Annotated in this window: 37 protein-coding genes and 2 tRNA genes (1 of these 39 cut by a window edge); 16 read left to right on the top strand and 23 right to left on the bottom strand. The window is 58.1% G+C overall.

Annotated elements, in window-relative coordinates:
- Positions 1-104: 104 nt before the first annotated feature.
- Genes GHN92_RS03805 through GHN92_RS03795 form a run of 3 tightly spaced genes read right to left on the bottom strand, consistent with a single transcriptional unit; the run spans position 105 to position 2,781 of the window.
- Positions 105-872 carry a heme ABC transporter ATP-binding protein gene (locus GHN92_RS03805; protein WP_095002575.1) on the bottom strand — a complete coding sequence of 256 codons (768 nt, stop codon included), beginning with the start codon at positions 870-872 and terminating at the stop codon, positions 105-107.
- Positions 872-1,855 (bottom strand): iron ABC transporter permease, encoded by a 984-nt coding sequence (locus tag GHN92_RS03800; protein ID WP_169917069.1) that lies wholly within the window; start codon positions 1,853-1,855, stop codon positions 872-874. Before GHN92_RS03800 ends, GHN92_RS03805 begins: the two co-directional genes overlap by 1 nt.
- A gap of 50 nt (positions 1,856-1,905) precedes the next feature.
- On the bottom strand, positions 1,906-2,781 hold the full coding sequence (locus GHN92_RS03795; RefSeq protein ID WP_095002573.1) for a hemin ABC transporter substrate-binding protein: 876 nt from the start codon (positions 2,779-2,781) through the stop codon (positions 1,906-1,908).
- A 166-nt stretch (positions 2,782-2,947) separates the two neighbouring features.
- Between GHN92_RS03795 and GHN92_RS03790 the strand changes: the two genes are divergently transcribed.
- The gene (locus tag GHN92_RS03790) at positions 2,948-3,286 is read left to right on the top strand and encodes a Rieske 2Fe-2S domain-containing protein (RefSeq protein ID WP_133144030.1); all 339 of its coding nucleotides are present in this window, start codon (positions 2,948-2,950) and stop codon (positions 3,284-3,286) included.
- On the opposite strand, the gene sfsA is transcribed toward GHN92_RS03790, so the two are convergent.
- Positions 3,269-3,976, bottom strand: coding sequence for a DNA/RNA nuclease SfsA (gene sfsA, locus GHN92_RS03785; protein ID WP_133144029.1), 708 nt, complete (start codon positions 3,974-3,976; stop codon positions 3,269-3,271). The two genes, GHN92_RS03790 and sfsA, sit on opposite strands and share 18 nt — an antisense overlap.
- A complete protein-coding gene (locus GHN92_RS03780; RefSeq protein WP_095002570.1) occupies positions 3,976-5,148 on the bottom strand; it encodes a pyridoxal phosphate-dependent aminotransferase in 1,173 nt (390 codons plus the stop codon). Before GHN92_RS03780 ends, sfsA begins: the two co-directional genes overlap by 1 nt.
- A 322-nt stretch (positions 5,149-5,470) precedes the next feature.
- On the opposite strand from GHN92_RS03780, the gene dksA reads away from it, so the two are divergent.
- From dksA to GHN92_RS03710, 14 genes are all read left to right on the top strand, one after another.
- On the top strand, positions 5,471-5,911 hold the full coding sequence (gene dksA / locus GHN92_RS03775) for an RNA polymerase-binding protein DksA (protein ID WP_016783419.1): 441 nt from the start codon (positions 5,471-5,473) through the stop codon (positions 5,909-5,911).
- Between the two features lie 169 nt (positions 5,912-6,080).
- Positions 6,081-6,968, top strand: a complete 888-nt coding sequence (gene gluQRS, locus GHN92_RS03770; protein WP_133144028.1) for a tRNA glutamyl-Q(34) synthetase GluQRS — start codon at positions 6,081-6,083, stop codon at positions 6,966-6,968.
- A gap of 78 nt (positions 6,969-7,046) precedes the next feature.
- Positions 7,047-7,223 carry a hypothetical protein gene (locus tag GHN92_RS03765; RefSeq protein WP_003176118.1) on the top strand — a complete coding sequence of 59 codons (177 nt, stop codon included), beginning with the start codon at positions 7,047-7,049 and terminating at the stop codon, positions 7,221-7,223.
- Positions 7,207-10,161 (top strand): sensor histidine kinase, encoded by a 2,955-nt coding sequence (locus GHN92_RS03760; protein ID WP_178102594.1) that lies wholly within the window; start codon positions 7,207-7,209, stop codon positions 10,159-10,161. Before GHN92_RS03765 ends, GHN92_RS03760 begins: the two co-directional genes overlap by 17 nt.
- 22 nt (positions 10,162-10,183) lie before the next feature.
- Positions 10,184-11,617, top strand: coding sequence for a sigma-54 dependent transcriptional regulator (locus GHN92_RS03755; protein WP_095002567.1), 1,434 nt, complete (start codon positions 10,184-10,186; stop codon positions 11,615-11,617).
- Between the two features lie 735 nt (positions 11,618-12,352).
- Positions 12,353-13,747 carry a polynucleotide adenylyltransferase PcnB gene (locus GHN92_RS03750; protein WP_095002566.1) on the top strand — a complete coding sequence of 465 codons (1,395 nt, stop codon included), beginning with the start codon at positions 12,353-12,355 and terminating at the stop codon, positions 13,745-13,747.
- A gap of 3 nt (positions 13,748-13,750) precedes the next feature.
- Entirely contained in the window at positions 13,751-14,233 is a 483-nt protein-coding gene (folK, locus tag GHN92_RS03745; protein WP_095002565.1) for a 2-amino-4-hydroxy-6-hydroxymethyldihydropteridine diphosphokinase, read from the top strand.
- A 222-nt stretch (positions 14,234-14,455) separates the two neighbouring features.
- Entirely contained in the window at positions 14,456-15,256 is an 801-nt protein-coding gene (gene panB / locus GHN92_RS03740; RefSeq protein WP_095018772.1) for a 3-methyl-2-oxobutanoate hydroxymethyltransferase, read from the top strand.
- Positions 15,253-16,113 (top strand): pantoate--beta-alanine ligase, encoded by an 861-nt coding sequence (panC, locus tag GHN92_RS03735; protein ID WP_153379406.1) that lies wholly within the window; start codon positions 15,253-15,255, stop codon positions 16,111-16,113. The genes panB and panC overlap by 4 nt, the downstream gene beginning before the upstream one ends.
- Before the next feature lie 265 nt (positions 16,114-16,378).
- A complete protein-coding gene (gene pgi / locus GHN92_RS03730; protein ID WP_095024432.1) occupies positions 16,379-18,043 on the top strand; it encodes a glucose-6-phosphate isomerase in 1,665 nt (554 codons plus the stop codon).
- Positions 18,044-18,095: 52 nt separating this feature from the next.
- Positions 18,096-18,965, top strand: coding sequence for an oxygenase MpaB family protein (locus GHN92_RS03725; RefSeq protein WP_133144027.1), 870 nt, complete (start codon positions 18,096-18,098; stop codon positions 18,963-18,965).
- 157 nt (positions 18,966-19,122) lie between these two features.
- A complete protein-coding gene (locus GHN92_RS03720) occupies positions 19,123-20,304 on the top strand; it encodes an acetyl-CoA C-acetyltransferase (protein ID WP_095002560.1) in 1,182 nt (393 codons plus the stop codon).
- Positions 20,305-20,456: 152 nt separating this feature from the next.
- On the top strand, positions 20,457-21,470 hold the full coding sequence (locus GHN92_RS03715) for a class I SAM-dependent rRNA methyltransferase (RefSeq protein ID WP_095002559.1): 1,014 nt from the start codon (positions 20,457-20,459) through the stop codon (positions 21,468-21,470).
- A gap of 88 nt (positions 21,471-21,558) precedes the next feature.
- The gene (locus GHN92_RS03710) at positions 21,559-24,474 is read left to right on the top strand and encodes a DUF748 domain-containing protein (RefSeq protein ID WP_095002558.1); all 2,916 of its coding nucleotides are present in this window, start codon (positions 21,559-21,561) and stop codon (positions 24,472-24,474) included.
- 252 nt (positions 24,475-24,726) lie between these two features.
- On the opposite strand, the gene GHN92_RS03705 is transcribed toward GHN92_RS03710, so the two are convergent.
- The 16 genes from GHN92_RS03705 to rlmE all read right to left on the bottom strand — a co-directional run bounded on the left by GHN92_RS03705 (position 24,727) and on the right by rlmE (position 40,731).
- Entirely contained in the window at positions 24,727-25,080 is a 354-nt protein-coding gene (locus GHN92_RS03705) for a BON domain-containing protein (protein ID WP_095002557.1), read from the bottom strand.
- A gap of 287 nt (positions 25,081-25,367) precedes the next feature.
- A complete protein-coding gene (pnp, locus tag GHN92_RS03700) occupies positions 25,368-27,473 on the bottom strand; it encodes a polyribonucleotide nucleotidyltransferase (RefSeq protein WP_095002556.1) in 2,106 nt (701 codons plus the stop codon).
- Between the two features lie 224 nt (positions 27,474-27,697).
- On the bottom strand, positions 27,698-27,967 hold the full coding sequence (rpsO, locus tag GHN92_RS03695) for a 30S ribosomal protein S15 (RefSeq protein ID WP_016783433.1): 270 nt from the start codon (positions 27,965-27,967) through the stop codon (positions 27,698-27,700).
- Between the two features lie 161 nt (positions 27,968-28,128).
- Complete coding sequence (truB, locus tag GHN92_RS03690; RefSeq protein WP_095018769.1) at positions 28,129-29,046, bottom strand: tRNA pseudouridine(55) synthase TruB; 918 nt, start codon at positions 29,044-29,046, stop codon at positions 28,129-28,131.
- A gap of 3 nt (positions 29,047-29,049) precedes the next feature.
- A complete protein-coding gene (gene rbfA, locus GHN92_RS03685) occupies positions 29,050-29,451 on the bottom strand; it encodes a 30S ribosome-binding factor RbfA (RefSeq protein ID WP_016783435.1) in 402 nt (133 codons plus the stop codon).
- A gap of 158 nt (positions 29,452-29,609) precedes the next feature.
- On the bottom strand, positions 29,610-32,114 hold the full coding sequence (infB, locus tag GHN92_RS03680; protein ID WP_095002554.1) for a translation initiation factor IF-2: 2,505 nt from the start codon (positions 32,112-32,114) through the stop codon (positions 29,610-29,612).
- Positions 32,115-32,141: 27 nt separating this feature from the next.
- Entirely contained in the window at positions 32,142-33,623 is a 1,482-nt protein-coding gene (gene nusA, locus GHN92_RS03675) for a transcription termination factor NusA (protein WP_016783437.1), read from the bottom strand.
- A 47-nt stretch (positions 33,624-33,670) separates the two neighbouring features.
- A complete protein-coding gene (gene rimP / locus GHN92_RS03670) occupies positions 33,671-34,129 on the bottom strand; it encodes a ribosome maturation factor RimP (protein WP_016783438.1) in 459 nt (152 codons plus the stop codon).
- A 141-nt stretch (positions 34,130-34,270) separates the two neighbouring features.
- A tRNA-Met gene (locus GHN92_RS03665) sits at positions 34,271-34,347 on the bottom strand.
- 96 nt (positions 34,348-34,443) lie between these two features.
- A tRNA-Leu gene (locus GHN92_RS03660) sits at positions 34,444-34,529 on the bottom strand.
- Between the two features lie 29 nt (positions 34,530-34,558).
- Positions 34,559-34,942: a preprotein translocase subunit SecG gene (gene secG, locus GHN92_RS03655; protein WP_003439612.1), complete on the bottom strand. Its 384-nt coding sequence runs from the start codon at positions 34,940-34,942 to the stop codon at positions 34,559-34,561.
- A gap of 2 nt (positions 34,943-34,944) precedes the next feature.
- Positions 34,945-35,700, bottom strand: coding sequence for a triose-phosphate isomerase (tpiA, locus tag GHN92_RS03650; RefSeq protein ID WP_095002552.1), 756 nt, complete (start codon positions 35,698-35,700; stop codon positions 34,945-34,947).
- A gap of 65 nt (positions 35,701-35,765) precedes the next feature.
- Complete coding sequence (gene glmM / locus GHN92_RS03645) at positions 35,766-37,103, bottom strand: phosphoglucosamine mutase (protein WP_095025609.1); 1,338 nt, start codon at positions 37,101-37,103, stop codon at positions 35,766-35,768.
- A 16-nt stretch (positions 37,104-37,119) separates the two neighbouring features.
- Complete coding sequence (folP, locus tag GHN92_RS03640; protein ID WP_153379404.1) at positions 37,120-37,971, bottom strand: dihydropteroate synthase; 852 nt, start codon at positions 37,969-37,971, stop codon at positions 37,120-37,122.
- A gap of 8 nt (positions 37,972-37,979) precedes the next feature.
- The gene (gene ftsH, locus GHN92_RS03635) at positions 37,980-39,887 is read right to left on the bottom strand and encodes an ATP-dependent zinc metalloprotease FtsH (protein WP_016783442.1); all 1,908 of its coding nucleotides are present in this window, start codon (positions 39,885-39,887) and stop codon (positions 37,980-37,982) included.
- A 193-nt stretch (positions 39,888-40,080) separates the two neighbouring features.
- Complete coding sequence (gene rlmE, locus GHN92_RS03630; protein WP_016783443.1) at positions 40,081-40,731, bottom strand: 23S rRNA (uridine(2552)-2'-O)-methyltransferase RlmE; 651 nt, start codon at positions 40,729-40,731, stop codon at positions 40,081-40,083.
- Between the two features lie 107 nt (positions 40,732-40,838).
- Between rlmE and yhbY the strand changes: the two genes are divergently transcribed.
- On the top strand, positions 40,839-41,147 hold the full coding sequence (yhbY, locus tag GHN92_RS03625; RefSeq protein ID WP_003439595.1) for a ribosome assembly RNA-binding protein YhbY: 309 nt from the start codon (positions 40,839-40,841) through the stop codon (positions 41,145-41,147).
- Between the two features lie 279 nt (positions 41,148-41,426).
- On the opposite strand, the gene greA is transcribed toward yhbY, so the two are convergent.
- Both greA and carB read right to left on the bottom strand, forming a co-directional pair.
- Positions 41,427-41,903, bottom strand: coding sequence for a transcription elongation factor GreA (gene greA / locus GHN92_RS03620; protein WP_016783444.1), 477 nt, complete (start codon positions 41,901-41,903; stop codon positions 41,427-41,429).
- Positions 41,900-42,233, bottom strand: the 3' end of a protein-coding gene (carB, locus tag GHN92_RS03615; RefSeq protein ID WP_153379402.1) for a carbamoyl-phosphate synthase large subunit. Its footprint extends 2,888 nt past the window's final position; the window shows 334 of its 3,222 coding nt (coding positions 2,889-3,222); its start codon lies off the right edge, out of view; it ends in the stop codon at positions 41,900-41,902. The genes greA and carB overlap by 4 nt, the downstream gene beginning before the upstream one ends.

Raw genomic sequence — 42,233 nt, 5'->3', positions numbered from 1 at the left:
TTCCGGCGAAGTTGGCTCGCCGAAAAGTGTCCACCATGTCCCCGCACACCCGTCAACCATGTGTCCGGTCCGTACAGCCTGTGGAAAAGTGCCTGGGCGGCTGCTCAGCGAGCAATTACCATCGGGCAACCCAGCTCCGGGTGCGGCTGCACTAAAACATCGAGCCCAAACACGGCCTTGAGCTCATCCGGCTGCAATACCGCTTGCGGGCAATCCAGAGCCCGTGGGCGCCCCTGTTCCAGCAAGAGCAAGCGGTCACAGTAACGCGCCGCCAGGTTAAGGTCATGCAGGATGATCAACACCGCGGCGCCGCGATCAGCAAATGCCCGAATGGCCTTGAGCGTGGTGTGCTGATGCAAGGGGTCGAGCATTGAAGTGGGTTCATCAAGCAACAGGGTCTGCCCGTTTTGCCCCGGCCATAATTGCGCCAGTACCCGTGCCAGATGCACACGCTGACGCTCGCCCCCCGATAAGGCCAGGTAGCTGCGCCCCGCAAGATGCTCAACATCGGCGGCCTGCAATGCCTCATGGATTATTTCGGCGTCGCGAGTGCGACCCGTCTGATGAGGCAGTCGGCCCATGCCCACCACTTCTTCAACGCGAAAGGCAAAATCCAGGGTCGAGGTTTGCGGCAGGACAGCGAGGCGTTGTGCCCGCTGCGCGCCCTTCCAGTGGCTCAAGGCCAGCTCATCCAGCCAGACCTGCCCGCCACTCGGCGCCAGCTCCCCGCACAAGGCCGCCAGCAGGGTACTTTTACCCGCGCCATTGGGGCCGAGCACACCCAGTACTTCCCCCGGGCGTACATCAAGGGTGACATCCGCCAGCACGATTTTCTGATCGCGACGGATCTGCAGGTTTTCCGTACGCAGCATCAGTGGCGTCCTCGCATCAGCAAATACAGGAAGAAAGGTGCACCGAGAAACGCAGTAACAATCCCGATGGGCAGTTCGGCTGGCGCCAGCGCCAGGCGAGCGATCAAGTCGGCAAACAGCAACAAGGTGGCCCCCGCCAGTACCGAAGCAGGCAACAGCACCCGGTGATCAGGCCCCGCCAGCAGTCGCACCAGATGCGGCACCACCAGCCCGATAAAGCCAATCATGCCTGCCGCTGCCACAGCGGCCCCCACCCCCAGGGCCGTGCAGAACACCAGTTCGCGCTTCAGGCCTTCAACGTCGATGCCCAGGTGATTGGCTTCGGATTCCCCCAACAGCAGTGCATTGAGCGCATTCGCCCGCCGGGGCAGCCACAGTGCGACCCCCACCGTCACAATCAACAGTGGCCACAGCCGTGCATAGCTGGCGCCATTGAGACTGCCCAGGTTCCAGAATGTCAGGGTGCGCAAGGTCGCGTCATCGGCGAGATAGGTAAACAAACCCACAGCAGAACCAGCCAAGGCTGTCAGGGCAATGCCCGCAAGCAACATCACCGCCACATTGGTCTGACCGTTGCGCCGGCCCAACCGATACACCAGCGCCGTCACCCCCAAACCACCGATAAACGCACACAGCGACAGCAGGTACGGGCCCATCACTTCCGGCAACCCGCCAAAAGCAGCCCCGCCGACAATCGCGATCGCCGCCCCGAGGGCGGCGCCGCTGGATACGCCGACCAACCCCGGATCGGCCAGCGGGTTGCGAAACAACCCCTGCATGGCTACACCTGAGAGCGCCAGCACGCCACCCACCGCCAGCCCCAACAAGGTTCGCGGCAAGCGGATCTGCCCCAGGATCAATTCGGCCTGCTCCAGGCCTTCACCCGCAATCGGCACCCCGATCAGGCGCAGTGCCGCGCGCAAGGTGTCAAACAACGGCAGGCTCACCGGCCCCAGTGCCAGCGACAGCCAGATCGACAACAGGCACAACGCGCTCAAACCTATAAACAGGGCCCGGGGTTTAACCAACGTCCTCATTGGCTGACCGGAACCGCGGGATAGAACTCAGCCGTCAGTTGCTTCAGGCGTTCCGGCAGACGCGGCCCCAGGCCACCCACCAGCAGCGTCGGGTCCAGCTCATAGACACGGCCATTTTTAGCGGCGCGTATAGATGCCAATACCGGGTTTTCTTTCATAAGCGCTTTGCGCGCCGCCTCACCGGTCAGGCTGCGGTCGGCAAATACCAGCACTTCAGGGTTGAGCCCCGCCAGCGCTTCCACCGAAAACGGCTTGTAACCGCTGTGGGTCGCCAGGTTATGTCCCCCCGCTTGCGTCAGCAGCCAGTCCGCCGCCGTATCTTTGCCAGCAATCATCGGTTTACCACCGGCATGGCCCAACAGCAGCAATACCCCGGGCGCCTGATGACTGGCTTGTGCGGCCTTGACCTGCTGTTGATGCTCTTCCAGTTGCTGCTGGTAGTCCTTGAACACTTGCGCTGCCTGCGCCTCATCCCCCAGCAGGCGCCCCAAATGCTGCAAGGTGCCCTCAAGGCTGGCAAGGTCTGCCTGGGCCGAAAACATCTCCACCGGCACACCGGCACCGCGAATCTGCAACAACACCGCGGCCGGGCCCATTTCTTCAGTGCCGATCAGCACATCCGGCTTCAGGCTCAGGACACCTTCTGCCGAGAGTTGGCGCTGGTAACCGATACTGGGCAGCGATTTGAGTGATTCAGGATGCTGGCTGGTGGTATCGACCCCAACCAATTTAGACTCCGCACCCAATACGCTGACCCACTCCGAAAGCGCTCCTCCGGCGCTGACCCAACGTTGTGGCAACTCGCCAGCCAGGCTGACATGACTGATCATAAGGCCTGCACAGAACGTAATCAGGCGGGTACTCAGGCGCATACAGAGGCTTTCCTTGAATAAAGAGGGCTCACAATTTTCACGCTGTGAAAACAGCACATGCAGAGCAAGCCGCCATTTGATAATTGTTTGCATTTGCACGTCAACCTGTTAACCCGCTCAGAAACGCGTCATCGACTCAACCGTTTAGCTGTTATTAAGGATTGTCATGAAGTTTTTATGCTCATCGCACGCACTGAGCGAAGGTACCAGCCGTGGCTTTGAGCTGGATGAAGTGCGGCTGCTGATCACTCGCCGGGAGGGCCGGGTGTATGCCTACAAAAACCGCTGTCCCCATCGCGGGGTGGCACTGGAATGGCAACCCGACCAGTTTCTCGATCCCAGCGCCAGCCTGATCCAGTGTTCAACCCACGCAGCATTGTTCCTGATCGAAAGCGGGGAATGCGTGGCCGGGCCCTGCGCGGGACAATTTCTGACAGCCCTCGACTGCCGTGAAGACAGCCAAGGGATCTGGATTACACCGCAAGCCTCAGAGGATGACGCCTAGACGGCGATCAACCACTACAGCATCCGATGTCAGGCTGACCCCATATGCCAGCACCTGCACCCCGGCCGCCACAGCCTCGCGCAGGGCAGCGGCATAACCCGGGTCGATTTCTTCAGCCGGACGCACCGCATCGATCCCCGTCAGGTTGACGCAATACAGCTGCACCGCACGCACGCCCTCCTTCGCCAGGGTCGCCAGCTCGCGCAGATGCTTGGCGCCACGCTGGGTCACGGCATCCGGAAATGCCGCGACACGGGAACCGTCAAACCCCAGGGTGACACTCTTGACCTCGACATAGGCAAAGCCCTGCGGGTACTCAAGGCGAAAATCGATGCGACTTTTTTCCTGCCCGTAAGGGACCTCGCGCTTGAGCGCGGTAAAACCCTCCAGCTCGGTAATCACCCCGGCCAGCAGCGCCTCTTCGATCAAGTGATTGGCGCGCCCGGTGTTCACGCACGCCAGCCGTCCTTGCGGGGTTTGGCTGATTTCCCAGGTACCCGGCAACTTGCGTTTGGGGTCGTTGGAACGACTGAACCACACCTGACCACCCTCGACCATGCAATTGAGCATGGAACCGGTGTTCGGGCAGTGGATGGTCATCAACTCGCCAGCGCTGGTTTCGATATCCGCCAAAAAGCGCTTATAGCGCTTGATCAGGCGCCCTTCTTCCAGTTCAGGTGAAAAACGCATCAGCCCTTCCAGCTCTTGAGGCCACGGGCAATCCGCTCAACAGCTTCCTGCAGGCGTGGCAAATTTTGGGTATAGGCAAAGCGTACATGATGCCCGGATTTGTAACGGCCGAAATCCAGGCCTGGGGTAAAGGCGATGTGCTGGGTTTCCAGAAAATGCTGACAAAACGCGAAGGCATCACCGCCAAACGCGCTGATGTCGGCATACAGGTAAAACGCACCTTCAGGCTCAACCGCAATGCCAAAGCCCAGCTCGCGCAAGGCCGGCAACAGGAAATCGCGACGACGGCCAAACTCGGCCCGACGCTCTTCCAGAATCGCCAGGGTCTGCGGTTCGAAGCAGGCCAATGCTGCGTACTGGGCCATGCTTGGCGCGCTGATATAGAGATTCTGTGCGAGTTTCTCCAGGTCGGCCACTGCCTCAGGCGGCGCCACCAGCCAGCCCAGGCGCCAGCCGGTCATGCCGAAATACTTGGAAAAACTATTAAGCACAAACGCGCTGTCATCAACTTCCAGCACGCTCGCCGCATCACAGCCATAGGTCAGGCCGTGATAGATCTCATCCACCACCAGATGCCCATTGCGGGCCTTGACCGCTGCAGACAGGGCTGCCAGTTCGTCACGACTCAACAGTGTGCCGGTCGGATTGGCCGGGGACGCCACCAGCGCGCCTACGCTGTCCTGGTTCCAGTGGCGTTCGACCAGTTCGGCTGTGAGTTGATAGCGCACATCGGGACCTACAGGCACCAGTTGGGCCGCCCCCTCTACCAAACGCAGGAAATGTCGGTTACATGGGTAGCCTGGGTCTGCTAGCAACCAATGTTTACCCGGATCAACCAGCAGGCTGGAAGCCAGTAACAGGGCACCAGAACCACCGGGCGTTATAAGAATTCGCCCGGGGTCGATATTCAAGCCATAGCGCTGCCGGTAAAACCCGCTGATCGCTTCACGCAGTTCCGGCAGGCCACGGGCGGCGGTATAACGGGTTTTGCCGGCGGCCAGGGCAGCCTGGCCGGCAGCAATGATCGGCTCGGCCGTGGTGAAGTCCGGCTCGCCGATTTCCAGGTGAATCACATCGTGCCCGGCAGCCTGCAACTCATTGGCCCGCGCCAACAACGCCATCACGTGGAACGGTTCGATTGCGCGGCTGCGCGCACTGTATGACTGAGCCATGAGCCTGCCTTCCTGGGTAAGCAAAAAGCCGATTCTACCCAAGCAGTGCTATAAGAGAGAGCTAATTACGGTCTTAGCCCACTTGCCGATAGAACCAAACAACCCGGCCTTTAGTCATAGCTCGACTAAAATTATTAATTAGCCACTAATCTCAAGCACCACAGGCTCTGCACACATACCCTGAGAACGGGCTGGACATGCGGGAGTAGCGCAGCCCGATTTGATCTGGTAAGTTCGCCCGCTTGCAGCCGCAGGGCCGGCAGGTGTCGGTGATGTTGCAATCCTGCGCAATGGATTAGAAGAATGAGAGGCGGTCCATTTCATGCCCACACAAGCAAAGCAACAGAATACTCAACTTAGCGGCTTCGAACCCTACGTTGAAAAGAAGGGTGAAGAGTACATGGGCGAGCCCATGCGTAAACACTTCACCAAGATTCTGCAAAAGTGGAAACAGGACTTGATGCAGGAAGTCGACCGCACCGTTGATCATATGAAAGACGAAGCGGCAAACTTTCCTGACCCATCCGACCGCGCGAGCCAGGAAGAAGAATTCAGCCTGGAACTGCGCGCCCGCGATCGCGAGCGCAAGCTGATCAAGAAAATCGACAAGACGCTGCAACTGATTGAAGACGAAGAATATGGCTGGTGCGAATCCTGCGGCGTCGAAATCGGTATCCGTCGACTCGAGGCCCGCCCTACTGCCGACATGTGCGTAGACTGCAAGACCTTGGCTGAAATCAAGGAAAAACAAGTCGGCAAGTAATCGCCAACTTGACCAGATGGGGCGTGCGAACGCCCCATTTTTGTTTGTGAAATTTCAGTGCCCTGCGTGGGAGCGGGCTTGCTCGCGATAGCATCACCGCGCCAAAGGTTCAAAACCGGGTTGCCCCATCGCGAGCAAACCCGCTCCCACAAGAAATCGGCCCACGTCCATGACTGCACCCTCCTATATCGGGCGCTTCGCCCCAACGCCCAGTGGCCATCTGCATTTTGGTTCGTTGGTCGCCGCCCTTGCGTCATACCTCGATGCCCGCTCCGTAGGTGGCCGCTGGTTGCTGCGCATGGAAGATCTCGATCCGCCGCGGGAAATGCCCGGCGCCCAGGCCGCGATTCTCGATGCCCTTGAGCGCTACGGTTTTGAATGGGACGGCGAACTGGTCCGTCAAAGCGAGCGCAACGAAGCCTATGCGCACGTGCTAAACCGGCTGTTCAGCATGGGCCTGGCCTACGCCTGCACCTGTTCACGCAAACAGCTGGAAGGTTACAACGGCATTTACCCCGGCTTTTGCCGCAATGCCGGGCACTCAATGGATAACGCAGCCATCCGCATTCGCGTCCCTGAGCTGGAATATGCCTTCACCGACCGGGTTCAGGGCGAGTTCCGCCAGCACCTGGGGCGCGATGTCGGTGATTTCGTGATTCGTCGCCGCGACGGACTCTATGCCTACCAATTAGCGGTGGTGCTCGATGATGCCGCCCAGGGTGTGACCGATATCGTGCGTGGCGCCGACCTGCTCGACTCCACCCCGCGCCAACTTTACCTGCAAGAGTTGCTGGGCTTATCACAACCGCGCTATCTGCATGTGCCACTGATCGTGCAGCCTGATGGCCACAAACTCGGCAAATCCTACCGCTCACCGCCCCTGACCCCGGAGCAGGCCACCCCGCTGCTGCTGCGGGCCTTGCGTGCTCTGGGTCAGAAAACAGAGCAACACCTGAACGACGCTACCCCGCGTGAGGTGCTGGATTGGGGCATTGCCCACTGGAACGCCGCCAATATCCCACGCACACTGACCCTCGCCGAGGCGCAATTACGCTGACAGCCCTTGCAGGTTGCCAGCCATCCGTTACCATCGCCGCACGTTTTTGGGCATGCGGCCTGTAAAAGTGAGGGCGGGATGTATATCTATCGATTGGTCCTGTTGCTGGTTGTCGGGATCTACCTGTTTTCTCCCGCCATCATGGATTGGTGGATCGATGCGACAGGCGCCTGGTACCGGCCCTATCTGCTCTGGCTGATTCTGATCGTTGTGACCTTTATTCTGCAGAGCCAAAAAGATGCCGATGAGCTTTAGCCTGACCCAGATGATCCTGATCAGCGCCGCCTACCTGCTGGTGCTGTTTGGCGTGGCCTGGATCAGTGAACGCGGCATGATCCCGCGCGCAATCATTCGTCACCCGCTGACCTACACCCTGTCTTTGGGCGTTTACGCCAGTGCCTGGGCGTTCTACGGCACAGTGGGGCTGGCTTACGAATATGGCTACGGCTTTTTGTCCAGCTACCTTGGGGTTTCCGGGGCTTTTCTGCTGGCGCCTGTGTTGCTTTACCCCATTCTAAAAATCACCCGCACCTACCAGCTCTCATCGCTGGCCGACCTGTTCGCCTTTCGCTTCCGCAGCACCTGGGCCGGAGCCCTGACCACGATTTTCATGCTGATAGGCGTGTTACCGCTATTGGCCCTGCAAATCCAGGCCGTGGCCGACTCCATCAGCATCCTCACCCGCGAGCCGGTGCAACACCGCGTAGCCCTGAGCTTCTGCGCACTGATCACCCTGTTTACGATCTTCTTCGGCTCTCGGCATATCGCCACCCGTGAGAAACACGAAGGCCTGGTATTCGCCATTGCCTTTGAGTCGGTGATCAAGCTGATCGCCATTGGCGGTGTGGGCCTTTACGCGCTTTATGGCGTGTTCGATGGCCCGCAACAGCTGGAAGTCTGGCTGCTGCAGAACCAGACCGCCCTCGCCGCACTGCACACACCGCTTCAAGAAGGGCCATGGCGCACCCTGCTGCTGGTATTTTTCGCCTCGGCCATTGTGATGCCGCACATGTATCACATGACCTTCACCGAGAACCTCAACCCGCGCGGGCTGGTCAGCGCCAGCTGGGGCCTGCCGCTGTTCCTGTTGCTGATGAGCCTGGCCGTGCCGCTGATCCTGTGGGCCGGCCTCAAGCTGGGCGCCACCACCAATCCGGAATACTTCACACTCGGTATCGGTATTGCCGCCAACAGCAAACCCCTGGCGCTGCTGGCTTATGTGGGCGGGCTTTCGGCCTCCAGCGGGCTGATTATCGCCACCACCCTGGCGCTTTCGGGCATGGCCCTCAACCACCTGGTGCTGCCGCTTTATCAACCGCCCGCCGAAGGTAATATCTACCGCTGGCTGAAGTGGACCCGCCGCGCCCTGATCGTTGCCATTATCATGGCCGGCTACGGCTTCTACCTGCTGCTGGGCGCCGAGCAGGATCTGGCCAACCTCGGCATCGTGGCCTTTGTCGCCACGTTGCAGTTTTTGCCGGGCGTGCTCTCGGTACTGTACTGGCCGACGGCCAACCGACGTGGCTTTATTGCCGGTCTGCTGGCCGGGATACTGGTGTGGATGGCGAGCATGCTGTTCCCGCTGATCGGCAACTTCCAGGGCTTCTATATCCCGTGGTTGAACATGATCTATGTGCTGGACGATACCAGCTGGCACATGGCAGCCATCGCCTCGCTGGCGGCCAACGTGCTGATGTTCACCCTGATTTCCCTGTTCACCAACGCCAGCCCTGAAGAAGCCAGTGCCGCCGAAGCCTGTGCTGTGGATAACGTACGCCGCCCGCAACGTCGCGAGCTGCACGCGGCCTCCCCGCAGGAGTTCGCTACTCAGCTGGCCAAACCTCTGGGCGCCAAAGCGGCGCAAAAAGAAGTCGAACAGGCGCTGCGTGACCTTTTCCTGCCTTTCGATGAACGTCGCCCCTATGCCTTGCGACGCCTGCGCGACAGGATCGAAGCCAACCTTTCCGGCCTGATGGGCCCCAGCGTCGCACAAGATATGGTCGAAACCTTTTTGCCCTACAAGTCCGGCGGCGAAAACTACGTTACCGAGGACATTCACTTTATCGAAAGCCGGCTTGAGGACTACCACTCACGCCTTACCGGGCTGGCAGCCGAGCTCGACGCCTTGCGCCGTTATCACCGCCAGACCCTGCAAGAGTTGCCGATGGGCGTGTGTTCACTGGCCAAGGATCAAGAGATCCTGATGTGGAACAAGGCCATGGAAGAGTTGACCGGCATCCCGGCCCAGCGCGTGGTGGGTTCGCGCCTGGGTACCCTGGGCGATCCATGGCGCGAGTTGCTGCAAGGTTTTATCGACCTGCCGGACGAACACTTGCACAAGCAGCACCTGGCCCTTGATGGCCAGACCCGCTGGCTCAACCTGCACAAAGCCGCCATTGACGAGCCGCTGGCACCGGGTAACAGCGGCCTGGTGCTGCTGGTCGAGGACCTGACGGAAACCCAGATGCTCGAAGACAAGCTGGTGCACTCCGAGCGCCTGGCCAGCATCGGGCGGCTGGCGGCAGGGGTGGCTCACGAAATCGGCAACCCGGTCACCGGCATTGCCTGCCTGGCGCAGAATCTGCGCGAGGAACGCGAAGACGATGGCGAATTGACCGAAATCAGCAGCCAGATACTTGAACAGACCAAACGCATCTCACGCATCGTCCAGTCTCTGATGAGCTTCGCCCATGCCCGCAGCCATCAACACAATGACGAGCCCGTCTGTCTGGCCGAAGTAGCCCAGGATGCCATTGGCCTGCTGGCCCTGAACCGACGCAATTTCGAAGTGCAATTCTACAACCTGTGCGACCCGGACCACTGGGTCGACGGCGACCCGCAGCGGCTCGCCCAGGTATTGATCAACCTGCTCTCCAACGCCCGCGACGCGACGCCTGCCGGCAGTGCCGTACGGGTCAAGAGCGAGGCCAGCGAGCACACCGTCGACCTTATCGTGGAAGATGAAGGCACTGGCATTCCGCAGAACATCATGGACCGGTTGTTCGAACCGTTTTTCACCACCAAGGACCCTGGCGAAGGTACAGGTCTGGGCCTTGCACTGGTCTATTCCATCGTTGAAGAGCATTATGGACAAATCACCATCGACAGCCCGGCTGACATTCACAGCCAACGCGGAACCCGTATCCGGGTGACACTACCGCGTCATGTCGAAGCGACGTCCGCTGTGAACTGAGACCGTCGAGAGAACCGAATCAATGCCGCATATTTTGATCGTCGAAGATGAAACCATCATCCGCTCCGCCCTACGCCGCTTACTGGAGCGCAATCAATACCAGGTCAGCGAGGCTGGCTCGGTGCAAGAGGCGCAGGAGCAGTTCAGCATCCCGTCGTTTGACTTGATTGTCAGCGACCTGCGCCTGCCCGGCGCTCCGGGGACCGAGCTGATCAAGCTTGGCCAGGGCAAGCCGGTGCTGATCATGACCAGCTATGCCAGCCTGCGCTCGGCCGTGGACTCGATGAAAATGGGCGCGGTGGACTACATCGCCAAACCTTTTGATCACGACGAAATGCTGCAAGCGGTGGCGCGCATTCTGCGTGACCGGCAAAACACCCAGAGCGCGCCGGCCGAACGCCCTGCCAAAGCAGGCACCGCTGACAAAAACACGGTGGATAACAGCAACGGTGAAATCGGCATCATCGGTTCGTGCCCGCCAATGCTGGACATGTACAGCAAGATTCGCAAAGTAGCGCCCACTGACTCCAATGTGCTGATCCAGGGTGAATCCGGCACAGGTAAAGAGCTGGTAGCCCGCGCCCTGCACAACCTGTCGCGCCGCGCCAAAGCACCGATGATCTCGGTCAACTGCGCGGCCATCCCGGAATCCCTGATCGAGTCCGAACTGTTCGGCCACGAAAAAGGCGCGTTTACCGGCGCCAGCGCTGGCCGTGCCGGTCTGGTTGAAGCGGCCGATGGCGGCACGCTGTTCCTCGATGAAATCGGCGAATTGCCGCTTGAGGCCCAAGCCCGACTGCTGCGCGTGCTGCAGGAAGGCGAGATTCGCCGGGTTGGCTCGGTACAGTCGCAAAAGGTCGATGTTCGCCTGATTGCCGCGACCCACCGCGACCTGAAAAGCCTGGCCAAGGTAGGCCAGTTCCGCGAAGACCTGTACTACCGCCTGCACGTTATCGCGCTCAAGCTGCCTGCGCTGCGTGAACGTGGCGCTGACGTCAACGAAATCGCCAACGCCTTCCTCGCCCGCCAAAGTGCTCGCGTGGGTCGCACCGACCTCAAATTCGCCCCTGATGCCGAACGGGCGATCAGCCATTACTCATGGCCGGGTAACGTGCGCGAGCTGGAAAACGCTGTGGAGCGCGCGGTGATCCTCTGTGAAAGCCCGGAAATCTCGGCTGAACTGCTGGGTATCGATATTGAACTGAGCGACCTGCAAGACGATGACTTCATCGGCCTGGCCCCGCAGCAGAGCATCAGTAACGGTAACACCAGCCTTGATCCCACCGAGGACCTGTCACTGGAAGACTACTTCCAGCACTTCGTCCTTGAGCATCAGGACCATATGACCGAGACCGAACTGGCTCGAAAACTGGGGGTCAGCCGCAAATGCTTGTGGGAGCGACGTCAGCGTCTGGGAATCCCGCGACGCAAAACCGGCGTGCCAAGCGAGGGCTAGGTAACAGCGCCAGAGGTAACCAACTGTTACCTCTGTTAAATCACGTAACAAAAGCCGGGTCTTACGGTAACGATGACCCGGCTTTTTTTTGCCCGGAAAAAGGCCAAAACCCTGAAAATCCCTTATTTTGCTGGGCCGCACAAAAGTTGGCACGCACCCTGCTATATGTATTCGTACAAGAACAATAAGAATCACAGCAGCACACAATAAAAATAAGACGTATCGGCTCACGCATAACAAGAACAACACGGCGGAGGCGCAGCTAACTGATTGTTTTGGAGAGGTGTTGTAAATGGGGCTTGCCCCGCGACCAGGCAGAGAACAACAAAAACTGCACTTAAAGCAGAGCCTGAACTGGTTGGATCATTGATCACATCAACGCAGCGACCAAAGCAATCCGTTTGCTCTTATCTCCCGATTGGGAGGGTTGCACAGGCAAGACCTTTGTAACCAGGGCGATTAACAAAAACAAAAAGCCCGCAATCAATAATAAAAATAGAGCACGCAACTAATTCTGGGGGAGCTTCGGCTCCCCTTGTGGTTTCTGCGATTTAACAAATCCCCTCGCAACCGTCTAAACCGCGCCTCTTACAGCTATTTATGCTTACGGCTTGCAGCTTCGCTCGCAAGAGCGGCTAAGCGTCCTACACCATCCCCTGACTAAATGCTAGAATCCCCGCCCATCATGCGGTCATTCTTCGTTTTGGCCGAACATTCCTTCAAACAGTGCATCCCATGCTGAAGAAGCTGTTCCAGTCATTCCGTTCTCCCAAGCGTCGTACGCAACAACTGCGCAGCACCCCTGAAGTGCTCAACAGCAGCCAACACTCGCTGCAACGTGCCCAGTTCAGCCGCTACGCGGTCAATATCGTCGAACGCCTGCAGAACGCCGGTTACCAGGCCTATCTGGTTGGCGGTTGCGTACGCGACATGCTGCTCAATATCACGCCAAAAGACTTTGACGTCGCCACCAGCGCCACGCCCGAGCAAGTGCGCGCCGAATTTCGCAATGCGCGAATCATCGGTCGTCGTTTCAAGTTGGTGCATATCCACTTTGGCCGCGAAATCATTGAAGTCGCGACCTTCCGTGCCAATCACCCGCAAAACGACGAAGAGGAAGACAGCAACCAGTCCTCGCGTAACGAAAGCGGGCGCATCTTGCGCGACAACGTCTACGGCACCCTTGAAGAAGACGCCCAGCGTCGTGACTTCACGATCAACGCCCTGTACTACGACCCGGTCAGCGAGCGCATCCTCGATTACGCCAATGGCGTACACGATATCCGCAACCGTTTGCTACGCCTGATCGGCGACCCGCAACAGCGCTACCAGGAAGACCCGGTTCGCATGCTGCGCGCCGTGCGCTTTGCCGCCAAGCTCAACTTTGGTATCGAAAAGCACACCGCCGAACCAATCCGCGAACTGGCGCCGATGCTGCGGGAAATCCCTTCGGCGCGCCTGTTCGAAGAAGTGCTCAAGCTGTTCCTCTCCGGTAACGCTTCCGACACCTTCGAGATGCTGGTTGACCTCGAGTTGTTCGACCCTCTGTTCCCGGCCAGCGCCGAAGCACTGGAGCACAACCCGACCTACACCCACACCCTGATCAGCGAAGCCTTGCGCAACACTGATCTGCGCATCAAACAGGGCAAACCGGTGACCCCGGCCTTCCTGTTTGCCGCCCTGTTGTGGCCCGCGTTGCCTGCACGCGTATTGCGCCTGCAAGATCAAGGCATGCCGCCCATTCCTGCCATGCAGGAAGCCGCCCATGAACTAATCGCCGAGCAATGCCAGCGTATTGCTATTCCCAAGCGCTTCACCATGCCGATTCGCGAGATCTGGGACATGCAGGAGCGCCTGCCGCGTCGCAGCGGCAAACGCGCCGACATGTTGCTCGACAACCCGCGTTTCCGTGCCGGGTATGACTTCTTGCTCTTGCGTGAAAGCGCCGGCGAGCAGACCAATGGCCTGGGCGAATGGTGGACCGACTATCAGGACGCCAATGACAGCGGCCGCCGCGAGATGATCCGCGATCTGAGCAACGCCAAGGATGACGGTACCGGTCCTGCACCGCGCAAACGTCGCCGTACCAGCGGTGCCAAGCGTAAACGCAGCGCCGCAGCGGACGAGTAAGCGATGGAACGCGTCTACATTGGAATGGGCAGCAATCTGGCTGACCCGGCGGATCAATTGCGCAGTGCTGTCCAGGCCCTGGCGCAATTGCCGGACTCCCGACTCATCGGGGTTTCAGCATTTTATCAAAGCGATTCGCTGTTGCCTGGCCAGCCGCGCTACACCAATGCCGTAGCGGCCATCGACAGCTCGCTGGCGCCGCTGGACCTGCTCGATGCCCTGCAGGCCATCGAACTGGACCAGGGACGCGAGCGTCAAGAGCGTTGGGGCCCGCGGACTCTGGACCTGGACATCTTGCTATTCGGCGATCGCCTGATCGACGAGCCCCGCCTTAAAGTTCCGCACTACCACATGCACGCCCGGCCTTTTGTGCTGTATCCGCTGGCCGAACTGGCGCCAGCATCGCTGAAACTCTCCGATGGCCGCACGCTCGCGCAATTGCTCGATGACTGCCCATTTATCGGGCTTGAGCGAATCCCCTCTTAAGCTGAATCGAATCAATACCCGGGTAACACCATTGCGGTAACACCCGGAATTGACTTCCAGTGCCCTCGTCACGACTATAGGCATCCCGCAGCCATCCACAGGATGGTGCAATGTGAAAAGCAGGCTTTATAAGCGCCCTCTATAAAGGTGTGCCTGTTCATAACGATGAATCACACGCGTTACTCGCAGTGGTTACCACACTGCCTGACGAGGATCCTTTTCATGCCAGCTATTACCCTTACCACCCTGCAAGGCCTTAAGCAAAAAGGTGAAAAAATCACCATGCTGACGTGCTATGACGCCACCTTCGCCCACGCCTGCAATCAGGCCGGTGTTGAAGTGCTATTGGTAGGCGACTCCCTGGGCATGGTTCTACAAGGGCATGACAGTACATTGCCTGTGACGACAGCTGACATGGCCTACCACGTGGCCTGCGTCAAACGCGGTAACCAGGACGCTCTGATCCTGGCGGACATGGCCTTTATGGCCAACGCCACCCTGGAACAAAGCCTCAACAACAGCGCGGTGCTGATGAAGGCCGGCGCGCATATGGTCAAGGTCGAAGGCGCCGTGTGGCTGGCCGAGTCGATCCGGGCCATGACTGAACGCGGCATCCCCGTGTGCGCGCATATGGGCCTGACCCCGCAGACCGTGAACGTGCTGGGGGGTTACAAGGTACAAGGCCGCAACGAAAACCAGGCGCGCCAGATGCGTGCCGATGCCATTGCCCTGGAACAGGCAGGAGCGGCCATGCTGCTGCTCGAATGTGTACCCAGCGAACTGGCAAAAGAGATCACCCACGCGGTCAAGATCCCGGTCATCGGCATCGGCGCCGGCAGTGACACCGACGGCCAGGTCCTGGTGCTGCACGACATGCTGGGCCTTTCACTGACCGGCCGCGTGCCCAAGTTCGTGAAAAACTTCATGAGCGGCCAGCCCGATATCCAGTCCGCCCTGCGCGCCTACGTCACTGAAGTCAAAGCCGTCAGCTTTCCTGCTACCGAACACGGATTCTCTGCATGAACACAGTTAAAACCGTTCGCGAACTGCGCGCCGTCATCGCCCGCGCACGCCGTGAAGGCAAACAGATAGCACTGGTCCCGACCATGGGCAATCTGCACAGTGGCCATGGCGCACTGGTAACCACCGCCGCACAACAGGCCGATTTCGTGGTGGCGAGCATTTTCGTCAACCCGCTGCAGTTTGGCGCCAACGAAGATCTGGATACCTATCCGCGCACCCTGGCAGCCGACCAGGAAAGGCTTCTGCAGGCAGGCTGTGACTTGCTGTTTGCCCCGACCGTTGAAGAAATGTACCCCAACGGCATGGACGGCCTGACCCGTGTTACTGCTGCCAAATTAAGCAATGAACTGTGCGGCAGCCGTCGCCCGGGGCATTTCGATGGTGTGACCACCGTGGTCAGCAAGCTGTTCAACATGGTTCAGCCCGACCTGGCGATCTTTGGGCAAAAAGACTACCAACAGCTGGCAGTCATTCGCGCAATGGTCAACGATCTGAACTTCCCGATCCAGATCATCAGCGAACCCACCGTGCGCGCCGAAGACGGCCTGGCCCTGTCCTCGCGCAATGGTTACCTGAGCGAAGAGCAGCGAGCCCTGGCGCCAGCCCTGTACCTTCACCTGAGTGAAATGGCGCGCGCCATCGAAGCCGGTGAGCGCGACTACCCGGCCCTGGTGCGCCAGCATCTGGCGCAAATCGAAGCCATTGGTTTTCGTCCGGACTACCTGGAAGTGCGCCACGCACAGACCTTGCTACCGGCGCAGGCGACTGATCGCGACCTGGTAATTCTGGTTGCGGCCTTCCTGGGTGCCACCCGTTTGATCGACAACGTACATCTTAATCTCGACAGCGCGCTCTGACAGAGTCGCCTGTGCGGAACCGCGGAATGACCCGCACTCCATAAAGAAACACTGAAACGTTTCACCTGCTGTGACGTAACTGTGACAAAAGTTACTTCTCGGTGTCAGACAAAGCCAAGACAGAAGCAGGCGCGAAGGTTACTGTAATCGCCCTGCTTCCAGTTAACGTGCAGAATCAGACCGACCGAACGCCTGAACAAGAAAAACCAGGCGCAGGTGTTTTCAGTGTCCAAAGGCAGTTCAAGCAAAAAGGATATCCGCAGCGATGGCGTACTACCGCACCCCTCACGACGTTACCGCTCTGCCCGCTTGGCAAGCGTTGAAACTTCACCGTGCCAGCATGCAAAACTTCAGCATGCGTGACGCGTTTAACAGCAACCCGAAACGTTTTGAAGAATTCACCCTGAGCAGCTGCGGGCTGTTTCTGGACTACTCGAAAAACCTGATCACCAACGAGACCCGCGATCTGCTGGTCAACCTCGCCAATGAGGTCGACCTCAAAGGCGCAATCAAGTCGTTGTTCAGCGGTGAAATCGTCAACGCCTCTGAAGGTCGCCCGGCCTTGCACACCGCGCTGCGTCGCCCGGTTGCCGACAAACTGTCGGTCAACGGCGTGAACATCATGCCCGAGGTGCATAAAGTCCTGAACCAGATGACCGAGCTGGTCGGCCGGATTCACGACGGTCTGTGGCGCGGTTACACCGAGAAGCCAATCACCGACATCGTCAATATCGGCATCGGCGGCTCGTTCCTCGGCCCTGAGCTGGTTTCTGAAGCGTTGCTGTCCTACGCGCAAAAAGGTGTGCGCTGCCATTACCTGGCGAACATCGACGGCAGTGAGTTCCATGAACTGACCGCAAAACTGCGCGCTGAAACCACCCTATTTATCGTTTCGTCCAAATCATTCAATACCCTCGAAACCCTGAAAAACGCCCAGGCGGCACGAGCCTGGTACCTCGCCCAGGGCGGTTCGGAAGCTGAGCTGCATCGCCACTTTATCGCCGTATCGAGCAACAACGCGGCAGCCGTGGCATTCGGTATTCGAGAAGAAAACATCTTCCCGATGTGGGACTGGGTCGGCGGGCGTTACTCGCTGTGGTCGGCCATCGGTCTGCCAATTGCCCTGGCCATCGGCATGTCCAACTTCAAAGAGCTGCTGTCCGGTGCCTACAGCATGGACCAGCACTTCCAGACTGCTCCGTTCGAGCAGAACATGCCGGTACTGATGGCCGCACTGGGTGTGTGGTATGGCAACTTCTGGGGCGCGCAAAGCCACGCGATCCTGCCGTACGACCACTACCTGCGTAACATCACCAAACACTTGCAACAGCTGGACATGGAATCCAACGGCAAGAGCGTGCGCCAGGACGGCACTCCGGTGTCAACCGATACTGGCCCGGTGATCTGGGGTGGAGTGGGCTGCAACGGTCAGCATGCGTACCACCAATTGCTGCACCAAGGCACCCAACTGATCCCGGCCGACTTTATCGTGCCGATTGTCAGCTTCAACCCGGTGTCCGACCACCATCAATGGCTGTATGCCAACTGCCTGTCGCAAAGCCAGGCGCTGATGCTGGGTAAAACCCGCGCAGAAGCCGAAGCTGAACTGCGCGACAAGGGCATGAGCGAAGAAGAAGTTAAAAAACTGGCGCCGCACAAGGTGATCCCGGGCAACCGCCCGAGCAATACCCTGGTGGTGGAACGCATCAGCCCGCGCCGTCTGGGTGCACTGGTGGCGCTGTACGAACACAAAGTGTTTGTGCAAAGCGTGATCTGGGGCATCAACGCCTTCGACCAATGGGGTGTTGAACTGGGCAAGGAGCTGGGCAAGGGCGTATACAACCGCCTGACCGGTATCCAGGAAGAGCCTGCCGACGATGCGTCGACCCAGGGCCTGATCAACTACTTCCGCGGCCGTCACCGCGGGTGATTGATAGCCAGCCAGTTTTCATCGACTGGCTGGCACCATCGAGAAAGGCATAATGGAATTTATCCGCCGCCCCATCGAGCGCCAGATCATGAGCCTGACCGGGCTTTCCCTCGGCAAGCTCGACCTCGAAAACCCCAAGGGCGACCCCGGCCTGTTCGGCCCGGACTCCATCAGTTGGCAGGTCCACGGTGACTTCACCAGCATGCTGATTGGCGGCATCAGCGCCTTGATGCTGCAAGCCTTGCACCCACTGGCCCTGGCCGGGGTGTGGGACCACTCCAGTTTCCGCGAAGACATGCTGGGTCGGCTACGCCGCACCGGGCAGTTCATTTCAGGTACCACCTTCGGCGCCACCGGCGATGCCAACTGGCTGATCGACAAGGTGCGCACCATCCACCTGCAAGTCAGCGGTACCGGCCTCGATGGCCGCCCCTATGCCGCCAGCGATCCCGAGCTGCTGACCTGGGTGCATGTGGCCGAAGTCAGCAATTTTCTCGCCGCCCACCTGCGCTATCGCAACCCGCATTTATCCGCTGAAGATCAGGACCGCTACTACGACGAAATCGCCATGATCGCTGAACGCCTGGGCGCCACCCACGTACCGCGCTCACGTCAGCAAGTAGCCGATTACCTCGACAGCGTTCGCCCGCAATTGCTTTGCGATGAGCGCAGCCGTGAAGTCATTCGCCTGCTGCTCAACGCCCCTGCCCCCAGCCTGCTGGCGAAACCATTTGGTGCATTGATGATGCAGGCCGGGATCGATTTACTGCCCGACTGGGCCAGCGATCAATTGGAGCTGCATCAAGGCCCGATGGTTCGCAAAGGGGTGCGGGCCGGGGTCAACAGCACCGCGCCAATCCTGCGCTGGGCCGTACGCAACGGTTCGGTACAACGGGCGCGACGGCGCATGGGGCTTGGCTGAAAACCGCTACGTTGCCATCGCGGGCAGGCCCGCACCCACAGGATCTGTGGTGCTCTTGTGGGAGCGGGCCTGCCCGCGATGAACTCAACACCGATTTATGCCACCATGCCCGCCTGAATCCGGACACAACACTCCAAGAATAAAGAGGACTCAAGCAATGCAAGACGTCGTAATCGTTGCGGCTACCCGCACCGCCGTTGGCAGCTTTCAAGGTTCGCTGGCCCATGTACCTGCCGTGGAACTGGGTGCCGCCGTCATTCGCCAATTACTCGCACAAACCGGCCTGGATGGCGCCCAGGTCGACGAAGTGATCATGGGTCAGGTACTGACCGCCGGTGCCGGGCAAAACCCTGCCCGCCAGGCGGCAATCAAGGCCGGCCTGCCGTTTGCGGTACCGGCACTGACCCTGAACAAGGTTTGCGGGTCGGGCCTCAAGGCCCTGCACCTGGGGGCCCAGGCCATTCGATGCGGCGATGCCGAGGTGATCATCGCCGGCGGCCAGGAAAACATGAGCCTGTCCAACTACATCATGCCCGGTGCCCGCACCGGTCTGCGCATGGGCCACAGTCAGATCGTCGACACCATGATCAGCGATGGCCTGTGGGATGCGTTCAACGACTACCACATGGGCATTACCGCCGAAAACCTTGTGGCTAAATACGACATCAGCCGTGAAGCGCAAGACGCCTTCGCCGCCGCCTCACAGCAAAAAGCCACTGCGGCGATTGAAGCCGGGCGCTTTGTCGATGAAATCACCCCCGTCCTGATCCCGCAGCGCAAAGGCGATCCGATCGCATTCACTACCGACGAGCAACCGCGCGCTGGCACCACCGCCGAATCGTTGGCAAAACTGCGTCCCGCATTCAAAAAAGACGGTTCCGTCACCGCAGGTAACGCCTCCTCACTCAATGACGGCGCAGCCGCGGTCATGCTCATGAGCGCCGCCAAGGCCAAGGCCCTGGGCTTGCCGGTGCTGGCCAAAATCGCAGCCTACGCCAATGCCGGCGTCGACCCGGCCATCATGGGCATCGGCCCGGTCAGTGCCACCCAGCGTTGCCTGAGCAAAGCCGGCTGGACTTTGCAGCAACTGGACCTGATCGAAGCCAACGAAGCCTTCGCCGCACAAGCGCTGGCCGTGGGCCAGGAACTGCAATGGGACGCGAGCAAGGTCAACGTCAATGGCGGCGCAATTGCCATTGGCCACCCAATTGGTGCGTCAGGTTGCCGGATCCTGGTGACCCTGCTTCACGAAATGCTCAAGCGCGACGCCAAAAAAGGCCTGGCCACCTTGTGCATCGGCGGTGGTCAGGGCGTAGCGCTGGCGATCGAGCGGGAGTAATGCAAAACGTGTAGATACTCTGTTGCCGGTCAAGCCATCCTGTGGGAGCGAGCCTGCTCGCTCCCACAGCGGCTACAAGAGCAACGCAGCAATAATCACCAGCCCTATTCTGCTAAACTGCCGCGCCTTATCTGTCCCCCAAGGCGCAATGCATGTCTTCCTTGAATCAGGCGCTGCGCGCCGCCCTCGATAATCGTCACGACCTGTTGGCCGAACTGCACGCCCAGGGCACCGACTGCTATCGCCTGTTCCACGGCAGCCAGGAAGGCGCCGGCGGCCTGACCATCGACCGCTACGGCCCGCAACTGCTGGTACAAAGCTTTCATCAACGTCTTGAGCGCGATGATTTGCTGCAACTGCACGAAGCCATCAATCGCCACCTGGGCCTCGACCTGCTGCTGGTCTACAACGACCGCTCCCAGGGCAACTCGCGTATCGACCGCGAAGACACCGTGTACCGCGCCGAAGACGCCGCCCTTGAAGACACCGTCGGCCACGAATGGGGCCTCAAGTACCGGGTGCGCGGCCGCCATGCCGGGCAAGACCCGCTGTTGTTTCTCGACCTGCGCAACGCCCGTGGCTGGGTCAAGCAGCACAGTGCCGGCAAAAGCGTGCTCAACCTGTTCTCCTACACCTGTGGTGTTGGCCTGAGTGCCGCTGCAGGTGGAGCCAGCGAAGTCTGCAACCTCGATTTCGCCGAAGGCAATCTGGCGGTTGGTCGCGAAAACGGCCTGCTGAACCCTGAACTGCCAAAAATGAAATTCGTACAGTCCGACTATTTCGCGGCCATCCGCCAATTGGCCGGTCTGCCAATCATTCAGCGTCGTCACAAGCTGCCTGCCTACCCGCGCATGGATCAGCGTGAATACGACCTCGTGCTGCTCGACCCGCCTGCCTGGGCCAAGAGTGCCTTCGGCACGGTCGATCTGCTGCGCGACTACCAAAGCCTGCTCAAGCCGGCCGTACTGACCACCGCACCAGACGGCGTATTGATCTGCTGCAACAATCTGGCAAAGGTCAGCATGGACGACTGGCGCGAGCAGGTTTTGCGTTGCGCCGAGAAAGCTGGCCGCCCGGTTCGCGACTGGCAGGTCATGAGTCCGGCCAGCGATTTCCCGTCCCTGGATCAGCAGCCACCGCTGAAAACCCTGATCCTTCAGTTTTAATCCATTCTCCCAATACGGCGTTCGTCTCGGAACCAGAAACGCGTGCCATACTCCAAGGCACTTCCGACTGCTATAGACGACGCCCCACATGCTCAAAGGATTGATCCGCGCCCTTGGCGCCGTGCTGATTGCCATCGCACTTTACAGCGTGCTTGGGTTCCTGATCTTGCCGGGCATCGGCCTGCGCATCATCAACCAGCAACTGGCCAACTACGCCACGGTGCCCGCCAGACTCGACCGGCTGGAGTTCAACCCCTTCAGCCTTGAGCTGACCCTGTGGGGGTTCAGAGTCGGCGAACCGGGCAAGGAACAGGTCGGCTTCGAGCGGCTGTACACCAATCTGCAAGCCGACAGCCTGTGGACAAAAGCCCTGCACCTGGCCGACGTGCAGCTGGATAAACCGAAAACCGAGCTGCTGTTCAACAAGGACGGTACGCTCAACCTGACACAACTGTTCAAGCTGCCCGAGAGCGAGCCCACCCCGGCCGATCCCGAGAGCAAACCGTTCCCGCTGCGTATCGACAACATCAAGCTGGCGGGTGGCTACCTGCACTTCACCGATATGCGTCCCAGCGAGCCCATCGAATTCCTCTATGACTCGATGGACCTGGAGCTGAAAAACCTCAGCACCCTGCCCGATGACAACGCCGATATGACCCTGGTGGCCGCAGGCCCTGCAGGCGGGCGGATCGACTGGACCGGCACCCTGAGCCTGGTACCCATCACCTCGACCGGCAAACTGAAAGTCACCGACGGCAAGATGAAAGTCTGGTGGCCCTATGTGCGCGATGCATTACCGCTGGCCCTGGAAGATGGCGTACTGAATTTCAGCACCGACTACACCCTGAACCTGTCCAAAGAAACCGAAATGCTCCTGAGCAATGCCACGGCCAGCATCGCACCGCTCAAGATCAATGCCCCCGATGGCCGCCCGCTGGTGCGTCTGGAGCGCCTGGATGTCAGCGACACCAGCGTCGACCTGGCCAAACAGGAAGTGGTGGTCGGCAAGATCAACAGCCAGAACCTCGAAACCTGGGCCGCCCGCGAAAAAGACGGCCAGCTTGACTGGCAAAAGCTGTTTGCCAGCCAGCCCGACAAACCATCGACCAAAACCGAAGAAGTGGTGACCGTCGAAGCACCGAAAGCAGCCCCGGTGGCGCCGAGCAAACCCTGGGCCGTGCTGCTCAAGGATGTCGACCTGCGTGACTATCGCATCCACCTTGCCGACAAGGAGCCCAAAACCCCGGTGGAGCTGGAGGTCGGCCCGCTGAACCTGAACCTGAAAAACTTCGACAGCCTGAACCGTTCTCCTTTCACCCTCAACCTCGACACCGGCGTGGGCAAGCAAGGCAAACTCACCGCCAGCGGCGACGTCAGCCTGAGCCCGGTAAGCGCCAGACTCAAGGTCAACACCAAAGATATCGACTTGCGTATCGCCCAGGCCTATATCGACCCGTTTATCCGCCTTGAGCTGCGTAGCGGCATGCTTGGTAGCGACCTGGCGGTTGATCTGAAAAGCACCGCCCCCCTGGCCTTTACCGTGGCCGGCCGCGCCCAGATCGATCAACTGCACACATTGGACACCCTGAAAAACCGCGACTTCCTGAAGTGGCAAAAACTGGTGCTGGAGGATCTGAAGTACCAGCACGGCGATAGCCTCTCGCTTGCACGGGTCAATTTCGAAAAGCCCTATGTGCGCTTCATGATCAACGATGACCGCACCACCAATATCGATGACCTGCTGATCCCGCAACCTGCAGGCAGTACGTCGGCCAAAGGCACGGCCAGCAAGGAAAAACCGCTGGGCATTCACATCGGCGCAATTGCGATCAACGATGGTTCGGCCAATTTCGCCGACTTCAGCCTGACACCCAACTTCCAGACCGCGGTTCAACAACTCAATGGCCTGATTGGCACCATCGACAGCCGTAACCCCAAACCTGCCCCGGTCAATATTGCAGGCAAGGTCGACCGTTATGCGCCGGTGACCATCAAGGGCAGCGTCAACCCGTTTGACCCGATGGCCAGCCTGGATATCGCCACCAGCTTCAAGCGTGTCGAACTAACCACCTTGACCCCCTACTCCGGGAAGTTTGCCGGTTACCGCATCCGCAAGGGTCGTCTCAACCTCGACCTGCATTACCTGATCACCAACGGCCAGCTCAAAGCCGAGAACAAACTCGTGGTCGAACAATTGCAGCTGGGGGAAAAGGTCGACAGCCCGGACGCCGTGGATCTGCCGATCAAACTGGCGATTGCCTTGCTCAAGGACACGGACGGCAAGATATCCATTGAACTGCCCATCAGTGGCGACCTCAACAACCCGCAGTTCAGCGTGATGCCGATTATCTGGCAAACGGTACGCAACCTGGTGCTGCGTGCCGCCCAGGCGCCCTTCAAGTTCATTGGCGGGCTGATCAGCGGTGGTGGAGCCGAGGACCTGGGCACCGTGTCATTCGCCCCAGGATCAAGCGAGCTGAGCCCTGAGGCACAAAAAGCCCTGACCACACTGGCCCAGGCCCTGAAAGAACGCCCGGCTTTACGCCTGGAGATCGAAGGTACGGCCGCACAGAGCAGCGATGGCCCTCTGATCGCCAAGGAACGTCTTGAGCGCGAGTTCCAGTACACCTACTACAAGATCCTCCAGCGTCGTGGCGACAAAGTACCGGCCAGCGCCGGCTTGCTCACCGTGCCGGACGATGAGAAAGGCCCGTTACTTGAAGGTATCTACCGCACGCGTCTCAAGCAGCAACCGCCTGCTGAATGGAAAGACCTGAGCCGTGACGAGCGCGCGGCCAAAATGACCGCGGCACTGATCGACTTCTGGAGCAAAAGCGAAGTGTTGTTGCGTCAGCTGGGGCAAGACCGTGCAAGCAGCATCAAGGACTACCTGGTGGACAAGGGCGGGCTGGCGGATGACCGCGTGTACTTTATCGATGCCACCCTGGGCCAAGCCGAGAGCGACGGCCGGGTAATCTCGCCACTGCATCTGGATAGCGAATAATGCACAACGTCGCTGATTTGTTGCAGCTGCCGAAGGCACGAGGCTGCGTTCGGCAGCTGCTACGCGGATTTTCGTAGCCCCAATCCCAAATAGACCCAATCCCAAATAGAACAGCCCCCGACGCAAGCGCCGGGGGCTGTAATGGCCACATCCGTGTGGCCGTCGCATGAACCTTTTAAACAATGCCTGCAGGCGTACTGCTTCAATCACCTGCCAGAACCTTGTTCCCCCGGTTCTACGAGAAAGGGTGCTTTATTCCGCTTTCAGGCCATCAGCCGATACAGCTTTAACGCCTTTGATCTTTTTGGTGATCGCAACAGCAATCTCTTTTTGCGCTTCAGTCACCGGTACCATCGAGGACAGGGAAACAACGCCTTTGTTGGTTTCTACCTTGATGTCCGTGCCCGGAATGCCTTTTTCAGTGACCAGGTCAGCTTTTACTTTGGTAGTGATCCAGGTATCAGAAGTAGCTTCCTTGGCTTTGGTTACTTCGCCTGCAGCCACCACCATGGGTGCCTGGGTGGTCGCCTGGGCAGCAAATGCAGCATTGGCCATAGTCAGGGTCAGAGCGGTGGCAGTTGCGGCAGCGATAGCGAACTTCTTCATACGAGTAACTCCTGTCTTCTTTAGAATCTGCGCCGTCTTGCAGCAGCAGGGTTATCAGTACTATTGCAGGCCGCGTGCCAACTTTTAAAAACAAATAAACCTATATAAATCAACAACTTACAAAATAGCCAAAATTGCCCCGTCGTGCAAAATGCATGGCGCCGGTTAATTCTGCATGCAAGTTGCGGCTTTCGACTCGTGGCCTATGGCCCTATGGTGCTGACTTTGCTCCAGGCATAAAAAAAGGACCCCGAAGGGTCCTTTTTCAAAGCAGGTGTCGAGAGCGATTAAGCTTCCGAAGCCTTGGCAGCAGCGACGTCCTTGATGGACAGCTTGATACGGCCGCGGTTGTCCACGTCCAGTACCAGTACTTCCACTTCCTGACCTTCTTTCAGAATGTCAGTCACTTTCTCAACGCGAGCATCGCTCAGCATGGAGATGTGAACCAGGCCGTCTTTGCCCGGCAGGATGTTTACGAATGCGCCGAAGTCGACGATACGCTCAACCTTGCCCACGTAGATCTTGCCGATCTCGGCTTCAGCGGTGATGCCCAGAACGCGCTGACGCGCGGCTTCTGCTGCTTCCTTGGACTCGCCGAAGATCTTGATCGAACCGTCGTCTTCGATATCGATCGAAGCCTTGGTTTCTTCACAGATTGCACGGATCGTCGCGCCGCCTTTACCGATAACGTCACGGATTTTGTCGGTGTCGATTTTCATCGCGATCATGGTCGGAGCGTTGGCCGACAGCTCGTTGCGCGATACGGCAATGATCTGGTTCATCTGGCCCAAGATGTTCAGGCGAGCGTCCAGGGCCTGGCCCAGAGCGATCTCCATGATTTCTTCGGTGATGCCCTTGATCTTGATGTCCATCTGCAGCGCGGTAACACCCTTGGCGGTACCGGCTACCTTGAAGTCCATGTCGCCCAGGTGGTCTTCGTCACCCAGGATGTCGGTCAGAACAGCGAACTTCTCGCCTTCTTTAACCAGACCCATGGCGATACCGGCAACCGGCGCCTTCATCGGCACACCGGCATCCATCAGTGCCAGGGAAGCACCGCAAACCGATGCCATCGAGCTGGAACCGTTGGATTCAGTGATTTCCGATACAACACGGATGGTGTACGGGAACACGTCGGCAGCAGGCAGCATGGCTTGAACCGAACGACGGGCCAGACGGCCGTGACCGATTTCGCGACGACCAGCGCCACCCATGCGACCACACTCACCTACCGAGAACGGAGGGAAGTTGTAGTGCAGCATGAACGGGTCTTTTTTCTCGCCTTCCAGGGTGTCCAGCAGTTGCGCGTCACGGGCAGTACCCAGAGTTGCAACAACCAGCGCCTGAGTTTCACCACGGGTGAACAGGGCCGAACCGTGGGTCTTCGGCAGAACGCCAACTTCGATGTTCAGAGGGCGAACAGTCTTGGTGTCACGACCATCGATACGCGGCTTGCCGTTAACGATGTTTTCGCGAACGGTGCGGTATTCGATTTCACCGAATGCAGCTTTAACTTCGCTGGCAGAAGGCTGGCCTTCTTCACCGGACAGCTTGGCAACAACCTGATCCTTCAACTCGCCCAGACGCGCGTAACGGTCTGCCTTGACGGTGATGGTGTAAGCCTGGGAGATCGCTTCGCCGAACTCGGCACGAATAGCGCCCAGCAGTGCGGTCGCTTCCGGGGCAGCAGCCCAGTCCCAAGTTGGCTTGGCAGCTTCGGCAGCCAGCTCTTTGACAGCCTGGATAACCACCTGGAATTCGTCGTGGGCGAACAATACGGCGCCCAGCATCTGGTCTTCGGTCAGCTCTTTGGCTTCCGATTCAACCATCAATACGGCTTCCGAAGTACCGGCAACAACCATGTCCAGGCTCGAAGCGGCCAGTTGCTCGTAAGTCGGGTTCAGCAGGTAACCGGTGCTTTCGTGGTAAGCAACGCGGGCAGCGCCGATCGGACCATCAAAAGGGATGCCGGAAATGGCCAGGGCAGCCGAAGTACCGATCATCGCAGCGACGTCCGGATCGGTTTTCTTGCTGGTGGACAGAACGGTGCAGACAACCTGCACTTCGTTCATGAAACCTTCTGGGAACAGCGGACGGATCGGACGGTCGATCAGACGCGACGTCAGGGTTTCTTTCTCGGAAGGGCGACCTTCACGCTTGAAGAAACCGCCTGGGATTTTACCCGCGGCGTAGGTTTTTTCCTGGTAGTGAACCGACAGAGGGAAGAAACCCTTGCCTGGATCCGCTTGCTTGGAACCGACCACAGTCACCAACACGCTGACGTCGTCGTCAACGGTGACCAATACTGCGCCGGAAGCCTGACGGGCGATACGGCCAGTCTCGAGAGTAACGGTCGACTGACCGAACTGAAATTTTTTGATAACCGGGTTCACGGTGTCCTACCTTCTTTGTGGCTCTTGGGGAACGGGTTTCTTGCGAAAGTCATATGCAACATCGGGTGTTGGCCCGACTCAAGATGCTTACGAAAACAGCCCTATAGGCAAGCTTTCGTAAGAATCCGGGTAGTCCAGATAAAACTTGAGGCTGGAAGCCTGCCATGAGACTGCGGGAAACCCGCAGACACACGACAGACAACCAGCCTCTAGCAACATCGCTATTAGCGACGCAGACCCAGGCGAGCGATCAGCGCTTTGTAACGCTCAACGTTCTTGCCTTTCAGGTAGTCCAGCAGCTTGCGACGCTGGTTTACCATGCGGATCAGACCACGACGGGAGTGGTGATCTTTGCTGTTAGCTTTGAAGTGACCTTGCAGCGTGTTGATGTTAAAGGTCAGCAGTGCAACCTGCACTTCTGGAGAACCTGTATCACCTGGAGCTTGCTGGTAGTCTTTTACGATTTCTGCTTTGTGTTCAACTGTAAGTGCCATTTGGCTTTCCTTTCAATTAGGGCCTGCTTGCGAACAAGACAGATCCAATAGGCCGAGGACAAATCCTCGTATTTAAATGTGAGATGTGACCGTGCCTAATAACAGCCACCCTCATTCCAGTCTGCGCCGGTAATACTACACCCGATGCAGCCTGGTTCCGGTCATTCCGACCGAATCAGTCGACGCGGCGCAATACGCCCGTCTTCGCTCACTTCACCGATACCGATAAAGCGACCGTTGTGATCCTGTACCCGCACCATACCGAACTTCGGAGCATCCGGAGCACGCACCGGTTGGCCATTGAGCCAATAAAACGAGCTGGCTTCCGAGAAGTGCAGCAATGGCCAGTCGAGCAAACCGCTGTCCGATGGCATCAGGAAGCGATCAACCGCTTCATTGCCGCCTTCGGCATGCACCGCCTCCAGCTCTTCCAGGGTAACCGTCTGGGCCAGGCTGAAAGGTCCGGCGTGGGTACGACGCAGTTCTGCAACGTATGCCCCGCACCCCAATTGCTCACCGATATCTTCCACAAGGGTACGGATATAGGTGCCTTTGGTGCAGTCGACGGCCAGGCGCGCAGTGTCGCCTTCGCTGGCCAGTAATTCGAGGCGGGTAATAGTAACAGAACGCGGTTCACGCTCCACCACTTCGCCTGCACGGGCCAGCTTGTAAAGCGGCTGTCCGTCACGCTTGAGCGCAGAGTACATCGGCGGTATCTGGCTGATTTGCCCACGAAAATTGGGTAAAACAGCTTCAATATCGGCGCGACCAACGGTCACCGGGCGAGTCTGCAAAACCTCGCCTTCAGCGTCTGCCGTGGTCGTGGTCTTGCCCAATTGCATCAGGGTTTCATAACCCTTGTCGGAATCGAGCAGGTATTGCGAAAACTTGGTGGCTTCGCCAAAGCACAGCGGCAATACACCGCTGGCCAATGGATCGAGGCTACCGGTGTGCCCTGCCTTCTCGGCATTGAGCAGCCAGCGAACTTTCTGCAGGGCCGCATTGGAAGTAAACCCAAGTGGCTTGTCCAGCAGGATGATGCCGCTGACGTTACGACGGATACGCTTGACCTGAGCCACCGGTTACTCCTTGGTGTCTTCGGGAGCAGTGGTTTCAGGGTGCTGATTGTCTTCAGCCACTGCACGCTCGATCAAGGCGGACAGATGAGCACCACGCACCACGCTTTCATCGTAGTGGAAGTGCAACTGCGGAACGCTGCGCAGCTTCATTTCACGCGCCAGTTGCATGCGCAGGAAACCCGCTGCCGAGTTCAGCACCTTGATGCTCTGGGCGATATCTTCAGCGCTGTCCTGACCCATCACGGTGATGAAGATCTTGGCGTGACCGACGTCACGGCTGACTTCAACAGCAGTAATGGTGACCAGGCCCACGCGCGGGTCTTTGACTTCACGACGGATCAGCTGTGCCAGCTCGCGCTGCATCTGATCGCCAATACGTTGGGTACGGCTATATTCTTTTGCCATGTCTTGTTACCTGTTACTCACCCATGGGAAACCCATGCGGTCTGAAAGCGGCAAACGCCCGGCACGACAGAAGCCGGACCGGGCGTTGCGTTTAGAGTCCAGGCCGAGCGCTGCGCATTTGCATGCGCGGGCTCGTCCTCGCTCTTGAGGCTCGCGAGTTAGAGGCTGCGAGCAACCTGGACCTTCTCGAACACTTCGATCTTGTCACCGACTTTAACGTCGTTGTAGCTCTTGACGCCGATACCGCATTCCATGCCGGCACGCACTTCGGACATGTCATCTTTGAAGCGACGCAGGGATTCCAGCTCGCCTTCGTAGATAACGATGTCTTCACGCAGTACGCGGATTGGACGGTTACGGTGAACAACACCTTCCAGCACCATGCAACCTGCAACCGCGCCGAACTTAGGCGAACGGAACACGTCACGGACTTCAGCGATACCCAGGATGTTCTCCCGAACGTCGCTGCCAAGCATGCCGGTAAGGGCTTTCTTGACGTCTTCGATGATGTCGTAGATGACGTTGTAGTAACGCATGTCCAGGCCTTCCTGCTCGACAATCTTGCGAGCGCCGGCATCGGCACGCACGTTGAAGCCAAACAGTACAGCGTTGGAGGCCAGTGCCAGGTTAGCGTCGCTCTCGGTGATACCACCGACACCGCCGCCCACTACGCGCACTTGCACTTCGTCGTTACCCAGGCCGCTCAGAGCGCCCTGCAGAGCTTCCAACGAACCACGGACGTCAGATTTGAGGACGATGTTAAGCGTCTTCTTCTCTTCCTGGCCCATGTTCTCGAAGATGTTTTCCAGCTTGCCTGCGTGAGCACGCGCCAGTTTCACTTCGCGGAACTTGCCTTGACGGAACAGGGCAACTTCACGTGCCTTCTTCTCGTCGGTCATTACGCTCATCTCGTCGCCAGCATCTGGCGTACCGTCCAGGCCGAGAATCTCGACAGGGATGGATGGACCGGCTTCCTTGATAGGCTTGCCGTTCTCGTCGAGCATGGCGCGGATGCGGCCGTAGTTGGAGCCGACCAGTACCATGTCGCCTTGGCGCAGGGTACCGTCTTGAACCAGAACGGTAGCAACAGGACCGCGGCCTTTGTCCAGACGGGACTCAACCACTACGCCACGGCCAGGAGCCGATGGAGTTGCCTTGAGTTCCAGAACTTCAGCTTGCAGCAGTACGGCTTCGAGCAATTCGTCAACGCCGGTACCCATTTTCGCCGAGACCGAAACAAACGGAGTGTCACCACCCCACTCTTCCGACGTCACGCCGTGAACGGACAGTTCGCTACGAATGCGATCGAGGTCAGCACCTGGCTTGTCGATCTTGTTCACTGCAACAACCAGAGGCACGCCAGCGGCTTTCGCATGCTGAACGGCTTCGATGGTCTGCGGCATTACGCCGTCGTCTGCAGCCACAACCAGAATCACGATGTCAGTCGCCTTGGCACCACGAGCACGCATTGCGGTAAACGCAGCGTGACCCGGGGTATCGAGGAACGTGACCATGCCGCGTTCGGTTTCAACGTGGTACGCACCGATGTGCTGGGTAATACCACCGGCTTCGCCAGCCGCTACCTTGGCACGACGGATGTAGTCGAGCAGGGACGTTTTACCGTGGTCAACGTGGCCCATTACGGTCACAACCGGTGCACGGGAGAACGACTCGCCTTCGAACTTCAGGGACTCGGCCAGGGAATCTTCCAGGGCGTTGTCGCTGACCAGAGTCACTTTGTGGCCCAGTTCTTCAGCAACCAGTTGGGCAGTTTCCTGATCCAGTACCTGGTTGATGGTTGCTGGAGTACCCAGCTTGAACATGAACTTGATGACTTCGGCAGCCTTGACCGACATCTGTGCGGCCAAATCGCCGACAGTGATGGTCTCGCCAATCTGCACGTCACGAACTACAGGGCCGGTTGGGCTCTGGAAACCGTGAGCGTTGCGCTTCTTCAGCTTGCCCTTGCCACGACCACCGCGACGGAAGCTGTCGCTTTCTTCGTCGGAAGTGCGCGGAGCAACACGTGGAGTCGGTGCTTTTTCTTTAACCGAGGCACGATGCGGAGCGTTTTTGCGATCGCCGTCACCACTGCCGCGACGATTGTTATCGTCTGCGCGTGGTTTGTCCGGGCGACGCTGTTCGTCACGCTTGCGTGCATCAGCGGCTGGAGCCGGTGCTGGCGCTGCGGCTTGCACAGGTGCAGGCGCTGCAGCGGCCGGAGCCGGTGCTGCAACAGGAGCAGATGCAGGCTGGCGGCGCGCTTCTTCTTCGGCGCGACGCTTGGACTCTTCTTCAGCCTTTTGACGTGCGGCATTTTCTACTGCACGACGTTCATCCATCTCACGTTTGCGCTCGGCTTCGATTTCTTCCGGGCTTTGCTGTACGAAGACTTTCTTCTTGCGTACTTCAACGCTGATGCTTTTGCTGCCAGCTACACGCAGGGTACTGGTGGTTTTACGCTGCAAAGTGATCTTGCGCGGTTCTTCCACTTTAGCCTTGTGGCTGCTTTTAAGGTGAGTCAGCAGAGCCTGCTTCTCACTATCGGTTACATTCTGCTCGGCGGCGTTGTGCGGCAGACCTGCCTCACGCATCTGCTGCAACAGGCGCTCAACCGGTGTTTTGACCTCATCGGCCAGTTGTTTCACCGTGACTTGCGTCATGCATTTCTCTCCTCAGGCCGCGCCTAATTACTCGAACCAATGGGCTCGGGCGGCCATGATCAACTTGCCGGCACGATCATCGTCAATGCCGTCGATGTCGAGCAGGTCGTCAATAGACTGCTCGGCCAGGTCTTCGCGGGTAATTACGCCGCGCACCGCCAGTTCCATCGCCAAATCCTTGTCCATACCCTCAAGCGAGAGCAGGTCTTCGGCCGGATGGGCGTCTGCCAGCTTTTCCTCAGTAGCGATGGCTTTAGTCAACAGTCGATCCTTGGCGCGAGCGCGAAGCTCGTTGACGGTATCTTCGTCAAAGCCATCGATGTTGAGCATTTCCTCCACCGGTACGTAGGCAATCTCTTCCAGGCTAGTAAAGCCTTCATCAACCAGTACCTGCGCCAGGTCTTCATCAACTTCCAGCTCTTCGATGAAGTTGCGCAGGATATCGCCGGTTTCTGCTTGCTGCTTGGCCTGGATGTCCGATTCGGTCATCACGTTCAGGGTCCAGCCGGTCAACTGGCTGGCCAGACGTACGTTCTGACCGCCGCGACCAATCGCCTGGGCCAGATTGTCTGCGCCAACGGCGATGTCCATTGCATGGGCATCTTCGTCGACGATAATAGCCGCCACTTCTGCTGGCGACATTGCGTTGATCACGAACTGCGCCGGGTTGTCATCCCAAAGGACGATATCCACTCGCTCTCCGCCCAATTCGCCGGACACTGCCTGGACACGCGAACCGCGCATACCAATGCAGGCACCTTGCGGATCAATGCGTTTGTCTTTCGAGCGAACGGCTATTTTAGCGCGTGATCCAGGATCGCGGGAGGCCGCCATCACTTCGATCAGGCCTTCGGAGATTTCTGGCACTTCAATGCGGAACAACTCGATCAGCATCTCTGGCGCTGTACGCGACAGGATCAGCTGAGGACCGCGGTTTTCAGTGCGGATTTCCTTGAGCAATGCGCGAAGGCGTACGCCAACACGGAAAGTCTCACGCGAAATGATGTCTTCACGGGCCAGCAACGCTTCAGCGTTGTTACCCAGGTCAACGATCACATTGTCGCGGGTCACCTTTTTAACGGTGCCGGAAATGATTTCGCCCAGACGCTCACGATAGGCATCGACTACTTGAGCACGCTCGGCTTCGCGAACTTTTTGCACGATGACCTGTTTGGCCGTCTGTGCAGCAATTCGACCGAATTCGATAGAATCGATTTTCTCTTCGATAATATCGCCGGCTTTCGCGCCTGGCTGTTTCGCCTGGGCCTGGTCTACAGCCAACTCGTATGCTGGATCATCCAGATCTTCGTCTTCGACCACAGTCCAGCGACGGAAAGTCTCATAGTTACCGGTGTGGCGATTGATTTCCACACGCAGTTCGACTTCGTCTTCAAAACGCTTTTTAGTAGCGGTGGCCAGAGCCAGCTCCAGCGCTTCAAAAATAACGTTTGCCGGTACGCCCTTTTCATTGGACACCGACTCAACAACCAGCAGTACTTCTTTGCTCATCGTACGCCTCGCCTTTCGCAAGCCATTGGATCCGCGGGATCCGCGTCTCAGTCAAAACTGGGAATAATGTTGGCCTTGTCGATCATATCGATCGGCAACAGGAACTCATGGTCTTCAACCTGCACCACGATGTCCTGCTCTTCTACGCCGCGCAGAAGGCCCTGAAAGTTGCGTCGCCCTTCAAAAGGCGAGCGCAGCTTGATCTTCACTTGCTCACCGACAAATTGGGCAAACTGTTCAAGGGTGAACAGCGGGCGTTCCATGCCAGGAGAAGAAACTTCAAGGGTGTATTCAACAGCGATAGGATCTTCGACATCCAGAACGCCGCTGATCTGACGACTCACGATAGCGCAGTCATCCACCAGTACGCCGCCTTCCTTGTCGATATACACACGCAACATTGAATGGCGGCCTTGAGCCGAAAATTCAATACCCCAGCATTCATAGCCAAGGGCCACGACCACCGGGGCCAACAAGTCCTGCAACTGTTCTAGCTTGCTCGACACCTGAACCCCCTAGTGCATGTTTGTGCATGCTGTGCAAAATGAAAAAATGGGCGAAGCGCCCATCTCTGAAACGTCGTTGAATACCGACGCTATAAAGTGTCCAGCTAACAAAAAGCCCCTGAAAAGGGGCTCCGCTGAAACTGGTTGCGGGAGCCGGATTTGAACCGACGACCTTCGGGTTATGAGCCCGACGAGCTACCAGACTGCTCCATCCCGCGACAAAGCTGGAGCGGAAGTATACGGTTGATCCCGTGACGGGTCAATCCAACCTTCCACATACAAGAAAGCCCGCTACTGCGGGCATTCTTGATAATTGGTACCGAGAAGGGGACTCGAACCCCTACACCCTATGGGCACAACCACCTCAAGGTTGCGTGTCTACCAATTCCACCACCTCGGCAATACAACGTTTACATCATGAAACCCGTTTTACTTTTGCTCTTGAGCTGGAGGTACGTCAGTCGCAGGAGTTGCCGACTTTTGCTCTTGAAGCACCGGAACATCATCTGAAGCCGGCTTTTGCACTGGAACTTCCAACACCGCTGGATTTGGCAAACCTACTTGAGTCAGCTGTTCAGCCTTCTCTTTAGCAAAGTAACCTAACCCCAAGCTGGTTATGAAAAAACCTGCGGCAAGTATAGCAGTAAACTTACTAAGAAAGGTAGAGGAACCTTGGCTTCCGAACACAGTATTTGATGCACCTGCGCCGAAAGATGCTCCAGCATCCGCTCCCTTGCCCTGTTGCAGCAAAACCAAGGCAATTACACCCAATGCTGTCAACAGATGAAACACAGTTACGACGTTATCCAGCATTTTCAGTTTCCTGCGGCACGAATGATCGCACCGAACTCATCTGCATTCAGGGAAGCCCCGCCAATGAGTCCCCCATCGATATCCGGCATGCTGAACAGTTCGACCGCATTGGCCGCCTTCACGCTGCCGCCGTATAGAAGCCGCACACCTTGTGCCACTTCAGAATTCTTTTGCGCCAGCTGTGCGCGAATGGCCGCATGCACATCTTGCGCTTGCTGTGGTGATGCGGTCAGCCCGGTGCCAATGGCCCAGACCGGCTCGTATGCAATCACGGCATTTACAAAAGCATCAATGCCAAACTCGTCAATCACGGCATTCAGCTGACGCTCTACCACTTCCAGCGTTTGCCCCGCTTCGCGCTGCTCCAGGGTTTCCCCTATGCACAACACTGGCGTCAAGCCTGAGGCTTGGGCCGCTGCAAACTTGCGATTGAGTGTCTCGTCCTGCTCACCCAGTATCAGGCGGCGTTCGGAGTGCCCCACAAGCACCAGCTTGCAACCTGCGTCGGCCAACTGACTAGAGGAAATCTCGCCAGTCAGCGCGCCCTGCCCCGACTCCACTGCAGCATCCTGAGCACCGACCGAAATCGCTGCGCCTTGCAAGCCATTGATAACACGATCAATAAACAGCTGAGGCGGAAAAACTGCAACATCAACATCGTTTGGCAGGACCAGACCACGCAGACCGTCGATCAGCTCAGCGACGCTGGCGCGGGTACCGTGCATCTTCCAGTTACCAGCTACCATAGTGCGACGCATGCTTTACCTCGTCGGTCAAAGTGGGCGCAGATGTTACCCAACCAAATCAAAGCTGGCAAGCCGAATCAGGCACAAACTTCACTTACCAGTTTTGCCAGCTCTTCGGCGTAGCCGCGAACCATGTTTTCGTCATCGCCTTCGACCATCACGCGCACCAAAGGCTCTGTTCCGGACTTGCGCAACAACACACGACCACGGCCATTCATGGCAGCCGTCACTCGCGCGCACGCCTCCTTCACCGCCGGGTGCTCGACAGGGTCGACGCCACCGGCAAAACGAACATTCAGTAACACTTGCGGACACTTGCGCAGCGCCTGACGCGACTGGGCCAGGCTTTCATCGCGACGACGCAAGGACAACAACACCTGCAGCGCAGCAATGATCGCATCGCCAGTGGTGGTGTGGTGGAAGCACACGATATGCCCGGAGTTCTCGCCACCCACCAGCCAGTTACGCTCTTGCAGGGCCGCGATAACGTAACGGTCGCCCACATTGGCGCGTACGAACTCGATACCCAGATCAGCCAATGCCAGCTCAAGGCCAAGGTTGCTCATCAGCGTACCGACAACGCCACCCTGCAATTTGCCACGCTCGTGCAGGTCACGGGCAATGATAAACAACAGCTCATCGCCATCGACCACGGCACCGGTATGGTCAACCATCAACACGCGATCGCCGTCGCCATCAAAAGCAATACCCAGGTCCGCACCTTCAGCCACCACGGCAGCCTGCAACTGACCCATATGGGTCGAACCGCAGTTTTCGTTGATGTTCAGGCCATCAGGCTGCGCCGACAGAACAACGACTTGAGCACCCAGCTCCTTGAAAACACTTGGCGCAACCTTGTAGGTAGCACCGTGGGCGCAATCGAGAACAATCTTCATACCGCTGAATTTGGTGCTGCTTGGCACGCTGCTTTTACAGAATTCGATATAACGGCCCGGCGCATCATTGATCCGCGAGACCTTGCCGAGCTTGTCGGAATCGACAACGGTCATCGGCGCATCCAGCAACTCTTCGATCATCAGTTCAACGTCGTCAGGCAGCTTGGTGCCCTCGCCGGAAAAGAACTTGATGCCATTATCGTCGTGGGGATTGTGCGAAGCGCTGATCACGATGCCCGCTTCCGCATGGAAGGTACGTGTCAGGTAGGCAATGGCCGGTGTCGGCATAGGCCCCAGCAACATCACATCAGCCCCGGCAGCCGACAAGCCCGCTTCAAGAGCCGACTCAAACATGTAACCCGAGATGCGGGTGTCCTTGCCTACCAGGATCCGGCAAGCGCCCTTGCTGCGAAACGCCATGCCCGCTGCCCAACCCAACTTGAGCATAAAGTCAGGGGTAATCGGATAAACGCCGACCCGACCACGAATACCGTCGGTGCCAAAATACTTCTTTGTCATAAGTGCTCCATCATTCTTAGTCGGCGGAATCTACCGCTGCGATCATCCGTACCACATCAACTGTTTCGGCAACATCATGGACGCGCAGAATGCGCGCACCCTTGGTCATCGCCAATGCTGCAAGCGCCAGGCTGCCATAGAGACGCCCTGCAACTGGCCGGTTCAGTGTCTGCCCGACCATGCTTTTACGTGACACGCCCACCAGCAAAGGCCGACCCAGCGCATGCAAGGCCTCCATATGCTTGAACAGGCTCAAATTGTGCTGCAATGTCTTGGCAAAACCAAAGCCCGGATCGAGCACGATGCGTTCGGCCCCAATGCCAGCAGCAGCGCAACGCGCCATGCTGTCAGCGAGAAACGTCGACACCTCGCCCACCAGGTCTTCGTAATGCGGGTTGTCCTGCATGTCTCCAGGCTCACCGAGCATATGCATCAGGCATACCGGCAAGCCTGTCGCCGCAGCGGCCAGCAAGGCCCCTTCACGGCGCAGCGAGCGCACATCATTGATCAACCCTGCTCCCAGGCGCGCAACCTCGGTCATGACGATTGGCGCGGATGTATCGACCGAAATAATCACATCCAGTTCCCGGGCAATTCGCTCGACAACAGGAGCAACCCGGTCGAGCTCTTCCTGCGGCAATACCACAGGAGCTCCGGGGCGCGTTGACTCACCGCCAACATCAATCAGGGTTGCACCCGCCTGCACCATCGCCTCTGCATGGCGCAGAGCCGCATCCAGGGCAGCAAAGCGGCCGCCATCGGAAAAGGAATCAGGGGTGACATTGAGGATGCCCATAACATGCGTATGGGCCAAATCAAGAACCCGGTTGCCGCAAGGCAACCGGGTTGAGGACTGAACAGAAGTCATTTCAAGCCTTATTGATCAGCAGCAGGGCCGCCGATAGGTGTTTCCGGGCGCTCGGTTTTATCCAGCGTAGGGGCAGTCGGGGTACCCGAGTTGCCATCTTCCCAGTCACGCGGCTCACGTGGCGGACGACCCGCCATGATGTCGTCGATCTGATCGGCATCGATCGTTTCGTACTTCATCAACGCGTCAGCCATTGCATCCAGCTTGTCGCGATTTTCGGTCAGGATCTGCTTGGCCGTGTTGTAGCACTGATCAATGATGCTGCGCACTTCCGAGTCGATCAGCTTGGCTGTCTCGCCCGACACGTTTGCAGACTGACCACCGCCACGACCCAGATAGGACTCTTCGTCTTCGGCATACATCAGCGGGCCGAGCTTCTCGGACAAGCCCCACTTGGTCACCATGTTGCGGGCAATCTGGCTGGCTCGCATGATGTCGTTGGAAGCGCCGGTGGTCACACCGTCAAAGCCCAAGGTCATCTCTTCAGCGATACGGCCGCCATACAGCGAGCAGATCTGGCTGATCAGCGCACGCTTGGACAAGCTGTAGCGATCTTCTTCCGGCAGGAACATGGTCACGCCCAGGGCGCGGCCACGAGGAATGATCGACACCTTGTAGACCGGATCATGCTCAGGCACTACGCGACCAACGATAGCGTGACCCGCTTCGTGATAGGCCGTGTTGCGCTTTTCTTTATCGGACATGACCATCGATTTGCGCTCGGCGCCCATCATGATCTTGTCCTTGGCCAGCTCGAACTCTTTCATTTCAACAACACGCTTGCCGGTACGCGCCGCGAACAGGGAAGCTTCGTTGACCAGGTTGGCCAGGTCGGCACCCGAGAAGCCCGGGGTACCACGTGCAATAACAGCCGGCTGGACGTCGTCGCCCATTGGCACTTTACGCATGTGTACTTTGAGAATCTGCTCGCGACCACGGATGTCCGGCAAGCCAACCACCACCTGACGGTCAAAGCGACCTGGACGCAGCAGCGCAGGGTCAAGCACGTCAGGACGGTTGGTGGCGGCAATCACGATGATGCCGTCATTCATCTCAAAGCCGTCCATCTCAACCAGCAACTGGTTAAGGGTCTGCTCGCGCTCGTCATGACCGCCGCCCATACCGTTACCACGGTGACGGCCAACAGCGTCGATCTCATCGATAAAGATGATGCAAGGCGCGTGCTTCTTGGCCTGCTCAAACATGTCACGAACACGGCTTGCACCAACGCCCACGAACATTTCAACAAAGTCGGAACCGGAAATAGTGAAGAACGGTACCTTGGCCTCACCCGCAATCGCCTTGGCGATCAGGGTTTTACCCGTACCTGGCGGACCCACCATCAGTACGCCGCGAGGGATACGCCCGCCCAGACGCTGGAACTTGCCCGGATCGCGCAGGAACTCAACCAGCTCGCCCACTTCTTCCTTGGCTTCATCGCAACCTGCCACGTCAGCCAGGGTCGTCTTGACCTGGTCTTCCGACAGCAGCCGCGCCTTGCTCTTGCCAAAGCTCATCGGGCCGCCTTTACCGCCGGCACCGCCCTGCATCTGGCGCATCATGAACATGAAGACCGCAATAATCACCAGGATCGGGAAGCTCGCAACCAGCAACTGGGTCCAGATGCTTTGTTGCTCAGGCAATTTGCCTTCAACGGTGACGTGGTTATCCACCAGGTCGCCGATCAAACCGTTGTCCTGAATCGCCGGACGGATGGTTTTGAAGGTATCGCCATCGCTGCGTTTGCCGGTAATCACGTAGCCATCCACGGCAACGCGCTCGACCTTGCCATCCTTAACTTGCTGGATGAAGTCGGAATAGTTGAGGGTTTGTGGCTCGTTTGGACTGGAGAAGTTGTTCATCACTGTCACCAGGACAGCGGCGATGATCAACCACAGGATCAGATTCTTTGCCATATCGTTCAATTAGCTACCCTCTGAAGCACAAGCCCCGCTACTGAAGCGTGCTTCGCATGATATTCACCGGCATAACTTACTACATTGCCTACAACCCTTGCAGGCTCCGTCTGTAACCCTTTGTGAAACTTTGCCTACACAATATTCGTTATGCCAGATCTGTAAAGCGATTCAAAAAAATCTATCGCCCTTGTTACAGACGTTCATCACTGGCCGAACCTTCAACACCGCGGAAGCCGCGCCCCAGCAAATACTGCTCGCGGGACCTGTCTCGCGACGAGGACGGCTTGCGCATCTGTACCTTGTCAAACAGCTTGCGAATGTCCTTGTGGTACTGATCGAAGCCTTCCCCCTGGAAAACCTTAATCAGAAAATCACCACCTGGACGCAGGACGCGACCGGCAAGATCCAGTGCCAATTCGCACAGAAACATCGCCCGCGGCATGTCGACAGCTGCCAATCCACTCATATTGGGGGCCATATCTGAAATCACAAGGTCTACTTGTGTATTTCCGACGGCCTCGAGGATCTGAGCAAGCACGGCGTCCTCGGTAAAGTCGCCCTTGATGAAGGTCACATCAGGGATGCTGTCCATGTCCAGGATGTCGGAAGCAATCAAACGCCCCTGACCACCGATCAGACGACTGGTCACCTGCGACCAGCCACCCGGGGCTGCACCCAGGTCGATAACGGTCATACCGGGACGAATCAGCTTGTCGCGCTCCTGGATCTCCAGCAATTTGTAGCTGGCACGGGAGCGATACCCGTCTTTTTGCGCCATTTTGACGTACGGGTCGTTGAAATGTTCTTTCAGCCAGTTAAGGCTAGTCTTGGAACGGGCCACGGGCCACCTCAAAAATTTTAAACGGGTCGTGATTAACTGGGCGGTCTGGGACTCGCTCGGGTAAACTGGCCGCCGCTTTTTACAAGATCAGACACAGGGGTCAGATTATGCCGCTCACTCAAGAGCAGAAGAAACAGTACAAATCCATTGGCCACCATCTGAAACCAGTTTTGACTGTGGCTGACAATGGTTTGACTGAAGGTGTTTTAGCCGAACTCGAACGCGCATTGGGCGATCACGAGCTGATTAAAATCAAAGTCAACATTCTGGATCGCGAATCCCGCCTGGAGGCCATTGCAGAACTGTGCAAGGCCGGCAAAGCGGAACTGGTACAGGTTATCGGCAAAATGGCGCTTCTGTACCGCAAGAACGTCAATGTAAACAAGCAACTGTCGAACATCCACCGTTTCAAGTGATGTAGACAAGGGTCAAGGGTGCGCCTGGCGCGCCCTGAAACTCTTCCAGGGCCAAAGCCCGAGAGTCATGCAAGCACTGCCCGCGCAACGCATCAGGCAGCCAGAGACGCCCAACGCACTACTTCCCCACTTGCTCCATGCCACTTCAACAGCTTCGCTGCCAACCGCATTGCGGCCAGCACCGGCAAACAATTCTGTGTGCAACAACCACAGGCCGCCAACCCGGAACACCCGGGCCGACCGCCAAAAAAGTGCGCCCGCACACGGCGGGCGCTCTTCTTAGATGTGACTTACTTTGACAATTTCGTACTCAATGACGCCGCCCGGTGTTTTCACCGCCACCACATCACCCTCTTCCTTGGCAATCAAGGCACGGGCAAGTGGCGAACCAACGGAGATCTTTCCGAGCTTGAAGTCAGCCTCATCTTCACCAACGATCTGGTAGGTCACGCTTTCGTCAGTTTCAACGTTGGCGATCTCGACCGTGGTACCGAAAATCACTTTACCGGTGTGAGGAATAGTCGTTACATCGATGATCACCGCGTTCTGCATGCGGCCTTCGATGTCACGGATACGCGCCTCAACCATACCCTGCTGCTCACGGGCAGCATGGTATTCAGCGTTTTCTTTAAGGTCGCCCAGCTCACGCGCCGTGCCGATATCCTGGCTCAGCTTGGGACGAACAACCTTGGTCAGATGTGCGTGTTCTTCTTCCAGGGCTTTGGCGCCCTGGACCGTCATTGGGTACTTGATCATGCCTTTAATCCTGCGTGTAGATCCTGCAAGCGACGTACGGTTTTTTCAGGACCGAATTTAAGCGCTTCACAGATCGCTTCGCCAGCAGCAATAGTCGTGGTGCAGTAGATCTTGTGCTGCAGCGCGTTGCGGCGAATGGAATAGGAGTCAGCAATCGACTGACGTCCTTCGGTAGTGTTGATGATCAAGGTTACTTCGTCGTTCTTGATCATGTCGACAACGTGCGGACGACCTTCGGTCACCTTGTTCACACGACGTACTTTCAAGCCTGCTGCTTCGATGAACTTGGCAGTGCCAACGGTCGAAACGATTTCAAAGCCCAGGTTGATC

The sequence above is a fragment of the Pseudomonas sp. FSL R10-2964 genome (genome assembly GCF_009600035.1).
Lineage (GTDB): Bacteria > Pseudomonadota > Gammaproteobacteria > Pseudomonadales > Pseudomonadaceae > Aquipseudomonas > Aquipseudomonas bubulae.
This window is presented reverse-complemented; position numbering and strand designations above follow the sequence as displayed.

Excerpts from the sequence above, each read along its gene's own strand:
- GHN92_RS03805 (WP_095002575.1), bottom strand. The coding sequence starts at position 872 with ATGCTGCGTACGGAAAACCTGCAGATCCGTCGCGATCAGAAAATCGTG.
- GHN92_RS03795 (WP_095002573.1), bottom strand. The coding sequence starts at position 2,781 with ATGCGCCTGAGTACCCGCCTGATTACGTTCTGTGCAGGCCTTATGATC.
- GHN92_RS03790 (WP_133144030.1), top strand. The coding sequence starts at position 2,948 with ATGAAGTTTTTATGCTCATCGCACGCACTGAGCGAAGGTACCAGCCGT.
- sfsA (WP_133144029.1), bottom strand. The coding sequence starts at position 3,976 with ATGCGTTTTTCACCTGAACTGGAAGAAGGGCGCCTGATCAAGCGCTAT.
- GHN92_RS03780 (WP_095002570.1), bottom strand. The coding sequence starts at position 5,148 with ATGGCTCAGTCATACAGTGCGCGCAGCCGCGCAATCGAACCGTTCCAC.
- dksA (WP_016783419.1), top strand. The coding sequence starts at position 5,471 with ATGCCCACACAAGCAAAGCAACAGAATACTCAACTTAGCGGCTTCGAA.
- gluQRS (WP_133144028.1), top strand. The coding sequence starts at position 6,081 with ATGACTGCACCCTCCTATATCGGGCGCTTCGCCCCAACGCCCAGTGGC.
- GHN92_RS03765 (WP_003176118.1), top strand. The coding sequence starts at position 7,047 with ATGTATATCTATCGATTGGTCCTGTTGCTGGTTGTCGGGATCTACCTG.
- GHN92_RS03760 (WP_178102594.1), top strand. The coding sequence starts at position 7,207 with ATGCCGATGAGCTTTAGCCTGACCCAGATGATCCTGATCAGCGCCGCC.
- GHN92_RS03755 (WP_095002567.1), top strand. The coding sequence starts at position 10,184 with ATGCCGCATATTTTGATCGTCGAAGATGAAACCATCATCCGCTCCGCC.
- GHN92_RS03750 (WP_095002566.1), top strand. The coding sequence starts at position 12,353 with ATGCTGAAGAAGCTGTTCCAGTCATTCCGTTCTCCCAAGCGTCGTACG.
- folK (WP_095002565.1), top strand. The coding sequence starts at position 13,751 with ATGGAACGCGTCTACATTGGAATGGGCAGCAATCTGGCTGACCCGGCG.
- panB (WP_095018772.1), top strand. The coding sequence starts at position 14,456 with ATGCCAGCTATTACCCTTACCACCCTGCAAGGCCTTAAGCAAAAAGGT.
- panC (WP_153379406.1), top strand. The coding sequence starts at position 15,253 with ATGAACACAGTTAAAACCGTTCGCGAACTGCGCGCCGTCATCGCCCGC.
- pgi (WP_095024432.1), top strand. The coding sequence starts at position 16,379 with ATGGCGTACTACCGCACCCCTCACGACGTTACCGCTCTGCCCGCTTGG.
- GHN92_RS03725 (WP_133144027.1), top strand. The coding sequence starts at position 18,096 with ATGGAATTTATCCGCCGCCCCATCGAGCGCCAGATCATGAGCCTGACC.
- GHN92_RS03720 (WP_095002560.1), top strand. The coding sequence starts at position 19,123 with ATGCAAGACGTCGTAATCGTTGCGGCTACCCGCACCGCCGTTGGCAGC.
- GHN92_RS03715 (WP_095002559.1), top strand. The coding sequence starts at position 20,457 with ATGTCTTCCTTGAATCAGGCGCTGCGCGCCGCCCTCGATAATCGTCAC.
- GHN92_RS03710 (WP_095002558.1), top strand. The coding sequence starts at position 21,559 with ATGCTCAAAGGATTGATCCGCGCCCTTGGCGCCGTGCTGATTGCCATC.
- GHN92_RS03705 (WP_095002557.1), bottom strand. The coding sequence starts at position 25,080 with ATGAAGAAGTTCGCTATCGCTGCCGCAACTGCCACCGCTCTGACCCTG.
- rpsO (WP_016783433.1), bottom strand. The coding sequence starts at position 27,967 with ATGGCACTTACAGTTGAACACAAAGCAGAAATCGTAAAAGACTACCAG.
- rbfA (WP_016783435.1), bottom strand. The coding sequence starts at position 29,451 with ATGGCAAAAGAATATAGCCGTACCCAACGTATTGGCGATCAGATGCAG.
- infB (WP_095002554.1), bottom strand. The coding sequence starts at position 32,114 with ATGACGCAAGTCACGGTGAAACAACTGGCCGATGAGGTCAAAACACCG.
- nusA (WP_016783437.1), bottom strand. The coding sequence starts at position 33,623 with ATGAGCAAAGAAGTACTGCTGGTTGTTGAGTCGGTGTCCAATGAAAAG.
- secG (WP_003439612.1), bottom strand. The coding sequence starts at position 34,942 with ATGCTGGATAACGTCGTAACTGTGTTTCATCTGTTGACAGCATTGGGT.
- tpiA (WP_095002552.1), bottom strand. The coding sequence starts at position 35,700 with ATGCGTCGCACTATGGTAGCTGGTAACTGGAAGATGCACGGTACCCGC.
- glmM (WP_095025609.1), bottom strand. The coding sequence starts at position 37,103 with ATGACAAAGAAGTATTTTGGCACCGACGGTATTCGTGGTCGGGTCGGC.
- folP (WP_153379404.1), bottom strand. The coding sequence starts at position 37,971 with ATGACTTCTGTTCAGTCCTCAACCCGGTTGCCTTGCGGCAACCGGGTT.
- ftsH (WP_016783442.1), bottom strand. The coding sequence starts at position 39,887 with ATGGCAAAGAATCTGATCCTGTGGTTGATCATCGCCGCTGTCCTGGTG.
- yhbY (WP_003439595.1), top strand. The coding sequence starts at position 40,839 with ATGCCGCTCACTCAAGAGCAGAAGAAACAGTACAAATCCATTGGCCAC.
- greA (WP_016783444.1), bottom strand. The coding sequence starts at position 41,903 with ATGATCAAGTACCCAATGACGGTCCAGGGCGCCAAAGCCCTGGAAGAA.